The 52795-nt window shown below is 72.4% G+C and carries 64 protein-coding genes (1 of these 64 cut by a window edge); 26 read left to right on the top strand and 38 right to left on the bottom strand.

Features of this window, described 5'->3' with window-relative positions:
* Positions 1-152, bottom strand: the beginning of a protein-coding gene (locus tag ACLJQZ_RS35375) for a TetR/AcrR family transcriptional regulator (protein ID WP_410624415.1). It extends 385 nt beyond the left edge of the window; 152 of the gene's 537 nt are visible here — the first part of the coding sequence; its start codon is at positions 150-152; its stop codon lies off the left edge, out of view.
* 106 nt (positions 153-258) lie between these two features.
* Here ACLJQZ_RS35375 and ACLJQZ_RS35370 point away from each other — a divergent pair, with 106 nt between their 5' ends.
* Complete coding sequence (locus tag ACLJQZ_RS35370; RefSeq protein ID WP_410624413.1) at positions 259-1719, top strand: aldehyde dehydrogenase; 1461 nt, start codon at positions 259-261, stop codon at positions 1717-1719.
* 9 nt (positions 1720-1728) lie between these two features.
* On the opposite strand, the gene ACLJQZ_RS35365 is transcribed toward ACLJQZ_RS35370, so the two are convergent.
* Genes ACLJQZ_RS35365 through ACLJQZ_RS35355 form a run of 3 tightly spaced genes read right to left on the bottom strand, consistent with a single transcriptional unit; the run spans position 1729 to position 3954 of the window.
* Positions 1729-2277, bottom strand: coding sequence for a pyridoxamine 5'-phosphate oxidase family protein (locus tag ACLJQZ_RS35365; RefSeq protein ID WP_410624411.1), 549 nt, complete (start codon positions 2275-2277; stop codon positions 1729-1731).
* Between the two features lie 16 nt (positions 2278-2293).
* Positions 2294-2755 (bottom strand): winged helix-turn-helix transcriptional regulator, encoded by a 462-nt coding sequence (locus tag ACLJQZ_RS35360; protein WP_410624409.1) that lies wholly within the window; start codon positions 2753-2755, stop codon positions 2294-2296.
* Positions 2756-2808: 53 nt separating this feature from the next.
* Positions 2809-3954, bottom strand: coding sequence for an epoxide hydrolase family protein (locus ACLJQZ_RS35355; protein ID WP_410624407.1), 1146 nt, complete (start codon positions 3952-3954; stop codon positions 2809-2811).
* Between the two features lie 90 nt (positions 3955-4044).
* On the opposite strand from ACLJQZ_RS35355, the gene ACLJQZ_RS35350 reads away from it, so the two are divergent.
* The 3 genes from ACLJQZ_RS35350 to ACLJQZ_RS35340 all read left to right on the top strand — a co-directional run bounded on the left by ACLJQZ_RS35350 (position 4045) and on the right by ACLJQZ_RS35340 (position 5927).
* Positions 4045-4854: a metalloregulator ArsR/SmtB family transcription factor gene (locus ACLJQZ_RS35350; RefSeq protein WP_410624405.1), complete on the top strand. Its 810-nt coding sequence runs from the start codon at positions 4045-4047 to the stop codon at positions 4852-4854.
* Complete coding sequence (locus ACLJQZ_RS35345; protein WP_410624403.1) at positions 4851-5450, top strand: dihydrofolate reductase family protein; 600 nt, start codon at positions 4851-4853, stop codon at positions 5448-5450. The genes ACLJQZ_RS35350 and ACLJQZ_RS35345 overlap by 4 nt, the downstream gene beginning before the upstream one ends.
* A gap of 186 nt (positions 5451-5636) precedes the next feature.
* Positions 5637-5927 (top strand): DUF1540 domain-containing protein, encoded by a 291-nt coding sequence (locus ACLJQZ_RS35340; RefSeq protein ID WP_247051281.1) that lies wholly within the window; start codon positions 5637-5639, stop codon positions 5925-5927.
* A 71-nt stretch (positions 5928-5998) separates the two neighbouring features.
* Here the strand turns inward: ACLJQZ_RS35340 and ACLJQZ_RS35335 are convergent, their stop codons facing one another.
* Positions 5999-6139 (bottom strand): hypothetical protein, encoded by a 141-nt coding sequence (locus ACLJQZ_RS35335; RefSeq protein ID WP_410624401.1) that lies wholly within the window; start codon positions 6137-6139, stop codon positions 5999-6001.
* The gene (locus ACLJQZ_RS35330; protein WP_410624399.1) at positions 6136-6876 is read right to left on the bottom strand and encodes an SDR family oxidoreductase; all 741 of its coding nucleotides are present in this window, start codon (positions 6874-6876) and stop codon (positions 6136-6138) included. The genes ACLJQZ_RS35335 and ACLJQZ_RS35330 overlap by 4 nt, the downstream gene beginning before the upstream one ends.
* A gap of 132 nt (positions 6877-7008) precedes the next feature.
* Between ACLJQZ_RS35330 and ACLJQZ_RS35325 the strand changes: the two genes are divergently transcribed.
* Entirely contained in the window at positions 7009-7878 is an 870-nt protein-coding gene (locus tag ACLJQZ_RS35325; protein WP_410624397.1) for an RNA polymerase sigma-70 factor, read from the top strand.
* A 36-nt stretch (positions 7879-7914) separates the two neighbouring features.
* Here the strand turns inward: ACLJQZ_RS35325 and ACLJQZ_RS35320 are convergent, their stop codons facing one another.
* Together ACLJQZ_RS35320 and ACLJQZ_RS35315 are read right to left on the bottom strand one after the other, a co-directional pair.
* Positions 7915-8733 (bottom strand): family 1 encapsulin nanocompartment shell protein, encoded by an 819-nt coding sequence (locus ACLJQZ_RS35320; protein ID WP_410624395.1) that lies wholly within the window; start codon positions 8731-8733, stop codon positions 7915-7917.
* Positions 8734-8735: 2 nt separating this feature from the next.
* Positions 8736-9287 (bottom strand): hemerythrin domain-containing protein, encoded by a 552-nt coding sequence (locus ACLJQZ_RS35315; protein ID WP_247051276.1) that lies wholly within the window; start codon positions 9285-9287, stop codon positions 8736-8738.
* A 243-nt stretch (positions 9288-9530) separates the two neighbouring features.
* Between ACLJQZ_RS35315 and ACLJQZ_RS35310 the strand changes: the two genes are divergently transcribed.
* On the top strand, positions 9531-9866 hold the full coding sequence (locus tag ACLJQZ_RS35310) for an SDR family oxidoreductase (RefSeq protein ID WP_410624393.1): 336 nt from the start codon (positions 9531-9533) through the stop codon (positions 9864-9866).
* Between the two features lie 112 nt (positions 9867-9978).
* Positions 9979-10800, top strand: a complete 822-nt coding sequence (locus ACLJQZ_RS35305; RefSeq protein ID WP_410624391.1) for a CPBP family intramembrane glutamic endopeptidase — start codon at positions 9979-9981, stop codon at positions 10798-10800.
* Here the strand turns inward: ACLJQZ_RS35305 and ACLJQZ_RS35300 are convergent.
* Positions 10784-11458 carry a response regulator gene (locus ACLJQZ_RS35300; RefSeq protein ID WP_410624389.1) on the bottom strand — a complete coding sequence of 225 codons (675 nt, stop codon included), beginning with the start codon at positions 11456-11458 and terminating at the stop codon, positions 10784-10786. The genes ACLJQZ_RS35305 and ACLJQZ_RS35300 overlap by 17 nt on opposite strands.
* On the bottom strand, positions 11455-12585 hold the full coding sequence (locus ACLJQZ_RS35295; protein ID WP_410624387.1) for a sensor histidine kinase: 1131 nt from the start codon (positions 12583-12585) through the stop codon (positions 11455-11457). The genes ACLJQZ_RS35300 and ACLJQZ_RS35295 overlap by 4 nt, the downstream gene beginning before the upstream one ends.
* A gap of 144 nt (positions 12586-12729) precedes the next feature.
* Between ACLJQZ_RS35295 and ACLJQZ_RS35290 the strand changes: the two genes are divergently transcribed.
* Positions 12730-12858: a hypothetical protein gene (locus tag ACLJQZ_RS35290; RefSeq protein ID WP_326949076.1), complete on the top strand. Its 129-nt coding sequence runs from the start codon at positions 12730-12732 to the stop codon at positions 12856-12858.
* A gap of 1 nt (position 12859) precedes the next feature.
* On the opposite strand, the gene ACLJQZ_RS35285 is transcribed toward ACLJQZ_RS35290, so the two are convergent.
* From ACLJQZ_RS35285 to ACLJQZ_RS35270, 4 genes are all read right to left on the bottom strand, one after another.
* Positions 12860-13261 carry a hypothetical protein gene (locus tag ACLJQZ_RS35285; protein ID WP_410624385.1) on the bottom strand — a complete coding sequence of 134 codons (402 nt, stop codon included), beginning with the start codon at positions 13259-13261 and terminating at the stop codon, positions 12860-12862.
* Between the two features lie 50 nt (positions 13262-13311).
* Positions 13312-13605, bottom strand: coding sequence for a hypothetical protein (locus ACLJQZ_RS35280; protein WP_410624383.1), 294 nt, complete (start codon positions 13603-13605; stop codon positions 13312-13314).
* Positions 13606-13628: 23 nt separating this feature from the next.
* Complete coding sequence (locus tag ACLJQZ_RS35275) at positions 13629-13805, bottom strand: hypothetical protein (RefSeq protein ID WP_410624381.1); 177 nt, start codon at positions 13803-13805, stop codon at positions 13629-13631.
* 111 nt (positions 13806-13916) lie between these two features.
* Positions 13917-14180, bottom strand: coding sequence for a GlsB/YeaQ/YmgE family stress response membrane protein (locus ACLJQZ_RS35270; protein WP_247051260.1), 264 nt, complete (start codon positions 14178-14180; stop codon positions 13917-13919).
* Positions 14181-14304: 124 nt separating this feature from the next.
* On the opposite strand from ACLJQZ_RS35270, the gene ACLJQZ_RS35265 reads away from it, so the two are divergent.
* Complete coding sequence (locus ACLJQZ_RS35265) at positions 14305-15021, top strand: transporter substrate-binding domain-containing protein (protein ID WP_410624379.1); 717 nt, start codon at positions 14305-14307, stop codon at positions 15019-15021.
* 3 nt (positions 15022-15024) lie between these two features.
* Here ACLJQZ_RS35265 and sigJ read toward each other — a convergent pair whose 3' ends face one another.
* Entirely contained in the window at positions 15025-15909 is an 885-nt protein-coding gene (gene sigJ, locus ACLJQZ_RS35260; RefSeq protein WP_410624377.1) for an RNA polymerase sigma factor SigJ, read from the bottom strand.
* A gap of 88 nt (positions 15910-15997) precedes the next feature.
* On the opposite strand from sigJ, the gene ACLJQZ_RS35255 reads away from it, so the two are divergent.
* Positions 15998-16606 carry an LUD domain-containing protein gene (locus ACLJQZ_RS35255; protein ID WP_410624376.1) on the top strand — a complete coding sequence of 203 codons (609 nt, stop codon included), beginning with the start codon at positions 15998-16000 and terminating at the stop codon, positions 16604-16606.
* Position 16607: 1 nt separating this feature from the next.
* Here the strand turns inward: ACLJQZ_RS35255 and ACLJQZ_RS35250 are convergent, their stop codons facing one another.
* Positions 16608-18215, bottom strand: a complete 1608-nt coding sequence (locus ACLJQZ_RS35250) for a hypothetical protein (RefSeq protein WP_410624375.1) — start codon at positions 18213-18215, stop codon at positions 16608-16610.
* A gap of 350 nt (positions 18216-18565) precedes the next feature.
* Here ACLJQZ_RS35250 and ACLJQZ_RS35245 point away from each other — a divergent pair, with 350 nt between their 5' ends.
* Positions 18566-19663, top strand: a complete 1098-nt coding sequence (locus ACLJQZ_RS35245; protein WP_410624373.1) for a S1 family peptidase — start codon at positions 18566-18568, stop codon at positions 19661-19663.
* On the opposite strand, the gene ACLJQZ_RS35240 is transcribed toward ACLJQZ_RS35245, so the two are convergent.
* Positions 19644-20720, bottom strand: coding sequence for a Dyp-type peroxidase (locus ACLJQZ_RS35240; RefSeq protein WP_410624371.1), 1077 nt, complete (start codon positions 20718-20720; stop codon positions 19644-19646). The two genes, ACLJQZ_RS35245 and ACLJQZ_RS35240, sit on opposite strands and share 20 nt — an antisense overlap.
* Before the next feature lie 51 nt (positions 20721-20771).
* Here ACLJQZ_RS35240 and ACLJQZ_RS35235 point away from each other — a divergent pair, with 51 nt between their 5' ends.
* Positions 20772-21545, top strand: coding sequence for an isocitrate lyase/phosphoenolpyruvate mutase family protein (locus ACLJQZ_RS35235; RefSeq protein WP_410624370.1), 774 nt, complete (start codon positions 20772-20774; stop codon positions 21543-21545).
* 69 nt (positions 21546-21614) lie between these two features.
* Complete coding sequence (locus tag ACLJQZ_RS35230) at positions 21615-22058, top strand: SRPBCC family protein (RefSeq protein ID WP_410624368.1); 444 nt, start codon at positions 21615-21617, stop codon at positions 22056-22058.
* A 13-nt stretch (positions 22059-22071) separates the two neighbouring features.
* Here ACLJQZ_RS35230 and ACLJQZ_RS35225 read toward each other — a convergent pair whose 3' ends face one another.
* Both ACLJQZ_RS35225 and ACLJQZ_RS35220 read right to left on the bottom strand, forming a co-directional pair.
* The gene (locus ACLJQZ_RS35225; RefSeq protein ID WP_410624366.1) at positions 22072-23241 is read right to left on the bottom strand and encodes an LLM class flavin-dependent oxidoreductase; all 1170 of its coding nucleotides are present in this window, start codon (positions 23239-23241) and stop codon (positions 22072-22074) included.
* A 111-nt stretch (positions 23242-23352) separates the two neighbouring features.
* The gene (locus tag ACLJQZ_RS35220) at positions 23353-24003 is read right to left on the bottom strand and encodes a carboxylesterase family protein (RefSeq protein WP_410624364.1); all 651 of its coding nucleotides are present in this window, start codon (positions 24001-24003) and stop codon (positions 23353-23355) included.
* Between the two features lie 288 nt (positions 24004-24291).
* Between ACLJQZ_RS35220 and ACLJQZ_RS35215 the strand changes: the two genes are divergently transcribed.
* Entirely contained in the window at positions 24292-24597 is a 306-nt protein-coding gene (locus ACLJQZ_RS35215) for a hypothetical protein (protein ID WP_410624363.1), read from the top strand.
* Between the two features lie 284 nt (positions 24598-24881).
* On the opposite strand, the gene ACLJQZ_RS35210 is transcribed toward ACLJQZ_RS35215, so the two are convergent.
* From ACLJQZ_RS35210 to ACLJQZ_RS35195, 4 genes are all read right to left on the bottom strand, one after another.
* The gene (locus ACLJQZ_RS35210) at positions 24882-25409 is read right to left on the bottom strand and encodes a hypothetical protein (RefSeq protein WP_410624361.1); all 528 of its coding nucleotides are present in this window, start codon (positions 25407-25409) and stop codon (positions 24882-24884) included.
* A 116-nt stretch (positions 25410-25525) separates the two neighbouring features.
* Positions 25526-26650, bottom strand: a complete 1125-nt coding sequence (locus ACLJQZ_RS35205) for a hypothetical protein (RefSeq protein ID WP_247051245.1) — start codon at positions 26648-26650, stop codon at positions 25526-25528.
* Positions 26647-26982: a hypothetical protein gene (locus tag ACLJQZ_RS35200; protein ID WP_410624359.1), complete on the bottom strand. Its 336-nt coding sequence runs from the start codon at positions 26980-26982 to the stop codon at positions 26647-26649. The genes ACLJQZ_RS35205 and ACLJQZ_RS35200 overlap by 4 nt, the downstream gene beginning before the upstream one ends.
* A 22-nt stretch (positions 26983-27004) precedes the next feature.
* Positions 27005-27505, bottom strand: a complete 501-nt coding sequence (locus ACLJQZ_RS35195; RefSeq protein WP_328648808.1) for a YbaB/EbfC family nucleoid-associated protein — start codon at positions 27503-27505, stop codon at positions 27005-27007.
* Between the two features lie 178 nt (positions 27506-27683).
* On the opposite strand from ACLJQZ_RS35195, the gene ACLJQZ_RS35190 reads away from it, so the two are divergent.
* From ACLJQZ_RS35190 to ACLJQZ_RS35180, 3 genes are all read left to right on the top strand, one after another.
* Positions 27684-27860 (top strand): CsbD family protein, encoded by a 177-nt coding sequence (locus ACLJQZ_RS35190; RefSeq protein ID WP_326953773.1) that lies wholly within the window; start codon positions 27684-27686, stop codon positions 27858-27860.
* Between the two features lie 178 nt (positions 27861-28038).
* Positions 28039-29241 carry an LLM class flavin-dependent oxidoreductase gene (locus tag ACLJQZ_RS35185; RefSeq protein ID WP_410624356.1) on the top strand — a complete coding sequence of 401 codons (1203 nt, stop codon included), beginning with the start codon at positions 28039-28041 and terminating at the stop codon, positions 29239-29241.
* Between the two features lie 11 nt (positions 29242-29252).
* Positions 29253-30593, top strand: a complete 1341-nt coding sequence (locus tag ACLJQZ_RS35180) for an NtaA/DmoA family FMN-dependent monooxygenase (RefSeq protein ID WP_410624355.1) — start codon at positions 29253-29255, stop codon at positions 30591-30593.
* Between the two features lie 144 nt (positions 30594-30737).
* On the opposite strand, the gene ACLJQZ_RS35175 is transcribed toward ACLJQZ_RS35180, so the two are convergent.
* Complete coding sequence (locus ACLJQZ_RS35175) at positions 30738-31712, bottom strand: ketopantoate reductase family protein (protein ID WP_410624353.1); 975 nt, start codon at positions 31710-31712, stop codon at positions 30738-30740.
* Positions 31713-31782: 70 nt separating this feature from the next.
* Here ACLJQZ_RS35175 and ACLJQZ_RS35170 point away from each other — a divergent pair, with 70 nt between their 5' ends.
* Entirely contained in the window at positions 31783-32361 is a 579-nt protein-coding gene (locus ACLJQZ_RS35170; RefSeq protein ID WP_410624352.1) for a TetR/AcrR family transcriptional regulator, read from the top strand.
* Positions 32362-32448: 87 nt separating this feature from the next.
* The gene (locus ACLJQZ_RS35165) at positions 32449-34065 is read left to right on the top strand and encodes a CocE/NonD family hydrolase (RefSeq protein WP_410624350.1); all 1617 of its coding nucleotides are present in this window, start codon (positions 32449-32451) and stop codon (positions 34063-34065) included.
* Positions 34066-34070: 5 nt separating this feature from the next.
* Here ACLJQZ_RS35165 and ACLJQZ_RS35160 read toward each other — a convergent pair whose 3' ends face one another.
* Complete coding sequence (locus ACLJQZ_RS35160; RefSeq protein ID WP_410624348.1) at positions 34071-34802, bottom strand: TetR/AcrR family transcriptional regulator; 732 nt, start codon at positions 34800-34802, stop codon at positions 34071-34073.
* 179 nt (positions 34803-34981) lie between these two features.
* On the opposite strand from ACLJQZ_RS35160, the gene eno reads away from it, so the two are divergent.
* Positions 34982-36265 (top strand): phosphopyruvate hydratase, encoded by a 1284-nt coding sequence (eno, locus tag ACLJQZ_RS35155; RefSeq protein ID WP_410624346.1) that lies wholly within the window; start codon positions 34982-34984, stop codon positions 36263-36265.
* Here the strand turns inward: eno and ACLJQZ_RS35150 are convergent.
* From ACLJQZ_RS35150 to ACLJQZ_RS35115, 8 genes are all read right to left on the bottom strand, one after another.
* Positions 36249-36734: a molybdopterin-binding protein gene (locus ACLJQZ_RS35150; RefSeq protein ID WP_410624344.1), complete on the bottom strand. Its 486-nt coding sequence runs from the start codon at positions 36732-36734 to the stop codon at positions 36249-36251. The genes eno and ACLJQZ_RS35150 overlap by 17 nt on opposite strands.
* An 83-nt stretch (positions 36735-36817) precedes the next feature.
* Positions 36818-37390: an alkaline shock response membrane anchor protein AmaP gene (gene amaP, locus ACLJQZ_RS35145; RefSeq protein WP_410624342.1), complete on the bottom strand. Its 573-nt coding sequence runs from the start codon at positions 37388-37390 to the stop codon at positions 36818-36820.
* Positions 37387-37914 (bottom strand): DUF6286 domain-containing protein, encoded by a 528-nt coding sequence (locus ACLJQZ_RS35140; protein WP_410624340.1) that lies wholly within the window; start codon positions 37912-37914, stop codon positions 37387-37389. The genes amaP and ACLJQZ_RS35140 overlap by 4 nt, the downstream gene beginning before the upstream one ends.
* A complete protein-coding gene (locus ACLJQZ_RS35135) occupies positions 37911-38291 on the bottom strand; it encodes an Asp23/Gls24 family envelope stress response protein (protein ID WP_410624338.1) in 381 nt (126 codons plus the stop codon). The genes ACLJQZ_RS35140 and ACLJQZ_RS35135 overlap by 4 nt, the downstream gene beginning before the upstream one ends.
* 2 nt (positions 38292-38293) lie before the next feature.
* Positions 38294-38470, bottom strand: a complete 177-nt coding sequence (locus ACLJQZ_RS35130) for a hypothetical protein (protein WP_328453719.1) — start codon at positions 38468-38470, stop codon at positions 38294-38296.
* The gene (locus tag ACLJQZ_RS35125) at positions 38467-38832 is read right to left on the bottom strand and encodes a hypothetical protein (protein ID WP_410624336.1); all 366 of its coding nucleotides are present in this window, start codon (positions 38830-38832) and stop codon (positions 38467-38469) included. The genes ACLJQZ_RS35130 and ACLJQZ_RS35125 overlap by 4 nt, the downstream gene beginning before the upstream one ends.
* Positions 38829-39302, bottom strand: coding sequence for an Asp23/Gls24 family envelope stress response protein (locus tag ACLJQZ_RS35120; protein WP_247051227.1), 474 nt, complete (start codon positions 39300-39302; stop codon positions 38829-38831). The genes ACLJQZ_RS35125 and ACLJQZ_RS35120 overlap by 4 nt, the downstream gene beginning before the upstream one ends.
* 146 nt (positions 39303-39448) lie before the next feature.
* On the bottom strand, positions 39449-40834 hold the full coding sequence (locus tag ACLJQZ_RS35115) for an MFS transporter (protein ID WP_410624334.1): 1386 nt from the start codon (positions 40832-40834) through the stop codon (positions 39449-39451).
* Positions 40835-40927: 93 nt separating this feature from the next.
* On the opposite strand from ACLJQZ_RS35115, the gene ACLJQZ_RS35110 reads away from it, so the two are divergent.
* Positions 40928-41446 carry a winged helix-turn-helix transcriptional regulator gene (locus tag ACLJQZ_RS35110; protein ID WP_410624332.1) on the top strand — a complete coding sequence of 173 codons (519 nt, stop codon included), beginning with the start codon at positions 40928-40930 and terminating at the stop codon, positions 41444-41446.
* 337 nt (positions 41447-41783) lie between these two features.
* Positions 41784-43784 (top strand): glycoside hydrolase family 31 protein, encoded by a 2001-nt coding sequence (locus tag ACLJQZ_RS35105; RefSeq protein WP_410624330.1) that lies wholly within the window; start codon positions 41784-41786, stop codon positions 43782-43784.
* Here the strand turns inward: ACLJQZ_RS35105 and ACLJQZ_RS35100 are convergent.
* Positions 43765-45330: an FAD-dependent monooxygenase gene (locus tag ACLJQZ_RS35100; RefSeq protein WP_410624328.1), complete on the bottom strand. Its 1566-nt coding sequence runs from the start codon at positions 45328-45330 to the stop codon at positions 43765-43767. The two genes, ACLJQZ_RS35105 and ACLJQZ_RS35100, sit on opposite strands and share 20 nt — an antisense overlap.
* Before the next feature lie 68 nt (positions 45331-45398).
* Here ACLJQZ_RS35100 and ACLJQZ_RS35095 point away from each other — a divergent pair, with 68 nt between their 5' ends.
* The gene (locus tag ACLJQZ_RS35095; RefSeq protein WP_410624327.1) at positions 45399-45980 is read left to right on the top strand and encodes a TetR/AcrR family transcriptional regulator; all 582 of its coding nucleotides are present in this window, start codon (positions 45399-45401) and stop codon (positions 45978-45980) included.
* Positions 45981-45988: 8 nt separating this feature from the next.
* Here ACLJQZ_RS35095 and ACLJQZ_RS35090 read toward each other — a convergent pair whose 3' ends face one another.
* Positions 45989-46423 carry an ester cyclase gene (locus ACLJQZ_RS35090; protein WP_410624325.1) on the bottom strand — a complete coding sequence of 145 codons (435 nt, stop codon included), beginning with the start codon at positions 46421-46423 and terminating at the stop codon, positions 45989-45991.
* A 13-nt stretch (positions 46424-46436) separates the two neighbouring features.
* Positions 46437-47030: a hypothetical protein gene (locus tag ACLJQZ_RS35085; protein ID WP_410624324.1), complete on the bottom strand. Its 594-nt coding sequence runs from the start codon at positions 47028-47030 to the stop codon at positions 46437-46439.
* A gap of 139 nt (positions 47031-47169) precedes the next feature.
* Here ACLJQZ_RS35085 and ACLJQZ_RS35080 point away from each other — a divergent pair, with 139 nt between their 5' ends.
* Positions 47170-47301, top strand: coding sequence for a hypothetical protein (locus tag ACLJQZ_RS35080; RefSeq protein ID WP_256474733.1), 132 nt, complete (start codon positions 47170-47172; stop codon positions 47299-47301).
* 47 nt (positions 47302-47348) lie between these two features.
* Here the strand turns inward: ACLJQZ_RS35080 and ACLJQZ_RS35075 are convergent, their stop codons facing one another.
* Both ACLJQZ_RS35075 and ACLJQZ_RS35070 read right to left on the bottom strand, forming a co-directional pair.
* A complete protein-coding gene (locus ACLJQZ_RS35075) occupies positions 47349-48395 on the bottom strand; it encodes a class I SAM-dependent methyltransferase (RefSeq protein WP_410624323.1) in 1047 nt (348 codons plus the stop codon).
* Between the two features lie 138 nt (positions 48396-48533).
* Positions 48534-49679, bottom strand: coding sequence for an FAD-dependent oxidoreductase (locus tag ACLJQZ_RS35070; RefSeq protein ID WP_410624559.1), 1146 nt, complete (start codon positions 49677-49679; stop codon positions 48534-48536).
* Positions 49680-49708: 29 nt separating this feature from the next.
* Between ACLJQZ_RS35070 and ACLJQZ_RS35065 the strand changes: the two genes are divergently transcribed.
* Both ACLJQZ_RS35065 and ligA read left to right on the top strand, forming a co-directional pair.
* The gene (locus tag ACLJQZ_RS35065) at positions 49709-50599 is read left to right on the top strand and encodes a LysR family transcriptional regulator (RefSeq protein WP_410624321.1); all 891 of its coding nucleotides are present in this window, start codon (positions 49709-49711) and stop codon (positions 50597-50599) included.
* A 10-nt stretch (positions 50600-50609) separates the two neighbouring features.
* On the top strand, positions 50610-52601 hold the full coding sequence (gene ligA, locus ACLJQZ_RS35060; protein WP_410624319.1) for an NAD-dependent DNA ligase LigA: 1992 nt from the start codon (positions 50610-50612) through the stop codon (positions 52599-52601).
* Positions 52602-52795 lie beyond the last annotated feature (194 nt).

Raw genomic sequence — 52795 nt, 5'->3', positions numbered from 1 at the left:
TCGTCACGGGACGCGAAGTGGCGGTAGACCGTGCGGCGGTCCACGCCGGCTTCGGCGGCGATCGCGGCGACGCCGGTCGCCGGATCCTCGGCGAGCATGCGCGCGCCCGTCGTCAGGACGGTCTCGAGATTGCGGACCGCGTCGGCTCTCATGACTTCAAGTTACCACGCACCTGAGACTGTAATACAGCTTACTGCCACGCCTGGAATGCCTTAAGACCAGTAAGCGCTACAGTGGTGTGACAAATAGGAGGCGACCGTGATCACCTATGACAAGCTCTTCATCGGCGGCGAGTGGACCGAGCCGAGCGGCCCGGACCTGCTGGACCTGGTGTCCCCGCACGACCAGTCGCCGCTCGGCCGCGCCGCGCAGGCCCTCCCGGCCGACGTTGACCGCGCTGTCGCCGCGGCCCGCGCCGCGTTCGACGACGGCACCTGGCCGAACACCCCGCCCGCCGACCGGATCGCCGTGCTCCGCCGGCTCAACGCGCTGCGCGAGGCGCGCGCGGACGACGTCGCCGCGATCATCTCCGCCGAGAACGGCTCGGCGCTGTGGTTCACCCGAGCGGGCCAGACCGGGCTGACCCGGCAGGCCGACGCTTATCTCGAGGCGGCCGAGGGGTTCGGCTGGGAGGAGATCCTGACGCCGTCGGACCCGGGCGTGCCGGTCCGCTCGGTCGTGCGCCGGGAAGCGATCGGTGTGGTCGCCGCGATCATCCCGTGGAACTCGCCGTTCTCCGCCGCGCTGGCCAAGGTCATCCCGGCGCTGCTGGCCGGGAACACCGTGGTGCTCAAGGTTTCCCCGGAGAACTCGCTCAGCATGAACCTGCTCGCCGGGCTGCTGGCCGAGGCCGGGCTGCCGCGCGGCGTCGTCAGCGTGCTGCCGGCGGACCGCGAGACCAGCGAGTACCTGGTGAAGCACCCGGACGTCGACAAGGTCGCGTTCACCGGCTCGACCCGCGCGGGCCGCCGGATCGCTTCACTGGCCGGCGAACAGCTCAAGCGCGTCAGCCTCGAACTCGGCGGCAAGTCCGCGGCCGTCATCCTGCCCGACGCCGACCTCGCCGCGGCGATCCAGGGCCTGAAGTTCGGTTCCCTGCTCAACAACGGCGAGGCCTGCATCGCCCAGACCCGCATCCTCGCGCCGCGCGGCCGGTACGACGAGGTCGTCGCCGGGCTCAAGGAGATGGTCGAGTCGCTGCCGGTCGGCGACCCCGCCGACGAGAAGACGTTCATCGGCCCGATGGTCCGGCCCGACCAGCAGCAGCGCGTGCGCGACTACATCTCGCTCGGTATCGGGGAAGGCGCCCGGCTCGTCACCGGCGGCGCGGACGTCCCGGCCGGGCTGGAACTCGGCAACTACGTCACGCCGACGCTGTTCGCCGACGTCGAGAACACGATGCGCATCGCCCAGGAGGAGATCTTCGGACCGGTATTGGTCGTCATCGCCTACGACGACTCGGACGGCACCGCGGACGACGCCGTGCGCATCGCCAACGAGTCCGAATACGGGCTCTCCGGCGGGGTCTGGTCCGCGGACCAGGAGCACGCGCTCGCCGTCGCCCGCCGCCTGCGGACCGGCACCGTCACGGTCAACGGCGCGCCCATCGGCTTCGACGGCCCCTTCGGCGGCTTCAAGGCCAGCGGCTTCGGCCGCGAATACGGCGTTGTCGGGCTCACGCAGTACATCGAGTACAAGACCGTCACGGTGCCGGCGTGAGCGTGGTGCTCAGCCGCGCGCGGGCACGGCGCTGGTGTGGGTGAACTCGACGGTCGAGAGCATCGAGGTGTCCGAGGCGGGCGTGCGCTGCCGGCCGAACGTGAGCACCTTCGCCGGCTCCACCGCGAAGATCAGGGCGTCGTTGCCGCCCTGGCGCAGGCCGTCGTCGCCCACCTCGTACTTCCAGCTGCCGTCCCACTTCCCGAGGTACGCGGCGGCGAGCCGTTCGAGGGTCGGCCGGTCGGTGACGCGCCGCGCCTCGCCCTCGACCGCGACGTCGAGGCCGTCGTCCCAGGTGTTGCGGCCGGTCGTCAGCACGACGTGCGGGTTCGCGGTCAGGTTGAGGCACTTCTGTTCCGTGGCCCCGGTCCCGAAGCAGAGCTTGCCGTCCAGCCACACCGCGACCAGCGGCGTGACGTGCGGGCGGCCGTCCGCACGCACGGTGGTAAGCCAGCTGATCTGCGCGGTTTCGAGCACCGCCCGCGTCGTGGCCCAGTCGGTGGGCCGCGTGCCGGGGTCGCTGAACCGGTCGTCGAGGTGGATCTTCGGGTCGTTCATCGGTGAACTCCGATCATCAGTGGGTGAGTGAAGCGGTGTAGGCGGCCTCCATCCGGGCCGCGACGGTCGGACCGTCCGGCACTGGGCCACGACGGGCGCCCGGCCCGAGATGGGTTTCCCGCAGTTCGTCCATGAAGGCGTCCCACAGCGGCGGGCCACCGGTGGTGAGCACCTCGGCGCGGGCGGCGTAGGCGTCGCCCACCGGGAGGTGCCGGACACCCCAGGTGCTGAGCTGGACCAGCACGGGCACCAGCTCGATCGCCTGCTCGGTGAGGCTGTAGGTGACCTTCTGCTTGTGCGTGGGGTCGCCGGCCCGGGTGAGCATCCCGTGCTCGACGAGCACGACGAGCCGATCGGCGAGCACGTTCGACGAGATCCGCTCGGGCCCGCCGAGCAGGTCGCGGAAGTGCCGCGCGCCGGCGAAAACGACGTCACGCAGCATGAGCAGGGTCCAGCGGACCAGTATGACGCACGGCACCGGCGGTGGCAAACGACGGCGGTCTTTCGGGTACGCGAGCCGCGGACCCGAGATCAGCGGTAGGGGCGGAAGAACTCCCGCAGCTCCCGGGCGTAGACCTCCGGCTCCTCGAACGCGGCGAAGTGCCCGCCGTGCTCGGGTTCGGTGACGCGCACGGTGTTCGCCATCCGCTCCAGCCACGCCCGCGGCGGCCGCACGATGTCGCCCCGGAACAACGCGAACCCGGACGGCACCTCCACCCGGCGGGCGAGCTGCTCGGCCGGGATCGCCGAGTTCGCGTGGTACATCCGCATCGACGAGCCGATCGTGCCGGTCAGCCAGTAGATCATGACGTTCGTCAGGATCTCGTCCTTCGTGTAGCTCCGCTCGATGTCACCGCCGGTGTCGCTCCAGCTCTGCAGCTTTTCGACGATCCACGCGGCCAGTCCGGCCGGCGAGTCGGTGAGGGCCGCCGCCGCCGTTTGCGGCTTGGTGCGGTGCATCGCGGCGTACGCCCCCTCCGTCGCACCCCATGCCGCGACGGTCTCGAACCACGCGAGCTCCTCCGGCGCCGGCTCCGCCCGGTCGCCCGGGAAGATCGGGAGGCCCGCGTCCGTGCGGTGGACCGCCACCACCCGGTCCGGGTGGTCGAGCGCGAGGTACCGGCTCACGTGGCTGCCCACGTCCCCGCCCGCCGCGCCGAACCGCGCGTAACCCAAGCCCGCCATCAGTTCCGCCCACAACCCGGCGACGGCGACGGAGTCCAGCGGCGGCCCGGCCGGCCGGTCGGAGTAGCCGAAGCCCGGCATGTCGGGGACGACCACGTCGAACGCGTCGGCGGGGTCGCCACCGTGCGCGCCCGGGTCGGTCAGCAGCGGGATCACCTTGCTGTAGCGCCAGAACGAGTCCGGCCAGCCGTGACTGAGCACGAGCGGGAACGCGGGCCCGGCCGCCTTCGCGTGGACGAAGTGGATGCCGAGGCCGCCGACCGGGGCCCGGAAGCGGGGCAGCTCCCCCAGCTCGGCCTCCCGCGCGGGCCAGTCGAACCCGTCCGCCCAGTAGGCGACCAGCTCGCGGAGGTAGCCGACGTCGGTCCCGAGCGACCACCCGGCGTCTTCCGGCGAGTCCGGGAAGCGGGTCGCGCGCAGCCGCGCGCGCAGGTCATCGAGCACCGCGGGCTCGGTCTTCGGGGCGAACGGCTCAGGCGTGATCTCCGGCATGCCCGCACCCTACGACCCGATCCGGCGGCCGGAATCCCGCTCCAAGATATTCCTTGACAAGAATATTCTTGGCAGTGAATACTTCAGGGCATGGACGAGATCGCGGCAGCACTGGGAGACGGAGCGCGGTGGCGCATCGTGGAGCTCCTCGCGGAGCGGCCGCGGTCCGTCGGCGAGCTGGCCGAGAGCACCGGTCTGCGGCAGCCGCAGACCACCAAGCACCTGCAGACCCTCGCCCGCGCCGGCCTCGTCACCATGGCCCCGCTCGGGCAGCGCCGGGTCTACGCGCTCGAAGCCGGCCCGCTCGCCGCTTTCGAAGCGCGGCTGCGGGAACTGGTCGGCGCCATCGAGGCGCACACCGGCACCCGGGACGTCCTGACGCGCTACCAAGCCGCGATCGAGGCGGAGACCGCCGCCGCGGACCGGCGGCGGTGGGCGGACGGGCGCACCTTCTCCTTCGACCGCGTCCTGCCGGTGCCCCCGGACGTCGCCTGGCGGCACTGGGTCGACCCGGACCTGCTCGCGTCGTGGTGGGCGCCGCCGTCGCTGACGATCACCGAGTGCGTCCTCGAGCCGGAACCCGGCGGACGTGTCGTGCTCGACTACCGCGACGCCGAGGGGCACTACCGCTCCGAAGGACGGGTCCACGCCGCCGACGGACCCGGGCACCTCGCGTTCGAGCTCTCGGTGCTCGACGCGGCCGGGAAGGTCTCCTTCACAGGCCACTACGACCTGACACTGACCGCGGCCCCGGGCGGTACCCGCCTGCGGCTCGGCCTGCGCATCACCGAAACGACCGTCGAGGCCGCCGCGTTCGTCGCCGGGATCGAAACCGGCTGGGGCCAGGTGCTCGACCACCTCACCGCAACACTCACCCGAGAAGAGGGACCACGCTCATGACCAGCACGACCGGCCGCAAGGTCACCGCGAACATCGCCCTCACCCTCGACGGGCACTACAACGGCCCCGCCGGCCCCGCCGACTTCGGCGCCATCGCCCCGTACGTGACCACCGACGTCGCCCGGGACCACCTGACCCGCATCTGGGAGAACGCGACGACGGCGGTGCTCGGCCGCAACAACGCCGAAGGCTTCCTCGGCTTCTGGCCGTCGGTCGCCGGGGACGAGAACGCCGACCCGCGTGACCGCGGCTACGCGAAGTGGCTCGTCGACACGGAGAAGGTCGTCCTGTCGACCACCCTGACCGAGGCGCCGTGGGAGCGCGCCCGCATCGTGAACGCCCCCGCGGCCGACGTCGTCACCGACCTCAAGGCCACCGGCGCGGGCGAGATCCTCGTCAACAGCAGCGCGAGCGTCATCAAGCCGCTCCTCGCGGCGGACTTGGTCGACCGGCTCTACCTGCTCATCTGCCCCGAGATCACCGGTGGCGGCGGCCGCCTGTTCGAGGACGGCCTGCCCGCGTCCAAGTGGACGCTCGCCCGCCAGGACACCGGGGCGCTGGGCGAAACCGCCGTGATCTACGACCGCGTGCGCTGAACCGGGAGCACCACCCGAAGCGCTTTGTCGACGTGGTGGCCTCGGCCGGGTCTTCGCGCCGCGATCACCCGACCGAGGCGGGGAGCAGGGTGAAAGATCATCATCCGGATTGCCGGGTTCCGGGGCCGGTGGCAGCGTCGGACGCGCCCGAACGCACACCACCACCACGAAACCCGGGAGCCCGGTATGACGACGACCGAAATGCCTGCCGTCCACGAGTGCACCGTCAGCGGCTGTTCCTACAACGACGACGGCTGCCACGCCTTCGCCATCACCGTCGGCGGCGACAACGGCTCGGCCGACTGTGGCACGTTCGTGCCGCTGAACACCAAGGGCGGCCTCGACCGCGTCACCGCGCAGGTCGGCGCCTGCTCCCGCGCGGACTGCCGGCACAACGCGGCACTGGAGTGCACCGCGTCGAGCGTCCGGATCGGCGCCGGCGGCGGCACGGCGAACTGCCTGACCTACCAGAAGTAGCCGGTCCCGGGTGGACGCCGCGCGTCCACCCGGGACACCTCACCCGACCGGCTTCCCGGCCGGGGTCGAGGTCACTCGCGAACGCGGTGCGCCGGTGGCGCACCGTTCGGGGTCCCCCATGCCGCGTGCCGCTGCCACGCGCCCTCGGTGTCCATAGTGGACAGTGCGGCGTCGGTGCGGCCCGCGCCGCCGGAGCCGATCACCCGCGTCATCGGGCCAGCCACTCCGCCAGCCGGGTCTCCGCGACCTGCGCGCCCGGCCCCGGCAGGAGGCTGTCCTTCTCCAGCAGCGTCCCGAAATAGCGTGCCTGCGGGTCGGAGACGACCTCGCGCGCGTCGGACCGCGCGGCCAGCACCGTGCGGACCCACTCGTCGAGGCCGAACACCTCCGGGCCGCCGATCTCGATCGTGCCGCCGACCGGCGCGCCGGCCGCGGCCCGGCCGACCGCCGCGGCCACCTCGGCGGCCGCGATCGGCTGGACCCCGCCGCTGGGCAGGCGCACGACGCCGTCCGTCGTCGCGGTGTCCGCGATGCCGCCGGCGAACTCGAAGAACTGGGTCGCGCGCACGATCGTGTAAGGCAGGCCGGCGTCCTCGATCAGCGCTTCCTGCGCGACTTTCGCCCGCAGGTAGCCGGACTCGGGCAGCCGCTCCGAGCCGACCACGGAGAGCGCGACGTAGTGCCCGACCCCGGCTTCTTCGGCGGCGTCGACGAGGTTTCCGGTCGCGGTGCGGAAGAACGCCATGACGTCGTCGTCCGCGAACGACGGCGAGTTCGACACGTCGACCAGGACGTCCGCGCCCTGCAGCACTTCCTTCAGCCCTTCGCCGGTGATCGTGTCCACGCCGGTGCTGGGCGCGGCGGGCACCGCCTGGTGGCCGTGCTCCCCCAGCCGGGCCACGACGGTCGAGCCGATGAGTCCGGTACCGCCGATGACGACGATCTTCATGGTGTTCCTTTCGTCGGTGGTGTTCGTCAGGGAAGACAAGACAGCCCGCCGGAACGTGACAGCGACCTGCCTCACACCGCGGCCACCGCTAGGCTCAGGGCCAGGCCCGAAACGGTGTGGCGAAGGGGTTTAATGGACGTGACCGCCGACCTGGACGACGCGGCCGCCGTCTTCGCCGAGGTCCGGCCGCGGTTGTTCGGCATCGCCTACCGGATGCTGGGCGGCGTGGCCGACGCCGAAGACCTGCTGCAGGACGTCTGGCTGCGGTGGCAGACCTGCGACCGGTCGGCCGTCACCAGTCCGGCCGCCTATCTCGCCACGACGACCACGCGGCTGGCCATCAACGCGGGCAAGACCGCCCGCGCGCGGCACGAGACCTACGTCGGGCCGTGGCTGCCGGAGCCGGTGGACACCTCGGCCGACCCGCAGCTCGGTGCCGAACGCGCCGCGGCGCTGGAACTCGCGGTCCTGGTGCTGCTGGAAAGCCTGACGCCGACCGAGCGCGCGGCGTACGTGCTGCGTGAAGCGTTCGACTACCCGTACCGGCAGATCGCCGAGATCGTCCAGACGACGGAACCCACGGCCCGCCAGCTGGTCAGCCGCGCCCGCAAGCACCTCGCGGCCGGCCGCCGCGCCCCGGCGAGCGCCCCCGAGCAGCGGCGCCTGCTGACGGCGTTCGTCGCCGCGGCCCAGGCGGGCGACCTGGCGGCGTTGGAGGACCTGTTCGCGGCGGACGTGGTGAGCTACTCCGACGGCGGCGGCGTCGCCCGCGCGTCGCGCATCCCGGTCCACGGCGCGACGACGGTGGCGAAGTACGTCCGCGCGTTCGCGGACCGCTTCTGGGCGGGCGTCGAGGTGGCGCCGGTGGTCGTCAACGGCTTGGACGCGGTGGTCCTGCGGCGTGACGGCGTCGCGTTCGCGGTCCTGACCGTCGCGGCCTCGGCCGAGGGCATCGACCAGGTCTTCTGGATGATGAACCCCGCCAAGCTCGCGGCGGTGTAGCCGGTCCGTCCACTGAGGACGGACCGGCTCACGCGATCAGGCCGTGAGGGTGATCGCGGCGTCCGGTTCCGAGACCCGGAAGCTGAAGCTCTCCTCCAGGTACAGCGTCACGTTCTCGGCGTCGTGGTGGCTGTAGCCGACCGCGAGGTCCTGGCCCAGCTCCAGGAAGAAGTCGCCGCCGGCGAGACTCAGGACCATCGCGCCGTCCAGGCCGGGGGCGCGGACGATCTTGCCACCGCCGAGGACGCGGCGGACGTGGTCGAAGACCAGCTGGCCGCCGTGCTCGGTGCTCTCCACGATCCGGGTGTAGCCTTCCGGGCCGATCGCGAGGCCGTACGGGCCGTCGATGCCCGCGCGGCGCAGCGTGTCCACCGCCCGGGCGATCACGCCGGGGTACGCCTCGGCGTTCTCCCCCAGCGCCGGCCGGTCGTACGGGCACGTCTCGGCGATGCCGGTCATCCCCGCCGCCGCCCAGCCGTGGAACACCGCGCGGTTCTCGACCATCGCGATCTGCTTCGCGGCGCGGTCGAGGTCGTCGAACTCCAGGTCGTCGGCGCCGCGCTCGGCGTCGTCCAGCTCCCTGCGGGACACGGTGAACGGGACGCGGACCTCGGCCAGCGGCAACACGCGGCGCTGCCGCACGAGGACGCCTTCCTCACCGTCGGGCAGGGAGGACTCCTTGAGCGAAGTGGTCCGGCCCAGGTCGGTGGCGGAGTACTGCCAGCCGTGCGGACCGGCGACGTCGACCAGGCGCCGGGCGGCGAGGTGCGTGTGCAGCCGTTCCTTCGCCTCGGCGTCGACCTCCTTCCACCCCGCGTCCGAGATCGGGGCCAGACCGCGCATCAGGTGGTTCATGTTCAATCCCGTTCCTTGAGGCTGCCGATACCGAGTGAGCCGTCGCCGGGGCCGGTACCGAGCTCCGCTTCGACGTACTCTTCCGGGTCGATGTCGCTGACGTCGAGATCGCGCGCACCTTCGTGCTGCCGCTTGAACTCGACGAACTTGCGGCCGAGCTCTTCGCGCAGACCGGGGTCGGCGTGCCGCCGGAAGTCGGCCAAGCCCTCGTCCTCCTCCTCGGCCATGTGCTCGCTGTTCGCCATCCTGGCCTTCCGGACGGCGTCGAGCCAAGCAGTGCTGCCGACGGGGTGCAACGCGGCCTCGTGGACGCCGTCGCGGATGTCGTTGTGATCACCGATCGCGTCGAGCGTCTCCTCCTTCGCGTCTTCGCCGCGGCGGAGCAGGTGCGGGTAGAAGATCTCCTCCTCCGCCCGCGCGTGCACGTCGAGCAGGTCGGCCAGCGGTTGCCAGACCGCCGCCAGCTCACCGGCGTCGGAGATGTCGTCCATGCGGGCGAACTGCCGCCGGAACCAGTCGTGGTCGTCGAGGATGAGGCTGGTGATGTCGGCCATGCGGTCAGCCCCTGACCCGCGGTGTGGTGGAAGTAGCCATGCCCGTCTCTACCCCGTCCCCGGCACCGGAAAACACCGGACCGCCAGTCTCCGGCGCGGCCGGGTGCCGTGCCCGGCCGGACGCGGGGTTTTCACCCTTACGAGGGTGCCCGTGATCGGGGCCCGGGTCGGGTAGCCTACGGACGCGTTCACGAAGTGAACATCCTTTTCACGCCCTCGATCACCGCTCGCCGGAGGCTCCCCGTGACCAAACCGACCCGGTCGCCGGAGGCCACGCGCGCCGATCAGGCGGACATCCAGGCGGTGAGCCGCGTCAGCCTGACCCGCACCGCCGCGCACGACTTCGGCCCGCTCGGCATCCGCGTGAACGTGATCGCCCCGGGTCCGACGGAGTCCCCGATGCTCGACGAGCTGCGCCGCACCATCCCCGGCGGCGTGGAGGCGCGCATCGCCGCGACGCCGTTGCGCAAGGCCGGCACCGGAGCCGAGGCGGGCGCCACCGCGGCGTTCCTGCTCAGCGACCGGGCGAGCCACCTCAGCGGCGTCGACCTCCCCGTGGACGGCGGGTTCACCGCCTGAGTTGTCCCTCGCGGGAGCTACACCGGATGTCCGTCACGGAGTGATGTGACACCGGCCGCCGCGCTCGTAATCTCGCCGCACTCCACAAAGACGTCCGGCGAGAGGAACCCCGATGACCACCCCCACCGAGCGGAAGCCCCGGCTGCGGCGCTTCCGGTTCCCCGTCCCGCTCCTCGCCACCGCCGTCCTGCTGATCGCGGCCCGCGGGCTGGACGCGCTCGTGGCGGGCGTGCCGGTCCTGCGCCTCCTGGTCGGGGCCGGCGCGGCCGCCGGGGCCGTCTTCGCCTACAAATGGGTGGCCCGGCGGGTCGAGAACCGGGACGAGATCACCGAACTGGCCACCGCCGGGCACTGGGGCGGGCTCGGGCGCGGCGCGCTCATCGGCGGCGCCGCCTTCGTCGCGACCATGCTGCTCTCGATCGTGTTCACCCACGCCGACATCAGCGGCGGCTCGTTCTGGGCCTGCCTGGGCGTGGCCGGCTCGATGGCTTCCGTCGCGGTGACCGAGGAACTGCTGTTCCGCGGGGTGCTCCACCGCATCCTGGAGCAGCGCGCGGGCAGCGTCATCGCGATCGTGGTCTCGTCGCTGCTGTTCGGCCTGACGCACCTGATCAACGGCCACGCCACGCTCTGGGGCACCCTCGCCATCGCCGTCGAGGGCGGCACGATGCTGGCCGTCGCCTACACCGCCACGCGGTCGCTGTGGCTGCCGATCGGCCTGCACTTCGCCTGGAACTGGCTGCAGGGCGGCGTGTTCGGCACCGCGGTCTCCGGCGCCGACAGCGAACCCGGCCTGCTGCGCACCGTCCTTTCCGGACCGGACGCGCTCACCGGCGGCTCGTTCGGCCCGGAGGCCGGCCTGTTCGCGCTGCTGTGCTGCCTGGTGACGACGGGGCTGCTGCTCCGCCGCGCGAAGCTCATCCCTCGGCGCTGACCAGCCCGGTCCGGTAGGCCAGCACCACGGCCTGCACCCGGTCCCGCAGGTCCAGCTTGGTCAGGATCCGCGAGACGTACGTCTTCACCGTCTCCACGCTCAGCACCAGCTCGGCCGCGATCTCGGCGTTCGACAGTCCACCGGCGATCAGCTTCAGCACCTCCAGCTCCCGTCGGGCCAGGCCTTCCAGCGGGCCGCCGGTGGGAGCGGCCGGGCGGATGCGGTCGGCGTAGCGGCCGATCAGCGTCCGGGTCACCGAAGGCGCGAGCAGCGACTCGCCGCGGGCGATCGTGCGGACGCCCTCGACGAGCTCGTCCAGCGGCGCGTCCTTGAGCAGGAACCCGCTCGCCCCGGCGCGCAACGCGTCGTAGACGTACCGGTCGACGTTGAACGTGGTGACCACCAGGACCTTCGCCGGGTCGGCCGCCTCGGGGCCGGCGATGCGGCGGGTCACCTCGATCCCGTCCAGCAGCGGCATCTGGATGTCCATCACGACGACGTCCGGGCGCAGCCGGTCGAACTCGGCGAGCGCCTCGTGGCCGTTGGCGGCCTGGCCCACCACGTCGAGGTCCGGCTGGGCGCCGAGCACCGTCACGTACCCCGCGCGGATGAGTTCCTGGTCCTCGCAGATCAGGACGCGGATCGGGCCGTCGGTCATCCGTCGCTCCTCGTCGGAATCCGGGCACTGACCACGAAGCCGTCGCCCGACGGGCCCGCGGTGAACCGGCCGCCGAGCGCGTCGACGCGGTCCCGCAGCCCGGCCAGACCGCGGCCGCCGGATCCGAGGGCGCCGGCCGTCGTCGCCGGGCCTTCGGTGGTCACCTCGATGTCGAGGAGGTCGGCGCGGTAGCCGACGCGCACCGAGGCGGGCCGGCCGGCGGCGTACTTGGCCGCGTTGGTCAGCGCCTCCTGCACGATCCGGTACGCCGTGAGCTCCGTTTCGGCCGGCAGTGCCGGGCGTTCGCCCTCTTCGACGAGCTCGACCACCCGCCCCGGCTGTTCGACGAGGGCGCGCAGCGCGCCCAGGCCCGGCGTGCGCGCGCCGGTGGCTTCGAGCACGCCCAGCAGGAACCGCAGCTCGGTCAGGGCGTCGCGGCCGGAGCCGGTGATCGCGGCGAGCGCCTCGGTGACGCGCTCGGGCGTGAGGTACCGGGCGGCGTCGGCCTGCACCACCATGGCGGTCACGTGGTGGGTGACGACGTCGTGCAGCTCGCGGGCCAGCCGGGCGCGTTCCTCGGCCGCGGCGGCGCGGGCGGTGAGCCGCCGGCGTTCGGCCTCCTGCCGCCGCCGTTGCCGCACCAGGGCGCCCAGCAGCCAGAACAGCGTCAGCACCGCGACGTAGACGACGTAGTCGAGCAGCCCCGCCGGCGACCCGCGAAGGGCCAGCAGGACCGCGAAGACGGCGTACCCGGCCGACGCCGTCGCGACCAGCGCCCGGCGGAACCGCTCTTCGTGCGCTCCGGCGGAATAGAGCGCGAAGTACAGGGCGAGGCTGCCGACGGTGGTGGGGTACGCGAGCACCTCGTGCGCGGCGAAACCGGCCGCGGTCACCGCCAACGCCGCGGCGGGCCACCGGGTCCGCACGGCCAGCGGGAGCGTCTGCGCGAGCACCAGCACGACCGCGAGGAACCCGCCGTCGTGCCGCGGCAGATCGCCGAACTGGGCGCCGAGCACGGCGAGCCCGGGCACGAACGCGGCGGCCGTGACGACCAGGGCGAGGCCCCGGTCCCGGACCTCGAGCGAGACCCCCGCCCACCGGCTCCGGAGGCGTCCCAGCTTCGGCATGGCGGGGAGCCTAGCGAGCCCCGGACCCCGCCGGATCACCGATCGCCGTCACCCGGGTGGGGGACGCGGGTTTTACCGGGTCACGGGGAGGGTAGCCCGCCTCCGGCCGGACGCGGGACGCGTCCCGCGAAGAAGGAGCGGTTCGTGGTCATCATCGGCATCACCCTCGGCGCGAGCGGGCTGGTCCTCGGCATCGGCGTGCTCTTCCTGCTCGGCCTGCTGCTCCTCGTCGCCGGGCTGATGTTCCGGCTGCTCGCCAAGCAGGCCTTCTAAGTCACAGCTCCCGATCGCGCAGGTACGCCGCGATCCGGACGCGCAGGCCGCGGACGTGCACCAAGCTCAGGGTGAAAGCCGCCTCGGGCTGCTCCGTCGGCAGGTGACACGGACCCGCGATGTGCACGAAACCGTCGTCGGGGTCGTGCCGCGGCGCCGACCACACGTCCTGCTCCCCCGCCGAGCGATCCTCGGCCCGGGCCCGCGCCGACCAGTAGACCGGCAGCTTCATGACCTCGCCGAGCGCCTTCCCGAAGGTGGGCAGGTCGGCCTCCGGCAGCGCGAGCCCCCGGCCGCTCCACACGCGCGGGCCGCCCGGCGCGGGCCGGACCCTGGTGAAGGTGGCGACGTCGCCGGCGGTGCCGATCGTCCAGTGCGGTGTTTCGGTGGTGGTGGTCGCCACGGTTTCTCCTCGTGCGTAGCGGCCCCCAGGCTGACACCCACTCTAGTGGATCACCCGGCGTCCCAGGGCCGGCCCGCGAGGAGGTTCGTCACCCAGTGCACCGCGAGCCCGCAGAGCGCCCTTTCGGGGCCACGCCGGTGGGACACCACGACGTCGTCGCACCAGAGCATCAACGCGGTCGCCCCGCCGGCGGTCGGCGTCAGGCCGACGACCCAGCGCCGGCCGTGCACGTCGACGGTGCGCTCGGCGGTGAGCCACCAGCCCTTCGACGCGGTGACCGTCCACGCCCGCACCTGGGCGAGTTCGGCCACCGAAGCCGGTTCACGCGCGGTCGGTTCGTCCACATCGGCCACTCTCGCACACCGGTTCACGATTCCCGCACGGTCGCGGACGCCTTCGTGAGGTGAGCGGCCATCGTGTCCAGTTCCGCGGTCATCACCAGCGCCGGCGGGAACCCGGCCAGATCGTCGTCGAGCGCGGACGTGCGCGCGCCCACCGCACCGGCCCGGGCCGGGACGTAGCGGCAGAGGAACTCCACGTACATCGAGGTGACTCCGGGCCGAATGCCGGGCGGTGGACGAGGCAGCGGACTGCCGTGCCGGGTCGGCACCCGGATGCGCAAAGGCGAGCCAGTTACCTTTGCGCGTCAAGCACCTCAGTCGCGGCGGCTGCCGAAGATCAGGCGGTAGCCGACCAGGATGATCAGTGCGCCCAGCACGGCGAGACCCCAGGTCCGCAGGTCGAAGAACGTGCCGAGGTCGGTGTGGAAGAGCGTCTTGCCGACCCAGCCGCCGACGAACGCGCCGCCGACGCCGAGCAGGATCGTGATGATGCAGCCGCCGGGGTCCTTGCCCGGCATGAGGATCTTCGCGATCACGCCGGCGATGAGCCCCAGCACGATCCAGCCGATGATGCCCACGGACTGCTCCTCTCATCCATGCTCGACCCAGACGGCACAGGATGGCAGCCGGGCGTGGCGGCGTCGCGCCGAGTGCGGTGGACGTGACCTGGATCTCATCCGGCCCGCCGCTAGGGTCCCGGCCATGGGAACGCCGATCGCCGGAGACCTCGCCCCGACCGGCGTCCTGCGCGCCTCGATCAACCTGGGCAACGCCATGCTCGCCCAGGGCACCCCGGGCGCGCCCACCGGCGTCACCGTCGACCTCGCGCGCGAGGTCGCCGCGCGGCTGGCCGTCCCGGTGGAGTTCGCCTGCTTCGACGCGGCGCGGAAGTCGTTCGACGCCTTGACCTCCGGCGCCGCCGACCTCTGTTTCCTGGCGATCGACCCGGCCCGCGCGACGGAGGTCGCGTTCACCGCGCCGTACGTCGTCATCGAGGGCGTGTACGTGGTGCCGCGCGACTCGGCGCTCACCACCCCGGCCGACGTCGACCGGCCGGACGTCCGGATCGGCGTTAAGCAGGGCTCCGCCTACGACCTGTTCCTCTCCCGCACGCTGGAGCACGCGACCGTCGTACGCGGTGACGAAGGCGTCACGACGTTCGAGACCGAGGGCCTCGAAGCCGCGGCCGGCATCCGGCAGCCGATGACCGCCTACGCCGCCGCGCACCCCGGCGTCCGGGTCGTCCCCGAGCGGTTCATGCAGATCGAGCAGGCCGTCGGCACGGCCAGGGACCGCCGCCCGGAGACCGTCGCGTTCCTGCACGACGTCGTCGAGGAGCTGAAGGCGAGCGGGTTCGTCGCCGACGCGCTGCGGCGCGCGGACCAGCCGGACGCCGCCGTCGCTCCCCCGGCCCGCTGACGCTCAGGCCGCCGTCCAGGCGCGCAGCTTCTCGGGGTTGCGCACCGCCCAGATGTGCTTGATCCGGCCACCCTCGACGTGGAACGCGAACACCGTCACGGTGACGCCGTGCTGCCGGGAGAGCAGGCCGGGCCGGCCGTTGACGGTGGTCTCCCGGAGGGTCATGCCGGGCAGCACGTCCACGATCGCGGCGCAGGCGCGCGCGACCGCTTCGCCGCCGTACATCGGTTCGAGGCGGGCGGTCGCCAGCCCGCCGCCGTCGGCGGTCGCCGTGACGCCGGGGTCGAGCAGGCCGACCAGCGCCGCGATGTCCTGGGCTTGCCAGGCCACCTTGAAGCTCCGGACGAGGTCCGCCTGCCGCCCGGCCGGGGTGGCCACGGGCGGCCGCGACGCCTGGATCCGCCGGCGCGCCGACGAGGCCAGCTGCCGGCACGCCGCTGTCGACCGGCCGACGATCCCGGCCACCTCGGCGAACGGGTAGCGGTAGACGTCGTGCAGGACGAACGCGACGCGCTCGGCCGGGGTCATCGCCTCGAGGACGACGAGGAAGGCCATGTCGACCGACTCGTCGAGGGTGACCCGGTCGGCCGGGTCCACGACACCGATCCACTCCGTGCTCCCCGGCAGCGGCTCCGGGATCCACTCCCCCACGTACACCTCGCGCCGCACGCGCGCGGAAGCGAGCTGGGTCAGGCAGATCCGGCCGGCGACCGTCGTCAGCCAGGCCCCGGGTGACGCGATCGCGTCCTGCTCCCGCGCGGACAGGGCGTACCACCGGGCGAAGGTCTCCTGGACGACGTCCTCGGCGTCGGCCAGCGAGCCGAGGAGCCGGTAGCCGAGGCCGGTCAGGTGCCGCCGTTCGCTCGTGATCGGGTCGGGCCGGGTCATCGGGTCGCCTCACATTCCGCGGTGCTGCCTGGTCGTAGTCCTGACGAACCCCACGGCTTCGTTGTGACACGACCACGCAGGAGGAACCATGACCCCGTTCACCGCCGCCGCTCCCGCGGAGAGCCTGGAGCGAGCGGCCACCGCGCTGAAGGAACACGGCTTCGCCGTGGAGATCCTCGACGACGTCGCCGCCGCGCGCGGCCGGGTCCGCGAGCTCGTCCCGGCCGGTGCCGGCGTGTTCACCTCGGCCAGCGAGACGACCCGGCTGTCCGGCATCGAGGAGGACCTCAACACCGGCGGCCGGTACGCCGCCGTCAAACCCCGGGTCCTGGCGATGGACCGCGCCACCCAGGCCGGCGACATCCGCCGGCTGATCGCCACGCCCGACTTCGTGGTGGGCAGCGTCGCGGCGGTCACCGAGACCGGTTCCGTGGTGGTCGCGTCGGGCAGCGGCAGCCAGGTGCCCGCCTACGCCGGCGGCGCGGGCCGCGCGATCTGGATCGTCGGGGCGCAGAAGGTGGTCCCCGACATGGCCAACGCGTTGCGGCGCCTCGAAGAGCACGCGCTGCCGCTGGAAAGCGCCCGCGCCCAAGCGGTCTACGGCCAGCCGAGCGCGATCAACCGCCTGCTGGTTCTCAACGCGGACGGCCCCGGGCGCGTCACGATCCTGTTGCTGCGCGAGGCCATCGGCTTCTGACTCAGCCGCCGAGGGAGGCGCTGCCGTCCGGGCCGGTGACCACGATGCGAAGGGTCACTTGGCCCACGAACGGGACCACCGTCACCTGCCACGTCTGCGGTGCACCGACCTCCAGGGTGCTCCGGGCCTTCGCCACCAGAGCCGGTACGCGGTCGACGGGCAGGGCGCGCAGGTCGAACGACGGGACCGTGACGCCGGTCGGCGCGAACACCACCGACAGGCGGTGCTCCTCGACGACCGCGGTGAGCACCTTGGCGACGTCCGCGTGCTGCGCCAGACCGTCGACGGCGCGGCGCAGCTCGCCCGCGTCCGCCAGGGACTGTCCCGGGCCGACAATGACCGTGGCCGAGCCCGAGGAGGACGTGACCGAGGTGGGTTCGGAGGCTTCCATCGCCGGGGCGAACAGCTCGGCGCGGAACTGCAGGACGACCACGGCCGCGCCGACCAGGAGCCCGACGAGGACGAGAAAGCCGGGCCCGGCGCCCGCCGACGGCTTCCGGGCCACAGTGGACTCGGGCGCGGACGCCAGGGTGGCGCCGGCCGCGCGGCGCGCCCATTCCGCGTCCGGTTTGACGATCCGGACCTTCCACGGCCGGTCCGGCGGGTACGCGACGACCAGGACGTCACCCGGCCGGTAGCCCGGCAGGTCGACCAGGTTGACGTCGAGGCGGGCTTCGGCGCGGAACGACGGCTCGCCGTGCGGGGCGATCGTGAGGTCGAACCTGACCGGCACGTCACCCGTCTCCGTGCCGCCGGCGCGGAGGCTCTCGATCTTCGCGAGCGCCACGCGCGGCACGACCGCCGCCTCCCGCGCCCGCCGCGGCATCCCGGCGACGAACAGGAGAAGCCCGTAGGCGAAGGGAAGTCCGACGCCCGTGAGGATCAGCGGGACGTTTTCGATGATGATGCCGGTGACGAAGGCGCTCAGCGTCACCCCGATGACGGCACCGGTCAGGAACCCGCGGACGAGCTTGATCACGACGTACTCCGGACTCTCGAAGGACCTCATCGGGCCGGCAGCCGGTCGGCGAGGACGGGATCGCGCGGTCCGGACCATCCCGGTGTACGGGCGGCGGCCGGTCACGGCGTGGCCGAGCACCAGCGGGGTCACCACGAGCAGCAGCGCCGGCACCCACCAGTCGGCGTAGTAGAAGAGCCAGCCCCAGAAACCCCACGCCTCGTCCTGGTGGAACACCGGGTCGACGGCCGTGCCGACGGCGAGCGGCGGCAGCCACCCGCGAGCCGACACCCCGGCGCCGACGGTGCTTCCGGCCAGCGCCAGGACGGCCGGGAACGCAGACCCTGTCGGCCGTCCCCGGTAGCGCCGCGCGGCGGCGCCGGCGAGGCTGGCCGTGAAGAGACAGCCGAAGACGCCCAGGGTGCCCCAGACGACCACGTACGACGGGTCCGCGTCGCCGCGGTCGTCGAAGATGCTGTCGATCGCCATGGTCCGGAACTGCTCCATGAACCCGCCGAACCCGAGCCCGGCCGGCACGCCCAGCGCCACGGTCGCGAGCGAAGCCACGACCACCGCGGCGAGCACCCCCGGGTGCCCGTGCCACCGCTCCAGGCGCTCGTGCCGGGCCCGCGCCGGATCCTTCGTGTTCACCACAACCACCTCCTGTCCTCGAGACGTCCCCAGCCTGCGCGGGCCCGGCTGCTACCGAACCCAGGTTTCGGCCACGATCAGGTGAGAAACCGGCGGCTCGCCGCGAAGAAACAATTCCCGAATGCCGCGAAAATCGTCGCGGATTGTCGCGCGTGAAGCGACCAGGCGGGGCGTCACCCACCGCGGTGATCACTCACAGGAGTGACGATCGACAAGCCCGGAACCTGTTCCACTGCGCCGGAAAGGGGAATTGCGAGACCTACTCAAATGGCAGCTATCCGGCTTTCCCGGCACTGCGTAACGTCGATTGACGGGTGCGGTTCTCGCACTCGTGACTCCTGGAGGTTCCCGTGATCCGACGACCCCTGCGCACCGTGGCCGCCCTCGTCGGCGCCGCGGCCGCGGCCACCGCTTTCGCGACCCCGGCCTCGGCGGCCGCCGCACCGTTGACCGAAGCCGCCGGCCCGGCCGCGCTGGCCGCCGCGCAGCACGCGCTCGGCGGCTCCCTCGGCAGCGCGTTCGGGCTGTCCTGGCTGGACACCACCACCGGCGGCCTGGTCGTCGGCACGACCGACGCGGCCCGCGCCGCGCAGATCCGCGCCGCCGGGGCGACGCCGAAAGTGGTGCGGCACAGCGCGTCCGAGCTGAAGGACGTCCAGTCGACGCTGGATCGCAGAGCCACCGGCGTACCCGCCTCGGTCGCCGGCTGGTACGTCGACGCGCCCGCCAACGAGGTCGTCGTGAGCGTGGTGGGCGGCGACCCGGCAGGGGTCGCCTGGGCCACCGCGGGTGGCGCGCCGGTGCGGGTGGAGCGCGTCGACCGGGCGCCGCGGCCGCTGTGGGACGCCGTCGGCGGACAGGGGCTCTACTTCAACGGCGGCGCCTGTTCCATCGGGTTCAACGCCTACAACGACAACGACGTCCACTTCGTCATCACCGCCGGGCACTGCACGGAACTCGGCGGCGCGGTGAGCGGCGTCGGCGGCCCCATCGGCAAGGTCGCGAAATCGTCGTTCCCCGACAACGACTACGGCACCGTCAAGGTGACCAGTGACGCCGTTTCGACGCCGCCGCGGGTGGACCGCCACGAGGACGGCACCGACGTGCGGATCGACGGCACGGACGTCGTTCCGGTCGGCGGCCGGATCTGCCGGTCCGGCATCACCACCCACTGGCAGTGCGGCCGCGTCGTGGCGCTCGACCAGGCCGTGAACTACGGCGACGGCAACCTCGTGTACGGCCTCACGCACACCGACGCCTGCGCCGAACCCGGCGACTCGGGCGGCTCGTTCGTCAGCCGTCCCGCCGCGGGGTCCGGCACCAAGCTGGTGCAGGCCCAGGGCATGACGTCCGGCGGGTCCGGTGACTGCGAGACCGGCGGCGACACGTTCTTCCAGCCCGTGCGGGAGGTGCTGGACCGCTACGGCCTCACTCTCGAAACCAACTGACACCCGCTGACGGCGCGGCGGTCTCCCGGAGGCCGCCGATGCCGAGCGAGTCGTCGGGCACCGGTTCTGTTTCGGGTTCCGCTTCCGGTGCCACTGCCGGTTCTTCCGCGGCTTCCGGCTCGGGCGGGTCCTCCAGGAAGTCCGCCGTCGGCACGTACAGCAACGCGCCGGTGTGCGGGGTCGAGAAGTCGAGGATGCGGTCGTGGTTCCCGGGCGGCGACCCGACGAACATGTTCTCCAGCATCCGCTCGATCACCACGGGCGACTTCGCGTAGCCGATGAAGTAGGTGCCGAACTCGCCGTACGCCGGGCGGCCGAACGGCATGTTGTCGCGCAGGATGTCCAGCTCGTTGCCGTCGTCGTCGGTGATCACGTTGAGCGCGATGTGGGAGTCGCTCGGCTTCTCCGCGTCCGAAAGCTCCACATCGGACAGTTTGCGCCTGCCGATCACCCGCTCCTGCTCCTCGGTGGACAGCGCGTTCCACGCCGTCATGTCGTGCAGGTACTTCTGGACGACGACGTAGCTGCCGCCGTTGAACCCGCCGTCGTCGTCGACGTACACGGCCGCGCGGGCGGCGCGCCCGGTCGGGTTCTCGGTGCCGTCGACGAACCCGAGCACGTCACGCGCGTCGAAGTAGCGGAAGCCCTGCACCTCGTCGACGACGGTGACCGCGCCGGCCAGCCGCGCCATGATCAGCGTCTCCAGCTCGAAGCACAGGTCCATCCGGTCGGCGCGGAAGTGGAACAGGAGGTCGGCGTCGCTCGTCACGCTTTCGTGGCGCTCGCCCTTGAACACGGGCAGCTCGTGCAGCTCGGCCGGGCGCGGACCGCCGTAGACCCGGTCCCAGGCGGCGGAGCCGATCCCGGCCAGGCAGGAAAGGCCGCCGGTCAGCGACCGGAACCCGACGGACCGCCGCAGTCCGGGCAGGTCCGCCAGCAGGTCCTTGACGACGTCCTCGCCGCCGAAGTCGATCCGCAGCAGCAGGAAGATGGCGGCGCGGGTGAGGGGTCCGGCGATCTCCTCGGCGTCACCCGGCGAGGCCTCTTTCGAAAGCATCCGCGACGATAGCATTCGCCGCCGTCGCGCTCTCCTCCTACATTGGGGGACATGACTTCCACCGCCGACAAGGCCAAGCGCTTGCAGGAGCTGCACGCGGCTCCGGAACTGCTGCTCGTCGTCAACGTCTGGGACGCGATCACGGCGAAGGTCGTCGCCGAGACGCCGGGCACGCAGGCCCTCGCCACCCCGAGCCACGGCATCGCCGCCTCCCGCGGCTACCCGGACGGCGAAAAGATCCCGCGCGACGAGATGATCGCCGAAGTCGCCCTGATCGTGCGCACGGCGGGCGACCTGCCCGTCTCCGCCGACCTCGAAGCCGGCTACGGCGACCCGGGCGGCACCATCGCCCGGGCCATCGAGGCCGGCGCCGTCGGGGCGAACCTCGAAGACCAGATGAAGCCGCTCGCCGAGTCGGTCAAGGCGGTCGAGGCGGCCGTCGCCGCGGCGCAGTCGGCCGGCGTCGACTTCGTGCTCAACGCCCGCACCGACGCGTTCCTCAAGATCGGCGACCAGGAGGAGGCGCTGAACGAGGCGATCACCCGCGGCCGCGCCTACCTCGACGCGGGCGCGTCGAACTTCTTCGCCCCCGGCAAGCTCGACGAGACCCAGGTCGGCCGCCTGGTCGAGGCGCTCGGTGAGCGCAAGGTCAACCTGATCGGCATCCCGGGCTCGATCCCCCTGGCCGTCGCGCAGAAGCTCGGCGTCTCCCGGGTCTCGTACGGGCCGTGGAGCCAGAACGTCGCGCTGACGGCCCTGGCCAAGCTGGCCGAAGACGTCTACGGCGGCGGTGGCCTGCCCGCCGACACCCGCAAGCTGAACTGACGCCGGATCCCTCGTTGTTTACAGTCACTGAAGTGATACGGTGACTGTAAACAACGAGAGGACGCCACCGTGAGCGAGTTCGAGATCGTCACCGAGTACCCGCACCCCCGCGACCGGGTGTGGCGGGCGCTGACCGACCCGGCCCTGGTCCCCCGGTGGACGTCCACCGGCCAGGGCGGCCGCCCCGAGGGGTTCGTCCCCGAGGTCGGCACGCGGTTCCGGTTCGTCGGCAAGCCCATGCCCGGCTGGGACGGCGTCGTCCGCTGCGAGGTCCTCGCCGCCGACGCGCCGTCCTTGCTGCGTTTCACCTGGCGCAACAAGGAAACCGACGAGCCGAGCTTCGTCACCTACCGCCTCGAGGACACCGCCGCGGGCACCCGCTTCACCTACTCGCACACCGGTTTCCACGGCGTCGGCGGGCTCGTGATGTCCCGCCTGCTGCAGCGGGTCCGCCGCCGGATGCTGGCCGAGGGCCTGCCGCCGGTGCTCGACGACCTCGGCGCCGCCGCCTGAAGCTCAGGGCGGCTCAGGCGAGGTCCGGGATCAGCTCGCCGATCAGGCGGATGCTCTTCAGCACCTTGTCGTGCGGGATGCCGCCGATCTGCTGCAGGCACATCAGCCGGTCGATGCCCAGATCGGCGTAGGCCCGCAGCTTCTTGCGGCAGGTGTCCGGGCTGCCGACGATCAGCGAGTCCTGCGCGCTCAGCACCTCGAAGATCTCGTCGTCCGGCACCGATTCCCCCTGCAGGATCCGGGCGATCAGCAGGTTCGCGTCCGTCGGGCCGTTCTGCGCCTCGCCGCGCAGGAACTCACCCGTCAGGCCACCGCCGTCCGGAGCCGCCACCAGCTCCTGCTGGCGGGCGTTGAGGCGGACGAACTCGGTCGCCGCCTCGAAGAAGGTCAACGCCGTCACGGTGTACCAGGCCGCGGCCGCGGCGGCGCCGTTGCGCATCGCCTCCTCGTCGGTGTCCGCGCAGTGCACGAACGTGAAGAAGCCGACCTGGTTGTTGACGAACGCGCCGACCGGGTCGGTGCACTGCGCGGCCGCCGCCCGGTACAGGCCGATCAGCCGGCCGGCACGCTCCAGCGACTCCCACATCGTCGTGCCCAGCACGCCGACGCCGCGGCGGCCGGCCTCCTCGAAGGAGGACGCGCTCGCCGCCGCCTGCCACAGCGGCGGATGCGGCCGCTGCAAGGGTTTCGGCGCGATCGCGACGTCGTCGACGCGGTAGGCGTCGCTCTCGTAGGAGAACCGTTCGGAGGTCCACATCCGCGGCACCATCTCGAAGGCTTCCTGCGTCTGGGCGCGGGCGTCGTCCGGCTCGATGCCGAACAGGCGCCACTCCGGGAGGGTCGAGCGGGTCAGGCCGAGCTCCACCCGGCCGCCACTGAGGTGATCGAGCGTCGCGGCGCGCTCGGCGACGCGGATCGGGTGGTTGAACCGGCCCGGCGCGAGCACCGCGGAGTGCCCGAGCCGGATCCGGCTGGTGCGCTGGGAAAGCGCCGCCAGCATCAGCTCCGGCGCGGACGACAGGCTGAACTCCCCCGCGCCGTGGTGTTCGACCTGCCACCAGCACCCGTAGCCCAGTTCGTCCGCGAGCACGGCCTGTTCGATCGCCTGGCCGAACCGGAGCTGCTCGTGGCCTTCGGGCCACGGCCGGGGGTTCTGGATCTCGTTGAACAGGTCGATCTGCATCCACGGCCTCCGGCTGCTCGGGTCTGCTCCTCGATGGCACTGAGAAGTCAGTCCCCGAGAGCGACGGCTCCGTTACTCATGTCGCACGTTCGGCGCAGTACTTCCGGCGGGCTACGGGTTCCGCGGCCAGAAACCGCAGTGGTGGTCGGATCCGCTGTCGACGACGGTCCCACCGGCGGCCGTCAGGCTCAGCACGCTCGTCGAGGTGACGGTGCCCGGGACGGCGTCCGCCGCCCCGGGCGCGGCCGGGGTCCCGGTGCGGGCGAAGCCGCTCCAGTAGCCGACCATCCGCTCCCCGTGCCGGGCCTGGGCGGGATCGGTGAGCAGGTTCTTGCCGCCGAGGTCGAACAGGTACGGCGTGTCGGTGGCGTGCGCGGCGCCCTGGGCCATGCCGGGCACGTTGACCTGGTTGACGTTCGGTGCGTGGGACTCGGCGAACTCGTACGGGAACACCTTGGTCGTGCGCGCGAAGGCCTGGTCGCCGGCCAGCGTGGGACAGCTCCACGCCGCGTCGGTGATCACCGTCGAGAACGCCTCGACCGGCGTCGGGTACCGCTGCAGCGGGTACTCGCGGAGGACGTCCGCGGCGCGGACGCCGAACGCCGCCTGCACGAGCTGCGGGTAGGTCGCCTCGGTGATCGAGGACGGGTCGGCCATCGCCGCGCCGCCAGCGAACGAGCGGGCTTCGTCGTGGTCGCCGCCCGAGAGGACCGGGATGCGGCCGATCCGGCCGGCGCGGACCGCGTCCGGCGGGTGGGCCACACTCGGTGATAGCCCGTGGCGGCGGCGGTTAAACAGTCCTGTTCAGAGTGACGACGTTTCGGCGCGGAATCCGTAGACCATCACCCGATACGGTGAACTATTCCGACACGCACCTCACCTGATTGCGCATTCAGCCCGATCATGTACGGCCTACCGGGCGATGGGGGACAGTCTTTCGGGTACACCACGTCCTGGACTGATCATCCGAACGCCCTCGTCTGCGACACTTTGGAGCTAATGGCGGGAACGCAGCGTAGCGACCCGCCGGAGCGCAGGGGTGGAGGACGGATGACCACGCACCACCGACAGGCGGGCTTGCGTGCATGGACGCACCGCCCGCGCCACGCCCGCCGCTCGACCACCGGGCTGTCCCCGATTCTGGTCCTGGCGGCGACGATCCTGCTGCTCGCCGACACGGCTCTCGGCGTCACGGTGGTGCTCCTGGTGTTCGCCACACTGACCGTGCTGTGGACGGTCCGCCGGCCGCTGCGCAGGGCCGCCCGAGAATTGGACACGATCCTCACGGAGGAGCTGGGCCCCCGCCACCGCCGCGACGGCCTCCACTTCGCCGACCCGGCCCCCGCACAGAGCTAAGCCACCCGAAACTCCGCGCCGGCCACTCCGGGCACCATGCCGGCCGCTCCAGGCGCCGTGTTGGCCACTCCGGCCCCCATGTCGACCACTCCGGCCGCCGTGTTGGCCGTTGCGGCCGCCGTGTTGGCCACTCCGGGCACCGTGTTGGCCGTTGCAGGCGCGGTTGTTGGCCACCTCGGCCGCCGTGTGGGCCACTCCGGGCACCGTGTCGGCCGCTCCAGACAGCGTGTTGGCGCCCCGGCGGCCGTCTTGGCCGGGTCGCCGAGGCCCACGTTCCGGCCGTCCTACTCCGGGCGGCCGTTCCAATGCACCACATCCGGCCACTCCAGGAACTTCCGCAGGTGCTGCTCCTCCGAACGCCCGTGCAGCGGGAACCGGAACACCGAGCCGTCCGGCCAGGTCAGCTCCTGCTTGCGGAAGCCGACCTCCGGTGCCTCGGGTTTCCGGGCCTCCCAGACGATCCGCGGCGCCGGCGCGTCGGCCGGGTCGACGTACGTCGAGCCGGTGTCCACCAGGGCTACCGCCGTCGGGGAGAACGCCAGCCACGGTCCGCTCGCCGAGGCGAGGCGGTCGGTCAGGTCGAGCGCCTCGGCGTCCGCCGGGCCCGACACGCGGATCTCCCGCTGGAACGGGCGGCCCGCCCCGCCGCCGCCGTTGGCCAGGACGAAGACGGACACGACCGCGCCGCCGATGCCGCGCGCGATGTTCCAGAAGAACCGGCGGATCAGCCGCTTTCCCGCCACCGTCCCGTCGTGGCGGCGTCCGGGGACGTCGAAACCCAGGTCCGTGTCCCCCAGGCGCAGCACGATCACCGGCTCGTGCCAGTGGTCCCGGAGGACACCCTCGACGCGTTCCCGGAAGCCCGGACGGACCTGGGCGTCGGCCGACCAGCGTTCCGCGCGGTCCTGGAGCTCGGCTGCCCGGGTCTCTAGATGTCCAGGTCCTTCCGGGTGTCCTCCGGACTCCGGTCCCCGCCGATCTCGCTCTTGTCGAACCACGGTTCGTCCCCCTCGGGCGTGACAGCTTCCTTGCCTTCGGCGAAGGCACCCTTCGCCGCGCCGATGCCCGCCTTGACGCCCGCGCCGGCGAGCAGCGGGCCGGCGCCCGCCGAGGTGCCGAACATCGTCGTGAGCACCCGGTTGCTCGGCTGGAAGCCCTGGGCGACCGCGCCGAAACCGAACTTGGTCTGGCCGGGCATCACGCCGACCCGCAGCTTGGTGGTGAACTCGACCAGCTTCGTCGAGTACTTCGCCATGAACTCGATGAAGGTGTCGAGCAGCTTGCCGAACTTGCCCAGGTACCCGGTCACCTTCTTCAGCACGCTGGCGGCCTTGGCGATCGACGCGGTCATCGCGGCGGCCACCGAGCTGCCGAAGCTGATCACCGACGCCGCCAGCGCGGGCAGCCAGAGCGTGATCAGCCAGGACACCAGCTCGGTGATGATCCCCTTGATCACCTCTTCGATGACGACCATGACCATCGACCACATCTGCAGCACCTCGGCCACCGAACCGGCGGCCGAGCCGACGCCGCGGATGCCCGAGGAGAAGTCGCCGAGCGCTTCCTTCGCCGCGTTGCCGGCGTCGTCCACCCACTCGGCCAGCGCGGTGTCGCCGGTCTTCTCGAAGTCCTCGGCGAGCGCGACGAAGCCCTGGGCGATGGTGACGAAGTTCTCCGACGCGTGCCCGATGGCCGGGCCGTCGCCGGTGACCTGGTGCAGCGCGTCCTGCAGCGGCTGGACCAGCTCGAGCAGCATGTTCAGGCCGTGGCTGACGAGCCAGCCGATCGGGTCCATGGCGAAGGTGACCATGTCGCCGGCGGCCGCGCCGACGAACTTCGCGCCGTCGCCGACCAGCGCGCCGCCCGCGGAGGCCAGCTCGCCGAAGTTGCCCGCCTGGGCCGCCTGCTGGGCGTGCTCCCCGATGGACTTGCCCGCCTTGTAGGCCGTGCCCGCCACCGGCACGTAACCCGCCGCGCGGTCGAGGTTCGCGCCCGTGCTCTCGTCGTAGGGCTGGACGTCCAGCGCGTCGGCGATGCTCTTGTGCTCGCTCACTTGCCCTCCCCGACCGCGTCGATCTCCGCCTCGTACCGGCCGAACGTGATGACGCCGGCGTCTTCCATGCCCTGGTACATCTCCGCGGCCTTGGTCAGCTTGGTGGTGAAGCCGTCGACGCCGTCCTTCAGATCGGTCAGCAGCGACCGCAGTTCGCCGAGCCGGTCGGTGTAGCCCTGCTTCGCGAACAGGCCGATGAGCCCCCACGCGTCGTCCGTGACGTCGGCGGCGTCGATCTTGGCGCCGAACTTGTCGGCTTCCTGCTCGTAGAACGGCAGCTGCCGGGCGTACGCGGAGATCGCGCCGATGTTGGTCTGGATTCCTTCTGGCATCGCGGGAGCTCTCTCGGTCGGGTCAGTCGCGGCGGAGGATCGTGTTCTCTTCGAAGTAGTCGTCGTCCCGCGGGGCGGGCCGGCGTCGCGGTGCGGCCTGGGGCTGCTGCGGCCCCTGGGGCTCCGACGCAGGGGGTTCCGCCGTGGTTCCGAAGGCTTCGGCCTGGGCCTCGCGCACCTGCTCCTGCGTGTTGACGCCGAGAGTGTCGCCGAAGGCGTCGTCCACGATCCCGGCCTGCTGCTGGACGGCCCCGGCCACGGCCTGGCGCAGGGTCGTCATGATGATCGCCGCCAGCCGGCCCGCTTCGAGGTGCGTGGCCCCCGCGGCGAGCCGCAGGTCGGTGACGGTCCCGCCGGCCCCGGCCACGACCGTGACGTTGCCGTCCGGCGAGGTCACGGTGGTCGCCACCTGGGCGATCCGCTCCTGCATGTCGCCGACCCCGGCGAAGCGGGTCTCGGCCTGGCGAACCTTCGCCTGGAAGTTCTGGAACTGGGCGATCAGCTCGTCCATGTGCGCGGACATCGTGTCTCCCTTGCGCGGTCTGGTGACATCCGCCCGCATGATGTCAGATCCGCGGGGTGTTCCGGTCCGTTTTCGGAAGTTCGCCCCGGAGTGGGCGACGGCCGTACCCCCGCACCCGGCCCGATGTGTATCCGCCGCGGCACCGGGTAGCCGTATCGCACCCCAGGAAAGGTGGACGATGAACGACAAGGCGGAACACAAGGCCGAAGAGCTGAAGGGCCAGGCCAAGGAAAAGGTCGGCGACGCCACCGGGAACGAGCAGTGGCAGGCCGAAGGCAAGGCCGAGCAGGGCAAGGGTGCCCTCAAGCAGGCCGCCGACAAGGTCAAGGACGCTGTGAAGGGTCACAAGGACTGATCTCCCCGGGCCCCGGCCCGGGACGGCCGCCGCACTCCGGAGTGCGGCGGCCGTTTCACGTCCCGGTTATTCCCGCCGCGCCCGGAAACTTCCCATTTTCCCACCCCCTGGCCACTCCGGCCCGGCCACCGGGAACCGGCGCACACTGAGGTCACGGGACGAGGGAAGGAAAGCCGGGATGGCAGCAGGGAACGGACCACGGATCGCCGTCGCGCTGGACGGTGCCGGGTGGCACCCCGCCGCGTGGCGGGAGCCGGGGGCACGGCCGGGTGAGCTGCTCACCGCGGGGTACTGGGCCGATCTGGTCCGCGAGGCCGAAGCGGCCAAGCTGGACTTCGTCACCCTCGAGGACTCGCTCGCCCTGCAGACCGAGCAGTACCTCGACCGGCCGGGCGAACGCACCGATCTCGTCCAGGGCCGCCTCGACGCGGCGCTGATCGCCGCCCGCGTCGCGCCGCTGACTTCGCACATCGGGCTCGTGCCGACCGCGATCGTCACCCACACCGAGCCGTTCCACCTGTCGAAGGCGATCGCGACGCTCGACTACGTCAGCGGCGGCCGGGCCGGCGTCCGCGTCCAGGTCGCCGGGCGGCCCGCAGACAACCGGCACTTCGGCCGCCGCGAGTTCGGCGAGTTCCGGCTCGAGGACTCCACCACCCCGGACGTCCCGAGCGCGCTGTCCGACCTGTTCGACGAGGCCGCGGACTACGTCGAGGTCCTGCGCCGGCTGTGGGACAGCTGGGAGGACGACGCCGAGATCCGCGACGTCGCGACCGGCCGGTTCGTCGACCGGGAGAAGCTGCACTACATCGATTTCGAGGGCCGCTGGTTCAAGGTCAAGGGCCCGTCGATCACCCCGCGCCCGCCGCAGGGCCAGCCGCCGGTCACCGCGCTGGCGCACGCCGCGGTCCCCTACCGCCTCGCCGCCCGCTCGGCCGACGTCGTCTACGTGACGCCGTTCGACCGCGCGCAGGCTGGCGAGATCGTCACCGCGGTGCGCGACGAGCAGGACCGGGCCGGCCGCGCGGCCGAGACACTGCACGTGTTCGGCGACGTCGTCGTGTTCCTCGACGAGACCGAGCGGGCCGCGGCCGACCGCTTGGCCCGGCTCGACGACCTGTCCGGCGCGAAGTACACCTCGGACGCCCACGTCTTCACCGGCACGCCCGCCGGGCTCGCCGACCTGCTGCTGGACTGGCAGGCGGCCGGGCTCTCCGGGTTCCGGCTACGGCCGGGCGCGGTGCCGCACGACCTGACCGCGATCACCCGGGGCCTGGTCCCCGAGCTGCGCGCCCGCGGCGCCTTCCGCACCGAGTACGAGGCGGACACCCTGCGCGGCCTGCTCGGCCTCGCCAAGCCCGCCAACCGCTACGCCGCCTGAGGAGGCCCGCGATGACCAAGCCCCGCAAGCAGATCCACCTCGCGGCGCACTTCCCCGGCGTGAACAACACGACCGTGTGGAGCGACCCCGAAGCCGGCAGCCACATCGAGTTCAGCTCGTTCGTCCGGCTCGCGCAGACGGCCGAACGCGCCAAGTTCGACTTCTTCTTCCTCGCCGAGGGCCTGCGCCTGCGCGAGCAGAACGGCGAGATCTACGACCTCGACGTCGTCGGCCGCCCCGACACCTTCACCGTGCTCTCGGCGCTGGCCGCGGTCACCGAACGGCTCGGCCTGGCCGGCACCATCAACTCGACGTTCAACGAGCCGTTCGAGGTGGCCCGCCAGTTCGCCTCGCTCGACCACCTCTCCGCCGGGCGCGCGGCCTGGAACGTCGTCACGTCGTGGGACGCCTTCACCGGCGAGAACTTCCGGCGCGCCGGGTACCTCCCGCAGGACCAGCGCTACGACCGCGCCGAGACGTTCCTGCGCACCGCGTGGGAGCTGTTCGACTCCTGGCGCGGCGACGAGATCGCCGCCGACGCCGGCAGCGGCGTCTTCCTCCGCGATCCCGCCGCGGGCGCCTTTTCCCACCACGACAAGCACTTCGACATCGAGGGCCGGTTCCCGGTGCCGCGCAGCCCGCAGGGCCGCCCGGTGATCATCCAGGCCGGCGACTCCGACGAGGGCCGCGAGTTCGCCGCGGCCACCGCCGACGCGATCTTCAGCCGCTACGGCACCCTGGAGGCCGGGCAGGCGTTCTACACCGACGTCAAGGGCCGGCTGGCGAAGTACGGCCGGACGTCCGAGCAGCTGGTGATCCTGCCCGCGGCGACGTTCGTCCTCGGCGACACCGACGCCGACGCCCACGAGCGCGCCCACGTCGTCCGGTTGCAGCAGGTCAGCGGGCAGACCGCGATCAAGTTCCTCGAGCAGCTGTGGAACGCCGACCTGTCCGGCTACGACCCGGACGGCCCGCTGCCCGACATCGACCCGGTGCTCGGGGAGAACACGATCGCGCGCGGCCGGGCCAGCGTCCGGATGTACCGCGACCCGCAGGCCACCGCGAAGGAGTGGCGGCAGCTCGCCGAGGCGAAGAACCTGTCCATCCGCGAGCTGATCATCGAGGTCACCGGCCGGCAGACGTTCATCGGCTCCCCCGCGACCGTCGCCGCCACGATCGACGACCTGGTCCAAGCGGACGCGAGCGACGGGTTCATCCTGGTCCCGCACGTCACGCCGGGCGGGCTCGACGAGTTCGCCGACAAGGTCGTGCCGCTGCTGCAGGAACGCGGCTCGTTCCGGACCGAGTACACCGGCACCACCCTGCGCGAGCACCTCGGCCTGGACGCCTGAACACGACGGCGGCCCGGGGACGAAACCCCGGGCCGCCGGAGTGGTGGTCGCCGCCCCGCCCACGATCCGCGGGCCGGCACCGGCGGCGCCCGGCGCGGTCACGACGACGATGAGCGCCACTGGTTTTGTCCGACACTCCTCGGCTCACACCGCCGAAGGACGGGCCTCCCCTTCGCGTGCGAAGGTCGGTTCCGCCGCTTCCAGGCGGGGTACCGCGACGCCCAGCCGCCGCGCTTCCGCCAGGGTGTCCCGGCAGATCTCGCGCGGTTCCTCGGTCCCGGGGTCGGAGTGCGCCTCGAAATTCACGCGCAGCGGCGCGAAGTGCGCGGTCAGCCAGGCGAGCACGGGGGCCGTCAGCCAGGCGGGTGCGCGCAACCCCAGCACCCCGCCCCGGTGGCGTCGCAGGTCGACGCCGCGCGCTTCGAGGAGCGGCAGCAGCTCGCGGCCGGTCAGCAGCGCTTCGCGCAAGGCGCCCGTCGCCCCGGCCAGCTCGGCCAGCGAACCCAGCTTCAGGCCCTGCGCGTGCACGCCCGCGTTGAACGCGAAGTGGACCCACAGCCAGCCGCGGAAGTCGGGTTTCTCCCGCGGCCGGAACCCGGCCTCGCGAAACACCTGGCGCACGGCCTGCTCCCGGTCGGTCGGCGGCCGGTCGAGGGTGCCGAAGACGGCCTGCGGCAGCAGCGCCCCGCGGAGCACGCCGTCCGCGCCGAAACCGCCGCCGGCTTGGGGAAAGCCCCATGCGACGCGGTCGAGGGGCAGCGCGCCGATCGCGGCCGTCGGCTCGGCCCAGAGGTTGCCGAAGACCAGCACGGTGGCCGCGCCGACGCGCGGGGCCAGGAACGCCGCGGCCTCCGCGAGGCGGTGGTGCTGCACGCTCAGCACGATCAGGTCGAAGTCGTGGTCCGGCGCCGGTTCCTCGCGATAGCGCACCGGCCACTTCTCGACGACGCGCTGCCCCCACGGCCGCCGCCGCGTGTCGAGCAGGTCGAGGTCCACCGCTCCCCCGTACGCCGCCGCGCGGCCCGGCCGGACGTAGAACTCGACCTCGTGCCCGGCCCGTTCCAGGGCCCACCCGTACACCGTGGCGATCACGCCGCGGCCGAACATCAGGATCCGCAAGGCACACCTCATGAGCTAGGATGGAAATGGAGGTCATCTCCACTTCTCAAGCTAGGGAGGCCGGGTCCGGTTGTCAACGCGAGATTCCGACAAGCCGTTGCGCGCCGACGCCCGGCGCAACCGCGACGCCCTAGTAGCCAAGGCCCGGGAGGTCTTCGACGCCGGCGGCTTCTTCGACCTGCGCTTCGACGACTTCGCGCGCCTGGCCGGCGTGGGCACCGGCACGCTGTACCGCCACTTCCCCACCCGGGAGGCGCTGGCCGAGGCGGTCTACCACGAGGAGGTCACCGCGTTGTGCGACCGCGCCCGCCGGTTGCGGGCCACCCTCCCCGCGCAGGAGGCGTTGGCGGCCTTCCTGCGCGGCATGGTCGACCACATGGACGCCCACCAGGGCCTCGCCCGGACCCTGGCCACGCTCATGACCACCGGCTCGAGCGCGCTCGCCGAGGGCAGCCAGGCGCTGGAGCAGGCCGTCACCGAGCTGGTGGCCGCCGCGGTGAAAGGCGGCTCCGTCCGCGACGACGTCGGTGCCGGCGCCGTCATGATGGCGCTGCACGGCATCGGCGCGGCCCACGACCGCCCCGATTGGCGGGCCGAGGCCGACGGTGTCATCACCCTCGTGCTGGACGGGCTGACCAGGCCGGAGTAGCCATCCCGGACCGTTCGGACCGGAAGCCGGGCCGTGGCGGAATAGCTGTTCCGGTACGCTGACGGGGCCGAGCACGAGGAGCCGCACATGCCAGCACCGTCGACCCCCGGACTCATCGCCCGCGCGGCCGGGGCCGTCCACACCCGGGTGTTCTCGCTGCCGCCGGCGCGCACGGCGTACACGATCACGCGCGGGCTGCGGGTGCCCGCCCGTGACGGCGCCGACCTGGTGACCGACCACTACGAGCCGCGGGCCGGGGCGCGCGGCACCGTGCTGATCCGGTCGCCGTACGGCCGCGGGCTGCCGGTCAGCCTGCTGCACGGCCGGATGCTCGCGGCGCGCGGTTTCCACGTCCTCGTGCAGAGCGTCCGGGGCACCGGCGGCTCGTCGGGCGTGCTCCAGCCGATGACGCAGGAGGCCGGCGACGGCCAGGACACCGTCGCCTGGCTGCGCGAGCAGCCGTGGTTCGACGGCCGCCTCGCCACCCTGGGCGGTTCCTACCTCGGCTGGAGCCAGTGGTCCCTGCTGCGCGACCCGCCGCCCGAGCTCAAGGCCGCCGTCGTGGTCGTCGGCCCGCACGACATGGCCCGCGCGATGTACGGCACCGGCGCGTTCGCCCTGGCCGACTTCCTCGGCTGGAGCGCCACCGTGCTCGCCCAGAGCGACGGCGGGCTGCGCCTGGCGCTGGCGTCCGGCCGCCGGGCGCGCAAAGCCACGCACGAGACGCCCCTCGGCGCGGCCACGGAGACCGCGCTCGACGGCGCCGCGCCGTGGTTCGCCGGGTGGCTGTCCCACGCGGATCCAGCCGATTCCTTCTGGAACGCTTACGACGCAAGCGAAAGTCTCACCAAGGTCGAGGCCCCGGTCCTGCTCGTCGGCGGCTGGCACGACGTCTTCCTCGACCAGACCCTCGAGCAGTACCGGGCGTTGTCCACAAGAGACGTCGAGGTCGCGCTCACGATCGGGCCGTGGAAGCACCTCGACACCCTCGCCGCCGCCGCACGCGTGATCGACCGGGAGACCTTGGCTTGGCTCGAACAGCACCTCGACGGCGGTCCCGCACGGCCGCGGCCGGTCCGCGTGCACGTCACCGGCGCGGGCGAGTGGCGGACGCTGCCGTCGTGGCCGCCCGCGACCACCGACCGCGTGCTGCACCCGCGGGCCGACGGGCGGCTCGGCGACACCGCCGACGTCGAAGGCGCGTCCACCGGGTTCCGGTACGACCCGGCCGATCCGACGCCCGCCGTCGGCGGCCGGCACATGTCGGCCGGCGCCGGGGCGCGGGACAACCGCGCGCTCGAGGCCCGGCGCGACGTGCTGACGTTCACCTCCGAACCGCTCGGCTCGGCGCTGGAGGTCATCGGGGCGCCGCGGGTGGAATTGGCCCTGGAAAACGACAATCCGCACGCGGACGTGTTCGTCCGGCTCTGCGACGTCGACCCGCGCGGCCGCTCCCGCAACGTCACCGAGGTCTTCCGGCGGCTCGATCCCGGCCGCGCCGGCGCGGTGTCGCTCGAACTGGGCGCCTGCGCGCACCGGTTCGCCGCCGGGCACCGGCTGCGGCTGCAGGTCAGCGGCGGCGCCCATCCCCGCTACGCGCGCAACCCCGGCACGGGCGAACCGATCGCGACGGCGACGGCGTTCACGGCCACGCGCTACACCGTCCACTGTGCCCGGTCGACGCTCACCGTGCCGATCGCGTAAGGGAACTACGTCGCCTCGGGCGGCGCGATCCGCCGGCTCCGCTGCCGCTCCAAGGCCGCGATCTGCCGGTTGGTCAGCCCCGGCTCCGGCAACGGCGTCGGGACCTCGCGGGCGGGCTGCAGGCTGTCCAGCACAAGCCCGATCACCCGCCGGTACAGCCGCGGGTGGCGCGGGCCGCCGAAGTCGACCGACGTCTGCACGGCCATCGACAGCAGCAGCAGGTCACCCGCGACGAGGTCGTCCCGCACGAGCCCGGCCTCGCGTGCGCGCCGGACGAGCCGCTCGAGGTGCGCCCCGGTCCGGTTGTGGCTGTCCTCGACGAGCTTCGCCAGCCGGTGCGGCGTACGCGGGCGGGACCAGCCGAGCGTCTCGCTGTAGGACCCGTTCAGGAGCTCGCGGAAGCCGCGGTCGGGCGCCAGCGTCGTGACGCAGTTCTCGAGGAACCCGGCGATCCCGTGCCACGGGTCGGCGTCCGTGCTCGCGTCAAGCGCTTGCTGTTCCGCCACCGCGAACCGGGGCTCGTAGACCTCGTGGATCAGGTCGTCCTTCGTCGCGAAGGTCCGGTAGACGGTCCCGACGCCCACGCCGGCCGCCTTGGCGACGTCGGCCAGCGTGACGGTGAGCCCTCGTTCCGCGAACAGGCCGGCCGCGGTGGCCAGGATCCGCGCGAGGTTCTCCTGCGCGTCCCGCCGGCGCGGCCCGGTGCGGGTCGCCTCTGGTGTTCGAGGGGGCGCCATTTCCCGGATGCTACCGGCCTTCCTGGTGCCGCCCGTCCCGGCGGCTCGTGCTCACGAAAAGTTCAGGATCGATTCAGTAACTTCTGCTAGTCTCCCGATGTTTCGCGGCTCACCGTGGCGCCGCGCCTGCAGCCGTTGCGCCGTAACCGGTGCGCGGCGCGAACTCATCGAGGAGTCACATGACAGCCATCGTCCGGGTCCACGGCCGCCAGGTCCTCGACAGCCGGGGCAACCCGACCGTCGAGGTCGACGTCGAGCTGGCGGACGGTTCGCTCGGCCGGGCCGCCGTGCCGTCGGGCGCCTCCACCGGCACGAAGGAAGCGGTCGAACTGCGTGACGGGGACAAGTCGCGGTTCCACGGCAAGGGCGTGCGCAAGGCCGTCGACGCGGTCAACGGCGAGATCGCCGAGGCGGTCGTCGGGCTCGACGCCGAGGCGCAGACCGAGGTCGACCGCGCGCTGATCGCCCTCGACGGCACCCCGAACAAGGCCCGGCTCGGCGCGAACGCCACGCTCGGCGTCTCGCTCGCGGTGGTCAAGGCCGCCGCGGCCGCCAGCGGGCTGCCGCTCTACCGCTACGTCGGCGGCGTGTTCGCGCACCTGCTGCCGATGCCGATGATGAACATCATCAACGGCGGCGCGCACGCGGACAACCCGATCGACTTCCAGGAGTTCATGATCGGCCCGATCGGCGCGGAGACCTTCGCCGACGCCGTCCGGATGGGCTCCGAGGTCTTCCACACGCTGCGCAAGTCGCTGCACGACGCCGGGCACGGCACCAACGTCGGCGACGAAGGCGGTTTCGCGCCGAACCTCAGCTCCGCCGACGAAGCGCTCGAGTTCGTCCTGCGCGCGATCGAGCAGTCCGGCTACAAGCCCGGCGAGGACATCGCGCTGCTGCTCGACCCGGCCGCGTCCGAGTTCTACACCGGCGAGGTCTACGACTACACCGGCGAAGGCCGCAAGCGCAGCGTCGAGGAGCACGTCGCCTACCTCGCCGAGCTGACCGCGAAGTACCCGATCATCTCCATCGAGGACGGCCTGGCGCAGGACGACTTCGAGGGCTGGAAGCAGCTGACGGACCGGATCGGCGACCGCGTGCAGCTCGTCGGCGACGACCTGTTCTGCACCAACGTGAACCTGCTCAAGGACGGCATCGAGCGCGGCATCGGCAACTCGATCCTGATCAAGGTCAACCAGATCGGCACGCTCACCGAGACGCTCGACGCCGTCGAGACCGCGCACAAGGCGGGCTACTCGGCCGTCATGTCGCACCGGTCCGGCGAAACCGAGGACACCACGATCGCCGACCTCGCCGTGGCCACCAACTGCGGCCAGATCAAGACCGGCTCGCTGTCGCGCTCCGACCGCACGGCCAAGTACAACCAGCTCATCCGCATCGAGGAGGAGCTCGGCGCCGAGGCGCGGTACGCCGGCGCTTCCACCATCAGCGGCCGCCACTGACCCGGTCCGGTCCGGGACCGCGGTCCCGGACCGGATCGTCGCCGACGCACATCAGCCGTAGCCGGGCCAGTCCTCGGACGTACCGGCTGGCCCGTTCGTCGCTCGGCATCACCAGCGTCGGGCGGGCGAGCAGCTCGCCGTTGTAGCGGGTCGCCAGCAACGCGGCGCAGGCACCGAACTCCGGGTCCAGCTCCGCCAGCGACAGCGCGACCTGGAACCCGTCCTCGGCCACCGCCAGCACGACCACCGTCAGGCTCGCCATCTTGTGCCGCGTGTCCACCGGCAGCGGGCCCTCGCGCAGGACGTCGTACAGGTGCACGCCGTGCACCTCGTGCCGCTCACGCCTGCGGCGGGTCACGTACTCGACGTCGAGCCGGATCCGCGACCGCTCCCGCAGCTCGCCGATCCCGATCACCCGTGACGCGCACCCGGTCCCGGTGACCAGGAGCCCGCCCGCCGACGGTTCCATCCCTCCACGCTAAGTCACCGTGGCCGCGGCGTACAGCCACGATACGGCCGCAGATACGGAACTCTACGACCCGGGACGCCGCGTCAGCGGATGCGAGGGCCGGCGGACGTGGTGAAGCGGAACTCGATCGCGACCGGGATCGCGTCGAGGTCGAGGGCCTGCCGGAGCCGGGGCAGGCCCTCGGTCTCCAGGCGTTCGCGGATCTCCGTGGGGTCGCCGTCCTGCTCCACCGAGACGACCAGCGCCAGCGTCGGGTCCTCGCGGGTCCCGGCCAGCGTGGCCCGGGCCTGGTGCACGCCCGGGTAGGTCCGGAGCTCCTCGGTGAACGGCGCCACCGCGGCGTCGGCGGCCAGTTCGGTCCGGCCGCGGTCCGGGTCGTCCTCGAAGCGCCACGTCTGCGTCCGCGGGCGGCGCGCCAGCTGGGCGAGCAGCCAGCGCAGCACCAGCAGCCCGAGCACCACGGCCACCGCGGCGGCGACGTAGAGCACCCACGTCGGCGGCGTCGCCGGGCCCGGGACCAGCGGCGACCCCGGATCGACGACGGTCAGCCGGCGGAAGTGCGTCGCGACCGCGAACCCGCCCGCGGCCAGCAGCACCAGCCCGACCAGGCCGAGCAGGACGCGGTTGAGCCGGGCGGGACGGTTCAGGTTCGTCATGACTTCCTCCGGGGAGCGCGGACCCGCACCGAGACGGCCGGCCGGGTGGCCGGGCCGACCTGGTCGAGCCGGTGGCCGACCGCCTCGCGGACGGCGTCGGCGAGGCCGTCGGTCCGGGTCCGGGCCGTCTCGACCCGGACCTTCACACGCCGGGTGCCGAGCTTGACCGCGGCGCCGGACACGCCGTCGACGCCCGCCGCGGCGGCGCGCAGCGTCGAGCGGTAGCCGCCGCGAGCGGCGCCCGCGTCGAAGGATCCGCCCAGCGGCAGCACGGTCAGGGTCCCCGGCAGGATCGCGCCGAGCACCAGGACCAGCCCGAGCAGCGCGACGACGCCGCCGGCCACGGCCGGCAGCACGTCCGTCCACCGCAGGTCGTGCAGCCGGGACGCGACCGAGTCGGGGCTGACCCACGGACGTTCGCCGAGGATCAGCTGGACCGCCACGACGGCGACGAGCACGCACGCGGCCAGCACCACCACCGCGGTCAGGACAGCCGGGACGCTCCGGCGGGGACGGCGTTTCATTCGACCCTCCGTACTTGGCCCGCGGTGGTGTGCAAGGCGGTGACCGTGAGGTCGACGCGCGTCACGGCGAGCCCGGTCAACGCCTCCACCCGCTCCACGAGGTGCTCGCGCGCCCGTTCGGTGGTGCGCGCGACCGAGGCGGGGTAGACGATCGAGATCCGGACGTCGAGCGTCACGGTCTCGTCGCCGACGTGGGCGCTCACCTTCGCGGAGTGGTCGAGGTCCTCGCCGCTCAGGCTGACGCCGAGGACCCGGCCGGCCGCGCCGCCGACGTCGTCGACCTCGAGCACGGCGCAGGCGGCCAGCCGTTCGACCGCCTGCGCCGAGATGGTCAGCACGCCGCGCTCGGCGACCGGCGCGGTCAGGGTGGTGGTCACGCTCAGCCCCGATCGCGGCCGGCGAGCTGCGACAGGTCGAGCTTGCCGTCGAGGTAGCGGCCGACCAGGAAGCCGATCGCCCCCAGCACGGCGACCGCGGCGAACGCGCCGAAGCCGCCGAACGCGACGGCCAGCCCCAGGACGAGGCCGGTGAGCAGGCCAAGCTGCGTGGACTTCACGAGACCCTCTCCTTCTCTTGTGCGGCAACCACTTGTACGGCGATCTCCGGTGCGGGGATCTCCGGTCCGGGGATCTCCGGTGCGGCGCCGGCCGGTTCGGCCAGGTCCGCGATCACGACGTGCACCGGCCGTCCCGCGACGGCGGCGGCGGTGCGCACGGCCGCGGCGACGTCCGCGGCCACCAGCGGGTAGCGCGTGGTGACCGCGATCGTGACGTCTTCGTCGCGGACGCGCACGCCCGCGATCCGCCGCGGCGGGTCGAGCGTGGCGATCTCGCCGAACCGGCCGCCGTGCAGCCCGGTCACCCCGGGCGCGATCCGCACGGCGGCCGCGATCCGGGCGGCGTCGGGTTCGGGATTCACTGCACCCGGCCGGTTTCGGTGGTCTCGCCCTCGTCCTCGGACGGCAGGTGCAGGTCGCCGACGTTGATGTTCACCTCGACCACCTCCAGGCCGGTCATCTGCTCGACGGCGGTGATCACGTTGCGGCGCACCGAACGCGACAGGTCCGCGATGGACACGCCGTACTCGACGACGATCTGCAGGTCGACGGCCGCCTGCTTCTCGCCGACCTCGACCGACACACCCTGCCCGGCCGAGGCGGTCGCGCCCGGGATCCGTTCGCGGATCGCGGAGAAGGCCCGCGCGGCGCCGCCGCCGAGGGCGTGCACGCCGGGGATCTCCCGCGTGGCCAGGCCGGCGATCTTCTGGACGACGACGTCGGCGATCGACGTGGCGCCCTCGGTCGTCACCAGCGCGCCGTCGCCGCCCTTCTTGGCCTGGTCCGACGGTGCCTGCTGGGCGGGCACCTTGGTGGCGGTGGCGTTCGTCATGACGTCTCCTTCGCACATCGGGAATGCGTTGTGTTCTCGCGGAAGCCCCTTGATTGTTCTTCCACACAGGACAGACAACACGGTGGGAAGATCGTCACGACCCGATCGTGTGACCCCCATCTCCCGCGTACGGGTGACCGCCGGCTCTACCCGCAGACGGGAACCCCGGCGCGCTTCGCCGCCGCGCCCAGGGCGGCGATGACCGCCGCGCCCGCCACCGACAGCGCGATTCCCACCAGTACCGCGACATTCCAGCCCGCGACGAGGTCTCGCGGTTCACCCGTCGCCGCCGGGTGAACCGCCAGCACGGTCACCACGGTGACGCCCAGCGCGGCGCCGACGTACCGGCTGGTGTTGTTGATGCCGCTGCCCATCCCGGCCCGGTGCGGCGGCACGCTCGCCACCGCCTCACGGCCCAGCGACGCGTTCACCACGCCGGTACCGAGCCCCGCCAGCAGCAGCCCGCCGAGCAGCGGGCCCGCGCCGGAGCCCGGGGTGACGAACGCGAGCGGCACCAGGCCGGCGGCCACCACCAGCAGGCCGGCGCTCAGCCGCGCCCCGCCGGAGAACGCCGCGGGCAGGCGCCGGGTCAGCAGTGCCGAGACCACGCTGGTCGCCGACCAGGCCAGCACCACGAGCGACGCCGTCAGCGGGGTGAACGCCAGGCCGCTCTCCAGCATCGTGCACAGGAAGGCCATCAACGCCGTGACGCCGCCGCCCGCCACGAACGCGCCGGTCGTCGCCGAGAGCAGCGCCGGGCGGCGGAACAGCGTGAGGTCGAGCATCCCGGCCTCGGCCCGGCGCTGGTGCGCGAAGAACGCGGCGAGCAGGACGGCCGCGGCGACGAGGAGCGTCACCTCCAGCGGGCTCGTCCAGCCCTGGCGGCCTTCGGTGAGCGCGGCGAGCAGGGCCGCGAGGCCGCCGCCGAGCAGCAGCGAGCCGGCGACGTCGACCTTGCGCGCCCGGCCCGAGACGGACTCGTCGAGCAGGACCCGGCCCAGCACGGCGACGCCGAGGGACAGCACGGTGGTGACGAGGTAGAGCACGCGCCAGCCGGCGGCGAGGTCGAGGACCGCGCCGGCCACCGGGCCGATCGCGATGCCGGCGCCGAGGCACGCGCCCCACACCCCGGTGGCGCGGGCGCGGCCGGCGGCGTCCGGGAAGGCGTGGCCGAGCACGGCGAGACCGCAGGCGATCAGCGCGGCCGCCCCGAGCCCTTCGACGACCCGGCCGACGATGAAGGTCAGCGGCCCGGGCGCGACCGCGCACAGCAGCGACCCGGCGGCCAGCACCGCCCCGCCGGCCGCGAACACGCGCCGGCGGCCGAAGTCGTCGCCGATCGCGCCGGCCGGCAGGAGGGCGACCGCCAGGCCGAGGCTCATCGAGCTGAGGATCCAGGACGTCGCGATCGCGCCGGCGCCGAGCCCGCGGGCCACCGACGGGACGATCGAGAGCGGCGCGGTGAACACGAACATGGCGAGCAGGGTGCCGCCGCCGGAGGCGACGAGCACAGCGGCCGGGCGGCGGTCCATGCGGGCTCCAGTTGATTCGGTGACCGAACTCTTCGCCCGGAGGCTAGCACGCTTTGTTCGTTCACCGAACCTTTCTGTGGCACACTGGGGCGCATGGCACTCCCCCGCGAGTACACCGGCCAGGCCTGCTCGATCGTGCGCGCCCTCGAGATCGTCGGCGAGCGCTGGACGCTGCTGATCGTGCGGGACGCGGTCTTCGGCGTCCGGCGGTTCAGCGACTTCCTCGAGCACCTCGGCATCCCGCGCGCGGTGCTGACCGAACGACTGGAGTTCCTGGTCCGCGAAGAGGTCCTGACCCGCGTTCCGGGGCCGGGCAAGCGGAGCGAGTACGAGCTGACCGCGAAGGGCCTCGCGCTGTGGCCGGTCGTCCGCTCCCTGTCGGCCTGGGGCGACGAGTACTACGCGCCCGAGGGCCGCCGTCGGGTGTTCGTGCACGGTTCCTGCGGCGGCGAGGTGACCCCGGCGGGCGCGTGCGTCACGTGCGGCGCGCAGGTACCGGTCGCCGACACGGTGATGACCCCCGGCCCGGGCCTGCCCCCGCCGTCACCGCGGGACAACCCGATCACGACGGCCCTGGCCGAGCCGCGGCCGCTACTGCAGCCGGTGCACTGACACCACCAGAACCTGACGCGAAGATGTCGTTCGCCCTTGGTCGCGCCGAGGTTCGCCATGCGCCCCAATGTGGCGTTGGGTGCGTTGGACGCACCCAACGCCACATTGGGTGCGTTGGATGCACCCAACGCCACATTGGGGCGCTTCCCTGCGCGCAGCAGTAGCCGATGACGGTCGTGAAGTGCCGCGCCGCCGGACCAGCGGGAACCGACCCCGCTTGGCCTCACCCCCAGGCGGTGCCGTGAACTCTTGACAAGCAACCCCGCCAGCCTGTCTGCTTACTCATGCGCGAATGGACGTAGTAACGAGCAGTTTCTCGCACTTTCCGGAGGCTCGAGTGCATCGACGGCTAAGCGGAACCCCTCGACGGCTGCTGTGCGGCGCCGTCGCCCTGGCGCTCACGGGAGCCCTCGCGGCGCCCGCGGCGGCGGACCGGCTCACGGCGGGGACCTTCTCGGTGCCACGCAGCGGCGACGCCCCGGGCTACCAGGTGCGCGTCGACCCGGCCCACCTCGGCGTCAGCGTTTCGCGAGGTGGGGAGACCCTGCTGCGCACCGCGCCGGACGCGTTCACCTTCGGCGCCGCGGTGGCGACGCGCGTGCGGTCCGTCTCGAAGCAGGGCGCGAGCGTGGTCGTCGAGGCCGACAGCACCGCGGGCAAGACCGTGACCCTCCGGCTGACGCCGCACGCGGACCGGTTCGACCTGAGCTGGTCGGTGGCCGGCGAGCCGGCCGGGGACCGGGCGACGCACTTCGACCTGGCGGCGTCCGGGCACTGGTACGGCGGCGGGGAGACCAGTGAGGGCACGCCCCAGCCGTACCCGCTCTCCGCGGGCGTGGTGGACGAACCGGAGTTCTCCCCCGCCAGCTACATGATGCAGGAGCCGTACTTCTACACCTCGAAGTCGATCGGCGTGTACGTCCGCACCGCGCAGCCGATGAAGGTCGCGCTGGCGAACGGGCGCGCCGACCTCACCGTCACCGGGTCGGCGGAGTACGCGAGCACGGTGTTCGTCGAGTCGAGCCGCCGCGCGGTCTACGACGACTACGTCGGCGAAGTCGGCAAGCCGGAGAAGAGCGACGCGACCGACGCGGAGTACGCCAGTCCACTGTGGAACTCGTGGGCGCAGTACTACCGGAACATCGACCAGGACAAGGTCGTCGCGTGGGCGCGCGACCTGAAGGCCGCGAACGTCGCCGGGCACACCGTGCAGCTCGACGACAAGTGGGAGTCGAACTACGGCAACCTGACCTTCGACGCGAAGACGTTCCCCGACCCGAAGAAGCTCGTCGACGACATCCACGGGATGGGCCAGAAGTTCGGGCTGTGGACGACGTTCTGGATCAACCTCGACTCGGCGAACTACGGGTACGCCCGCGACCACGGCTACCTGCTGCACGCCAAGACGAACCCCGCCGAGCCGTGCACCGTGAAGTGGTGGAACGGCACGGCGGGGATCATCGACCTCGGCAACCCGCAGGCGCGCGACTGGTACACCGGCAACCTGCGCACGCTGATGGCGGATTACGGCGTCGACGGCTTCAAGTTCGACACCCGCTTCTTCGACGACAGCTGCGCGACGTCGAACGGCCTGACCCCGCAGGACTACCAGAAGCTCGGCGCGGACATGACCGACCGGTTCGACCAGCAGGGCGCCGGCATCCGCACGCACTGGGGGAACCAGCGCTACGGCTTCGTCATCCGCGCGGTCGACGCGGACACGACGTGGGACGGCCTGCGCACCTCCCTGCGCCGGGCCTCGGCGATCTCCGCCGATGGCTACCCGTTCGTCGAGACCGACATGATCGGCGGCTCCGAGAGCATGCCGCCGCCGTCGAAGGAAGTCCTGGTGCGCTGGGCGCAGGCGGCGTCGCTGATGCCGCTGATGTACGCCTCGACGTCCCCGGTGACGACCGTCGACACCACCACCGGCAAGCCGGTGACCTACCCCGCCGACACCGCCCGCCTCTACGCCGACGCGGTGCGCACGCACGCGAAGCTGGCCGGTTACCTGCAGACGCAGGTGAAGCAGGCGGTCGCGGACGGCACGCCGATCATGCGGCCGGTCTTCTTCGACTTCCCCGTCGACCACCGCTTCGACACGATCGACGACGAGTGGCTGCTCGGCCCGGCCCTGCTGGCCGCTCCGATGATCACGGCGGGCACGTCGCGCGACGTGGTCCTGCCGGCGGGCCTGTGGTTCGACCCGAACACCCACCGCGTCGAACTGGGCGGGCGCACCTTGCGCGGCTACCCGGCGCCGCTCGGCACCACGCCGATGTTCGTGCGCCTCGGCGCCCCGGGTTCGGCCGGGCTGATCACCGCGCTGTCCCGCTGAGCTGGCCGGCGCTCACGCGGGAACCGAGCACCCGCGTGAGCGCGTCGGCCAGCGACGTCTCCGACGTCGAATGCCACGCGACGACAACGTCGGGCCGCAGCAGCAAAGCACCGTCGGCGGGCAGGCGGACCTCGGTGAGCCAGCCCTCGTGCGGCACCGCGGCCCACCGCAGCCCGAGCCGCCCGGCCTCGGCGATCCAGTGGCCGTTGTCCGGGCCGGTGAGCAGCGTCAGACCCGGCCCGGCGAAGTCCACAGTGGACGTCGTCGCGTCGAGCCACGCGTGCGGGACGCGGGTGCCGGGGCGGCCCGCCGGGGCGTAGTGGTCGGCGGGCGCGGGGTCGCGGCCGTCCGGGACGAACGCGCCTTCCGCGTACTGGGTGCCGAACATCGTCGTCATCGGGTCGCCCGGCAGCCCGCCGCCCTTGGTGAAGGCGGACAGCATGTCGCCCACGTGCCCGATCACCGTGCTGGACGCCTCGGCGATCGCGTAGCCGGCCGGACGGCGTTCGGTGTCGTACGTGCCGAGCAGCGCCGGGTCCGCCTTCCCGGCGAGCACGGCGGCGAGCTTCCAGGCGAGGTTGGCCGCGTCGGCGACGGCCGTGTTGGCGCCGGCCGCGGCCATCGGGGGCATCACGTGCGCGGCGTCGCCCGTCAGGAACACCCGGCCCTCGGCGAACCGGTCGGCCACGCGCATCGCGGACTCCCACGGTGACCGGCCGAGCAGTTCGACGTCGAGGTCCGGCACGCCCACCACGATCCGCAGGAGGTCCAGCCAGTCGCCTTCGCCGAGCGTGCCCGCGTCGGGGAAGTCGGCGGTGGAGAACAGCCAGCGGTCGGTGCCGTTGACCGAGAGGAACGCGCCCGAGGCCACCGGGTTCTCGATCTGGCACAGGTTGAACGGCTTGTCCCGCACCAGGTCCGTCAGGTCGGCGCGGAAGTGGAGGTCGAGGTTGTCGGCGAGGTGGCCGTGGCCGCCGCGGGTGATGCCCAGCGCCTCGCGGACGGGGCTGCGGGCGCCGTCGGCGGCGACCAGGTAGTCCGCGGCCAGTTCGTACGGCTCGCCGTCCGCCGGCCGCAGCAGCGCCGTCACCCCGCCGTCGCCCTGGGTGAACGACACGAGTTCGGTGCCGAGGCGCACGGACACGCCGCGCTCCTGGGCGGCCCGGCGCAGCAGCGGTTCCAGCACGGACTGGGGACACAGGACGTTCGGCGCCGGACTCAGCTCGGGCATCCGCCCCTGCTGCCCTCGCCGGGCGCGCAGCAGGTCGGTCAGCTCCCGCGGGCGGGCGGCGGCCAGCGTCGGGCCGGTCAGCACCTGGCTGAACGCCGCCAGTGGCGCGCTCGCCTCGTCGACCTCGTCGGCCAGGCCGAGCAGGCGGAACATCTCGGTGCTGCGGGGGTTGAAGCGGCGCGCCTTCGGCTGGGGCGACGAGCCGTCGCGCCGGTCCACGAGCACCGGGAACACCCCCTCGCGCCGCAGGAGCAGGGCGGTGGTCAGGCCGGCGATCCCGCCGCCGCTGATCAGGACGGGGACACGTGCGGTCATGGGAGACTCCCTCTAAAAGTGACACGGTACAACTCAGTACACCGTGCAACTAGTGATATCGTCAAGCCATGACCACGGAGACCGGGCCGGGCCGGCGCGAGCGCAAGAAGGCGGCCACCCACCGGGCGCTGGCCGACGCGGCCCTGCGCCTGTTCCTCGAGCGCGGATTCGACGACGTCGGCGTCCGCGAGATCGCCGAGGCCGCCGACGTGTCCACCACGACCCTGCAGAAACACTTCCCCACCAAGGAATCCCTGGTCTTCGACCGCGACGGCGACGTCGAGGAGGGCCTGATCGCCGCCGTGCGGGACCGAGCGTCCGGCACCTCGGTACTGGACGCGCTACGGGATCACACGCTCGCCCGAGTCCGGCTGGGCGCCGCGGCCGGAGGCGCGTCGGCGTTCCTGGACCTCGTGCACCGGACACCCGCGCTGAGCCGGTACTGGCACCGGATGTGGATGCGCCACGAGGACGCGCTCAGGCGGGCGCTCGCCACGGAAACCGGGGCTCCCGAGGACGATCCCGGCTGCGCCGCGCTGGCGCACTTCGCGCTGGAGACGTCAGCGCTCGCGATGCGCGCCGCGGATCCGGTCGCGACGGCCGAAGCCGCGTTCGCGATCCTCGACCACGGCTGGCGCGCCGCACGCTGAGCCTGGCGCTACTGCAGCGGGCCGAGAACGGACCAGTGCTCGACGAACTGCCCGTCGCGCATCCGCACGAAGTCCATCACGCGGAACTCGACGTCCCGGCCCGACGGCGGCGCGCCCAGCCACTCGCCTACGTGGTGCCCGCGGTAGATCTTGTGGGTGGCGACGACGTCATCGGTGTCCACGCAGTGCACAATCTCGACCTTCAGGTCGGCGAACGCGGCGTGCAGCGCCCGTGTGACTGCGGCCACGCTCCGGCCATCGTCCGGCAGGCCGTTCTTCGCCGACCGGTTCCGGAAATCGGCGTGGACGAAGTCGTCGATCAGCTCGACCCGCCCGCCCTCGTGCACCTGCTCGACGAACGCGCGCATCCGCTCGACGTTGCCGGATTCCACATGGCCGGATTCCACACTCCCGGATTCCACATCGCCGGATTCCGTATCCACCCGGCCACGGTACTCAGAGGCAGGGCGGCCGGTAGCCGTCGACGTGCAGGCCGCGGAAGGCCAGCACGTTCGGCGTCTTGCCGACGAACACCAGGCCGCGGGCCTCGGTCAGCGCCGAAGCGAACGAGTACGTCGGCGTGCCCAGCTCGGGCAGCGACGTCCAGGCGCGGGGCGCGAAGCTGAAGAACCTCGTCACGACCTTCCCGTGCGTCGAGGGCACGAGCGTCAGCCACTTGTCGCCGCCGCTCCAGTGCGACGCCGGGCGCAGCTGGACGTAGAGGTCGTCGGTCGCGCTGTAGGTCAGCCGGAAGCCCGCCGACCGGGAGAGGTCGGCCCGCGCCTCGAACTGGTTGCCGAGCCAGAGGACGGCCACGTGCCACTCGGCGTTGAGGAAGCTCACCTTCGCCGCGTACCGGCCGTGATCGCGCACGAGCAGGCTGCCCGTCGCCGGCACCGTCGTGCCCTCGCCGCTGGCGAGCCACTGCTGGTAGCCGTCGATCGACGGGGTCGCGCACTCACACGAGCCGGCAGCTGAAGCGCTCGCCGTCCCGAGCAGCGACATCACCAGCACCAGGACGAAGGCTGCAAACGGAACCCGTGCGCGCATTCCCGGGAAGCTAGCAAAGACCGGCGACCGGCCGCGCACGCGTGTTTCGGTGAGCGGGACCGTGTGGCGCGAGTCACGGAATGCCTGTCGATCTTCGGCGCTGAACAGAAGAGAAAGCGTTCCGATCCGAGGGAGTGCCATGTCCGCCACCACCACGCCGCCCGAGGCGTCGACCACGCCGGTCGTGCCCGTGCTCGACGACTTCGACTTCCCGCTCACCGACGGCGCCGCCTGCCGCATCGACGACCCGGACTGCGAAGCCTGCCAGTGAGCCCGAGCGCGGGCCGTCCACTCCGGTGGCCGGCCCGCGCCCCCGGCTCAGCCGCCGGCCGGACGTTCGACGACCACCGTGGCCATCAGCGAGTGGCCGACCCCCAGGCCCTGCTGGGACTGCTGTTCACACGCGAACAGCGCCTGCGCGAGCCGCTTCGCCTGCTCCGGTGAGCGCAGCTCCCCCGCCGCCGCGAGGACGCCGTTCCAGCGCTCGGCGAAGGCCGCGAAGAACGCCTCGACCCGCGACGGGACCTCGCCCACGGGCGGCTTGAACCGCAGCTGCGCCGGAGCGACGTCGGTGGTGCCGCGCGCGAGTTCGTTGAGCAGCGTGCGGTACGGCGGGATCGCCTGGTTGAACGCGCGGGTGGCGGTGTGCCGGCCGACGAGCACGGACCGGTCGGTGAAGGTCACCGCGCCCAGCCGGGCGCCCGCGCCGATCGCGGCCTGGACGAGGGCGTCGTCGAGTGACCCGCGGTCGTAGAAGCTCATCTGGTCGTGGACGGTCTCGTTCGCCCCCTCGAAGAAGCTCATGTTGTACGCCCAGCGCGTCTCCGGCCAGCGCGGCGTCCATTCGACCGAGTAGCGCCCGAGCACGTCGACGATCATCACCGCGCTGTCGCGGGTCTCGACGATCCGCCGCATGAGCCCGGTCAGGACGTCGATCGTGTCGGCGTGCGGCAGGTGCGAGTAGGGCACCCCGCAAGACAAGTAGAGGTCGAAGTCGCCGGCGGGGAGCTCGGCGCGCATGTCGGCGACCTCGAACTCGGCGGGCCGCCCGGCGTGCAGCGAGCGCGCCGTCTCGACCATGCCGGGGTCGAGGTCGACGCCGACGTAGGCGAGCCGGCTGTCGTCGGTCACCGGGGCGAGGTCGCCGTGCGGCTCGGTGAGCAGCGCGAGCCCGTCGCCGGTGCCGGCGCCGATGTCGACCACCCGCAGCGGCTGGTCCGGCCCGCGCCGGACCAGGTCGACGGCGTCGCGCAGGACCCGGTGCGTGACCACCTCTTCGAGCATGGTCTTCACCGGATCCCGGCGCTTGGGCGAGGTGTAGTGGGCTTTCGCGTCGCGGTAGGACGTGGCCGCTGTCGTGTTCACGCCTCACCCCGGGTGCGAGCATCGTCGATCAGTACGTATGACGCGTTGCTGGTCGTGATCTCCATATCCCCGATTCTGGCAAGAAAAGCCGTTCGGGTGACCGGACGTCTCGGATCGTGCCCACTGCGTTCCGTTCCTTCAGACCGGTGTAGTGGTCAGCATCCAGTGGCTGAACGAGGCGTACCGCGCCGCGAACTCGGCGGGACCGGCGGCTGCTTCGACCGCGGCGGAGAACTCCCGGACCCGCTCGAACCGGGCGATGCGGGCGTGTTCGTACTGCTTGAGGGCCTCGGTCAAGTCCGCTGACGCCAGGGCGGTCCGCAACACGCCGGCGTCCTCGACGCCGAGGGTGCCGCCCGCGGCGATGTGCGGCGACAGGCCGTGGGCGGCGTCGCCGATGAGCGCCACGCGCGAGCCGGTCCAGCGCGGCAGCGGGGGCACGAGCACGATCCGGTTCTCGAGGATCGCGTCCTCGGGGGTGGCCGCGATCATCCGCAGGAGCTCGTCGTGCCAGCCCGCTTCGGCGAGGTTGCGGGCGCGTGCCAGAGCGCGGTCGCGCTTGCTCCCCGACAGCGGCCCGGCCTCGAACTGGTTGACCATCCACATGGTCTGCCCTTCGGCGACGCGGGTGTAGCCGCCGCGCGTGCCGTCCGTCCCGATGGTCAGCACGGTGCCTTCGGGGCGTTCGTCCCCGGCCGGCACGATCGCGCGCCATGCGTAGTGCCCGGCGTGCGCCTGGGCGCCGGTGCCCGGGAGCAACCCCGAGCGAACCCGCGAGTAGACACCGTCGGCGCCGATCAGCAGGTCGGCGTGCAGGCTCTCGCCGCCGTCGAGGTGGACGACGACCTCGTCCGCGCGGTCCTCGAACCCGGTCAGCCGGGCCGAGAGACGGATCCGGTCGCGGCCGACGACGTCGGCGAGCAGCGTGTTCAGCGCCGGCCGGGGCACCAGCAGGAAGCGGTGGTCGCTGTCGTCGTACCCCTTGGCGCGCAACGGCTTTCCGGCCGGGTCGAAGAACCACGCGTTGATCTCCTGCCCGAGCGCGCGGACGTCGGCACCGGCGTCTTCGAGCACCCGGATCGCGTTGGCCCACAAGCCGATCCCCGCCCCCGCGGCGCGGATCCCGGGCGCCTGCTCCAGGACGGTGACGTCGTGCCCGATCCGCCGCAGGGCCGCGGCGGCGGTGAGCCCGACGAGGCCACCACCGGCGATCACAGTGCGCATGTCCCGCTCCTTCGTTCGCTCCTGCCTCCAGTCAAGGACGACGGCGTCATGATGGCAAATGCATGCTCGCTATCTGTAGCATTACCTGGGTGCATCTTGATCTGAACCTGCTGGTCGCGCTGGACGTCCTGCTCGACGAAGGCAGCGTCGGCGCCGCCGCGGACCGGCTCCACCTCTCCCAGCCGGCCATGAGCCGGACACTCGGGCGCATCCGGCGCGCGACCGGCGACGAGATCCTCGTCCGCGCCGGCCGGGTGATGCTGCCGACGCCCTACGCCGAGCGGATCCGCGACGAGGTGCACCAGCTGGTCACGCGCGCCCAGACGATCTTCACCGCCGGGACCGACCTCGACCTGGCCACCCTGGACCGCACGTTCACGCTGCAGTGCAACGACGTCGTGGCGGGCGCGCTGGTCCCCCGCCTGATCGCCCGCGTCGCGGCGACCGCTCCGGGCGTCTGCCTGCGAGTGCTCGGTGAGGCGGACACGGACGCCGACGGGTTGCGCCGGGGCACCGTCGACGTCCGGCTGACCGACGAGACGACGCACCCCGCCGACGTGCGCTCGGCGACCGTCCTGACCGACACCCTGGTCACCGCCGGCCGCCACGACCTCGCCGCCGACCCGGCGACGACGGCCGGGTTCACGGCGCTGCCCCACGTCGTCGTCTCCCGCCGCGGCCGCCGGCGCGACCGCATCGACGACGTCCTCGAGGCGCACGGCACCGCCCGGCGCGTCTCTCTCATCGTGCCCACTTTGGCCATGGCCCTGGCCGCCGTCACCACCGCCGAGCTCGTCACCGTCGTCCCCGGGATGGCCGCCGCCCGGCTCGGCCCGGAGCTGCGCGGGTGGCCGCTTCCCGTGCCGACACCGGAGATCCCCGCGGTGCTGGCCTGGCACGCCCGCCACGACCGCGACGGTGCCCACACGTGGTTGCGCGACACGATCCGGGACGTCCTTTCTGTCGGTGGTCCCCGGTAACGTCTGGTCCGTGAACGCTCGGGAACGCATCCAGGAACTCGCCGATCGGATCGTCGTCATGCGCGACGCCTACTACCGGGGCTCGCCCACGGTGGCGGATGCGGAGTACGACGCCGTCGAGGACGAGCTGCGTGGCCTGATCGAGGCGAACCCGGACCTCGCGCCGGACCCGAACCCGCTGGACCAGGTGGGCGCGCCCGCGGTGCTCCACGCGCCGATCCGGCACTCGCGCCCGATGCTGTCGCTGGAGAAGGCGACCCGGCCGGAGCAGGTCGTGGCGTTCTTCGAGCGCTTCCCCGGCCAGCCGGTGGTCGTCATGCCGAAGCTGGACGGCCTGTCGCTGGCGCTGGTCTACGAGAAGGGCCGGCTGGCCCGGGCGATCACCCGGGGCGACGGGACGACCGGCGACGACGTCACGAAGCTCGTGCGGGCGCTGACCGACGGCATCCCGGACCGCGTCGACGCCCCGGGCCGCGTCGAGGTGCGCGGTGAGGCCGTGATGCTGCGGTCCACCTTCGCCGCCTACAACACCGCGCACCCGGACAAGCCGCTGATCAACCCGCGCAACGCCGCCGCGGGCACGCTGCGGGCCAAGGACCCGGCCACCGTCGCCGGCCGGAACCTGCGGTTCTTCGCCTTCGACCTCTACACCGACCCCGACAGCGCCGAAACCGACCTGGGCAGCGCGTTGCAGACGCTCGGGTTCACCGCGGCCGACATGCGGCGCTGCACGGAGGCCGAGGCCGCGCAGGACGTGATCACCACGATCGAGCAGCAGCGCAACGACCTGGACTACGACCTCGACGGCGCCGTGCTGCGCCTGGCCGACCGCGACGCCTACGCCGCCGCCGGCACCCGGTCGAGCTCACCCCGTGGCGCGCTGGCGTTCAAGTTCGCCGCGGAAGAGAAGACCACCGTGCTGTCCGATGTGGTCTGGGACGTCGGCAAGACGGGCAAGATCGCCCCGGTCGCCTGGCTGGAGCCGGTGTTCGTGGGCGGCACCACCGTCACCCGCGCGACCCTGGCCAACCAGGAGGTCATCCGCGCCCGCGGCATCAAGATCGGCGACACGGTGCTGGTGCGCCGCGCGGGTGACGTGATCCCGTTCGTCGCCGGGGTGCTCGACGCCTCGAAGCGCACGGGCGCGGAGCAGGAGATCGTGCCGCCGACGGTGTGCCCGTCCTGCGGGCATCCGCTGACCGAGCAGGGCAACAGCCGGGAACTGTTCTGCACCAACGTCTCCTGCCCGGCCCAGACCGTCCGGCGGCTGATCCACTGGGCTTCGCGCGCCGCAGCGGACATCGAAGCCATCGGCGGCGTGTGGATCGAACGACTGGCGGAGACGGGGATCCTGGAACAGCCGTCGGACTTCTACGGGCTGACCAAGGAAACCCTGCTGGAGTACGACCGCATCGGCGAGGTCTCGGCCACCCGCATGATCGAGTCGATCGACACGAGCCGCCAGGTCGGCCTGCGCCGCGCGCTGATCGGCCTCGCGATCCCGATGGCGTCGGAAGGCACCGCCGCCCGCCTGTGCCGGGCCGGATTCGGTTCCCTGGAAGACGTCGTGGACGCGGGCGTCGACGGCCTGGTCGCGGTGGAGGACATCGGCCCGAAGGTCGCGACGTCCCTGATCGAGCACCTCACCCGGCTGCGCCCGGAACTCGAGCGGCTGCGCGAGGCGGGAGTATCGCTGGACGTACGCGAGGAGGACCTCCCGCCAGTGGTCGCGGCGGGCGCCCCGCTGGCGGGCAAGACGGTGGTGATCACGGGCGGCATCAACGACCCGCGCTCGGGCGAGAAGGTCCCCCGCCCGACGTTCCAGCGCCTGTGCGAGAAAGCGGGCGCCACCACGGCATCCTCGGTCTCGGCGACCACGGACCTGCTCATCACGGGCGCCGACGTCGGCGCCAGCAAGCTCACAAAGGCGGAGAAGCTCGGCGTCGAGGTAGCAGACCAGAGCGAGATCTGGCCACTCCTGATCGACGCCGGCATCGTCTAGCCCCAATGCTGGTCGTTTAAGTCATCTTGGCTGCTCTCTTGGCGTATTCGGGCTTGCTCGGCGGTGCGATGGCCACCGCCGAGCGAGGCGGCCTGCTGTCCTGGCGTCGCTGTCGGTGATGCGCCCGCTTGACCGGGAAGTTGCTCATCTTCCGCTTGATGACTCGCGGATAGCTTCGGTCTCGGCGAGCCGGA

Origin of the sequence: Amycolatopsis sp. cmx-8-4 (assembly GCF_046548675.1) — a bacterium.
Classification (GTDB): Bacteria; Actinomycetota; Actinomycetes; order Mycobacteriales; family Pseudonocardiaceae; genus Amycolatopsis.
Note: the sequence above shows the minus strand (reverse complement) of the source record. Positions and strands in the feature narration are given on the sequence as shown.

Coding starts and splice junctions, on each gene's coding strand:
- ACLJQZ_RS35365 (WP_410624411.1), bottom strand. CDS start 2,277: ATGAACGACCCGAAGATCCACCTCGACGACCGGTTCAGCGACCCCGGC.
- ACLJQZ_RS35355 (WP_410624407.1), bottom strand. CDS start 3,954: ATGCCGGAGATCACGCCTGAGCCGTTCGCCCCGAAGACCGAGCCCGCG.
- ACLJQZ_RS35350 (WP_410624405.1), top strand. CDS start 4,045: ATGGACGAGATCGCGGCAGCACTGGGAGACGGAGCGCGGTGGCGCATC.
- ACLJQZ_RS35345 (WP_410624403.1), top strand. CDS start 4,851: ATGACCAGCACGACCGGCCGCAAGGTCACCGCGAACATCGCCCTCACC.
- ACLJQZ_RS35340 (WP_247051281.1), top strand. CDS start 5,637: ATGACGACGACCGAAATGCCTGCCGTCCACGAGTGCACCGTCAGCGGC.
- ACLJQZ_RS35335 (WP_410624401.1), bottom strand. CDS start 6,139: ATGACGCGGGTGATCGGCTCCGGCGGCGCGGGCCGCACCGACGCCGCA.
- ACLJQZ_RS35330 (WP_410624399.1), bottom strand. CDS start 6,876: ATGAAGATCGTCGTCATCGGCGGTACCGGACTCATCGGCTCGACCGTC.
- ACLJQZ_RS35325 (WP_410624397.1), top strand. CDS start 7,009: ATGGACGTGACCGCCGACCTGGACGACGCGGCCGCCGTCTTCGCCGAG.
- ACLJQZ_RS35320 (WP_410624395.1), bottom strand. CDS start 8,733: ATGAACCACCTGATGCGCGGTCTGGCCCCGATCTCGGACGCGGGGTGG.
- ACLJQZ_RS35315 (WP_247051276.1), bottom strand. CDS start 9,287: ATGGCCGACATCACCAGCCTCATCCTCGACGACCACGACTGGTTCCGG.
- ACLJQZ_RS35305 (WP_410624391.1), top strand. CDS start 9,979: ATGACCACCCCCACCGAGCGGAAGCCCCGGCTGCGGCGCTTCCGGTTC.
- ACLJQZ_RS35300 (WP_410624389.1), bottom strand. CDS start 11,458: ATGACCGACGGCCCGATCCGCGTCCTGATCTGCGAGGACCAGGAACTC.
- ACLJQZ_RS35295 (WP_410624387.1), bottom strand. CDS start 12,585: ATGCCGAAGCTGGGACGCCTCCGGAGCCGGTGGGCGGGGGTCTCGCTC.
- ACLJQZ_RS35275 (WP_410624381.1), bottom strand. CDS start 13,805: ATGTACGTGGAGTTCCTCTGCCGCTACGTCCCGGCCCGGGCCGGTGCG.
- ACLJQZ_RS35265 (WP_410624379.1), top strand. CDS start 14,305: ATGGGAACGCCGATCGCCGGAGACCTCGCCCCGACCGGCGTCCTGCGC.
- sigJ (WP_410624377.1), bottom strand. CDS start 15,909: ATGACCCGGCCCGACCCGATCACGAGCGAACGGCGGCACCTGACCGGC.
- ACLJQZ_RS35255 (WP_410624376.1), top strand. CDS start 15,998: ATGACCCCGTTCACCGCCGCCGCTCCCGCGGAGAGCCTGGAGCGAGCG.
- ACLJQZ_RS35240 (WP_410624371.1), bottom strand. CDS start 20,720: ATGCTTTCGAAAGAGGCCTCGCCGGGTGACGCCGAGGAGATCGCCGGA.
- ACLJQZ_RS35235 (WP_410624370.1), top strand. CDS start 20,772: ATGACTTCCACCGCCGACAAGGCCAAGCGCTTGCAGGAGCTGCACGCG.
- ACLJQZ_RS35225 (WP_410624366.1), bottom strand. CDS start 23,241: ATGCAGATCGACCTGTTCAACGAGATCCAGAACCCCCGGCCGTGGCCC.
- ACLJQZ_RS35215 (WP_410624363.1), top strand. CDS start 24,292: ATGACCACGCACCACCGACAGGCGGGCTTGCGTGCATGGACGCACCGC.
- ACLJQZ_RS35200 (WP_410624359.1), bottom strand. CDS start 26,982: ATGCCAGAAGGAATCCAGACCAACATCGGCGCGATCTCCGCGTACGCC.
- ACLJQZ_RS35195 (WP_328648808.1), bottom strand. CDS start 27,505: ATGTCCGCGCACATGGACGAGCTGATCGCCCAGTTCCAGAACTTCCAG.
- ACLJQZ_RS35190 (WP_326953773.1), top strand. CDS start 27,684: ATGAACGACAAGGCGGAACACAAGGCCGAAGAGCTGAAGGGCCAGGCC.
- ACLJQZ_RS35185 (WP_410624356.1), top strand. CDS start 28,039: ATGGCAGCAGGGAACGGACCACGGATCGCCGTCGCGCTGGACGGTGCC.
- ACLJQZ_RS35180 (WP_410624355.1), top strand. CDS start 29,253: ATGACCAAGCCCCGCAAGCAGATCCACCTCGCGGCGCACTTCCCCGGC.
- ACLJQZ_RS35165 (WP_410624350.1), top strand. CDS start 32,449: ATGCCAGCACCGTCGACCCCCGGACTCATCGCCCGCGCGGCCGGGGCC.
- ACLJQZ_RS35160 (WP_410624348.1), bottom strand. CDS start 34,802: ATGGCGCCCCCTCGAACACCAGAGGCGACCCGCACCGGGCCGCGCCGG.
- eno (WP_410624346.1), top strand. CDS start 34,982: ATGACAGCCATCGTCCGGGTCCACGGCCGCCAGGTCCTCGACAGCCGG.
- ACLJQZ_RS35150 (WP_410624344.1), bottom strand. CDS start 36,734: ATGGAACCGTCGGCGGGCGGGCTCCTGGTCACCGGGACCGGGTGCGCG.
- amaP (WP_410624342.1), bottom strand. CDS start 37,390: ATGACGAACCTGAACCGTCCCGCCCGGCTCAACCGCGTCCTGCTCGGC.
- ACLJQZ_RS35140 (WP_410624340.1), bottom strand. CDS start 37,914: ATGAAACGCCGTCCCCGCCGGAGCGTCCCGGCTGTCCTGACCGCGGTG.
- ACLJQZ_RS35120 (WP_247051227.1), bottom strand. CDS start 39,302: ATGACGAACGCCACCGCCACCAAGGTGCCCGCCCAGCAGGCACCGTCG.
- ACLJQZ_RS35115 (WP_410624334.1), bottom strand. CDS start 40,834: ATGGACCGCCGCCCGGCCGCTGTGCTCGTCGCCTCCGGCGGCGGCACC.
- ACLJQZ_RS35110 (WP_410624332.1), top strand. CDS start 40,928: ATGGCACTCCCCCGCGAGTACACCGGCCAGGCCTGCTCGATCGTGCGC.
- ACLJQZ_RS35100 (WP_410624328.1), bottom strand. CDS start 45,330: ATGACCGCACGTGTCCCCGTCCTGATCAGCGGCGGCGGGATCGCCGGC.
- ACLJQZ_RS35095 (WP_410624327.1), top strand. CDS start 45,399: ATGACCACGGAGACCGGGCCGGGCCGGCGCGAGCGCAAGAAGGCGGCC.
- ACLJQZ_RS35085 (WP_410624324.1), bottom strand. CDS start 47,030: ATGCGCGCACGGGTTCCGTTTGCAGCCTTCGTCCTGGTGCTGGTGATG.
- ACLJQZ_RS35080 (WP_256474733.1), top strand. CDS start 47,170: ATGTCCGCCACCACCACGCCGCCCGAGGCGTCGACCACGCCGGTCGTG.